This is a genomic window from Tenacibaculum ovolyticum DSM 18103 (assembly GCF_000430545.1).
In the GTDB taxonomy this organism is placed as follows: domain Bacteria; phylum Bacteroidota; class Bacteroidia; order Flavobacteriales; family Flavobacteriaceae; genus Polaribacter; species Polaribacter ovolyticus.
Genome location: NZ_KE387163.1, coordinates 115,343 through 173,013 on the forward strand (window position 1 = coordinate 115,343; position 57,671 = coordinate 173,013).

General features: G+C 28.9%; 57 protein-coding genes (2 of these 57 running past the window's edge). 36 read left to right on the forward strand and 21 right to left on the reverse strand.

All coding sequences use genetic code 11. The features are described 5' to 3' along the window. Positions 1–41, reverse strand: partial view of an SsrA-binding protein SmpB gene (gene smpB, locus H518_RS0110465; RefSeq protein ID WP_028888998.1) — the 5' portion only. It extends 418 nt beyond the left edge of the window; 41 of the gene's 459 nt are visible here — the first part of the coding sequence; it begins with the start codon at positions 39–41; the stop codon falls past the left edge of the window. 121 nt (positions 42–162) lie between these two features. On the opposite strand from smpB, the gene H518_RS0110470 reads away from it, so the two are divergent. Together H518_RS0110470 and H518_RS0110475 are read left to right on the forward strand one after the other, a co-directional pair. Beyond that, positions 163–792: an OmpW/AlkL family protein gene (locus tag H518_RS0110470; protein WP_028888999.1), complete on the forward strand. Its 630-nt coding sequence runs from the start codon at positions 163–165 to the stop codon at positions 790–792. Between the two features lie 133 nt (positions 793–925). Beyond that, positions 926–1,648, forward strand: coding sequence for a DUF6503 family protein (locus H518_RS0110475; RefSeq protein WP_028889000.1), 723 nt, complete (start codon positions 926–928; stop codon positions 1,646–1,648). A 6-nt stretch (positions 1,649–1,654) separates the two neighbouring features. Here H518_RS0110475 and H518_RS0110480 read toward each other — a convergent pair whose 3' ends face one another. Then, complete coding sequence (locus H518_RS0110480) at positions 1,655–2,164, reverse strand: SixA phosphatase family protein (RefSeq protein WP_028889001.1); 510 nt, start codon at positions 2,162–2,164, stop codon at positions 1,655–1,657. Between the two features lie 87 nt (positions 2,165–2,251). After that, a complete protein-coding gene (gene clpB / locus H518_RS0110485; protein ID WP_028889002.1) occupies positions 2,252–4,855 on the reverse strand; it encodes an ATP-dependent chaperone ClpB in 2,604 nt (867 codons plus the stop codon). A 164-nt stretch (positions 4,856–5,019) separates the two neighbouring features. Between clpB and ytxJ the strand changes: the two genes are divergently transcribed. Both ytxJ and H518_RS0110495 read left to right on the forward strand, forming a co-directional pair. Next, positions 5,020–5,412 (forward strand): bacillithiol system redox-active protein YtxJ, encoded by a 393-nt coding sequence (ytxJ, locus tag H518_RS0110490; RefSeq protein ID WP_028889003.1) that lies wholly within the window; start codon positions 5,020–5,022, stop codon positions 5,410–5,412. 70 nt (positions 5,413–5,482) lie between these two features. Beyond that, positions 5,483–7,057, forward strand: coding sequence for a DEAD/DEAH box helicase (locus H518_RS0110495; RefSeq protein ID WP_028889004.1), 1,575 nt, complete (start codon positions 5,483–5,485; stop codon positions 7,055–7,057). Positions 7,058–7,118: 61 nt separating this feature from the next. Here the strand turns inward: H518_RS0110495 and fahA are convergent, their stop codons facing one another. Beyond that, complete coding sequence (gene fahA, locus H518_RS0110500; protein ID WP_028889005.1) at positions 7,119–8,399, reverse strand: fumarylacetoacetase; 1,281 nt, start codon at positions 8,397–8,399, stop codon at positions 7,119–7,121. Positions 8,400–8,669: 270 nt separating this feature from the next. On the opposite strand from fahA, the gene glyA reads away from it, so the two are divergent. After that, on the forward strand, positions 8,670–9,944 hold the full coding sequence (glyA, locus tag H518_RS0110505; RefSeq protein ID WP_028889006.1) for a serine hydroxymethyltransferase: 1,275 nt from the start codon (positions 8,670–8,672) through the stop codon (positions 9,942–9,944). Positions 9,945–10,026: 82 nt separating this feature from the next. On the opposite strand, the gene H518_RS0110510 is transcribed toward glyA, so the two are convergent. Continuing rightward, complete coding sequence (locus tag H518_RS0110510; protein ID WP_028889007.1) at positions 10,027–11,466, reverse strand: MBL fold metallo-hydrolase; 1,440 nt, start codon at positions 11,464–11,466, stop codon at positions 10,027–10,029. A gap of 131 nt (positions 11,467–11,597) precedes the next feature. On the opposite strand from H518_RS0110510, the gene H518_RS0110515 reads away from it, so the two are divergent. After that, on the forward strand, positions 11,598–12,425 hold the full coding sequence (locus tag H518_RS0110515) for a LytTR family DNA-binding domain-containing protein (protein ID WP_028889008.1): 828 nt from the start codon (positions 11,598–11,600) through the stop codon (positions 12,423–12,425). Between the two features lie 256 nt (positions 12,426–12,681). Further along, on the forward strand, positions 12,682–13,920 hold the full coding sequence (locus tag H518_RS0110520) for a cation:proton antiporter (RefSeq protein ID WP_028889009.1): 1,239 nt from the start codon (positions 12,682–12,684) through the stop codon (positions 13,918–13,920). 4 nt (positions 13,921–13,924) lie between these two features. Here H518_RS0110520 and rmuC read toward each other — a convergent pair whose 3' ends face one another. Further along, positions 13,925–15,301 (reverse strand): DNA recombination protein RmuC, encoded by a 1,377-nt coding sequence (rmuC, locus tag H518_RS0110525; RefSeq protein ID WP_028889010.1) that lies wholly within the window; start codon positions 15,299–15,301, stop codon positions 13,925–13,927. 420 nt (positions 15,302–15,721) lie between these two features. Between rmuC and tssD the strand changes: the two genes are divergently transcribed. From tssD to H518_RS0110565, 8 genes are all read left to right on the forward strand, one after another. Further along, positions 15,722–16,087 carry a type VI secretion system tube protein TssD gene (gene tssD / locus H518_RS0110530; protein ID WP_028889011.1) on the forward strand — a complete coding sequence of 122 codons (366 nt, stop codon included), beginning with the start codon at positions 15,722–15,724 and terminating at the stop codon, positions 16,085–16,087. A gap of 123 nt (positions 16,088–16,210) precedes the next feature. Beyond that, the gene (locus H518_RS0110535; RefSeq protein ID WP_028889012.1) at positions 16,211–16,939 is read left to right on the forward strand and encodes a hypothetical protein; all 729 of its coding nucleotides are present in this window, start codon (positions 16,211–16,213) and stop codon (positions 16,937–16,939) included. Positions 16,940–17,198: 259 nt separating this feature from the next. After that, a complete protein-coding gene (locus H518_RS0110540; RefSeq protein WP_028889013.1) occupies positions 17,199–17,750 on the forward strand; it encodes a 1-acyl-sn-glycerol-3-phosphate acyltransferase in 552 nt (183 codons plus the stop codon). A gap of 349 nt (positions 17,751–18,099) precedes the next feature. After that, complete coding sequence (locus H518_RS0110545; protein WP_028889014.1) at positions 18,100–19,428, forward strand: DEAD/DEAH box helicase; 1,329 nt, start codon at positions 18,100–18,102, stop codon at positions 19,426–19,428. Positions 19,429–19,505: 77 nt separating this feature from the next. Next, entirely contained in the window at positions 19,506–19,697 is a 192-nt protein-coding gene (locus H518_RS0110550; protein WP_028889015.1) for a cold-shock protein, read from the forward strand. A 230-nt stretch (positions 19,698–19,927) separates the two neighbouring features. Beyond that, the gene (locus H518_RS0110555; protein WP_028889016.1) at positions 19,928–20,392 is read left to right on the forward strand and encodes a cold-shock protein; all 465 of its coding nucleotides are present in this window, start codon (positions 19,928–19,930) and stop codon (positions 20,390–20,392) included. Positions 20,393–20,901: 509 nt separating this feature from the next. Continuing rightward, positions 20,902–22,437: an SDR family NAD(P)-dependent oxidoreductase gene (locus tag H518_RS0110560; RefSeq protein ID WP_028889017.1), complete on the forward strand. Its 1,536-nt coding sequence runs from the start codon at positions 20,902–20,904 to the stop codon at positions 22,435–22,437. Positions 22,438–22,507: 70 nt separating this feature from the next. Continuing rightward, positions 22,508–22,699: a cold-shock protein gene (locus H518_RS0110565; RefSeq protein WP_028889018.1), complete on the forward strand. Its 192-nt coding sequence runs from the start codon at positions 22,508–22,510 to the stop codon at positions 22,697–22,699. 110 nt (positions 22,700–22,809) lie between these two features. Here the strand turns inward: H518_RS0110565 and H518_RS0110570 are convergent, their stop codons facing one another. From H518_RS0110570 to H518_RS0110585, 4 genes are all read right to left on the reverse strand, one after another. Next, positions 22,810–23,970, reverse strand: a complete 1,161-nt coding sequence (locus H518_RS0110570; RefSeq protein ID WP_028889019.1) for an iron-containing alcohol dehydrogenase — start codon at positions 23,968–23,970, stop codon at positions 22,810–22,812. A gap of 34 nt (positions 23,971–24,004) precedes the next feature. Continuing rightward, positions 24,005–24,637 carry an NAD(P)H-dependent oxidoreductase gene (locus H518_RS0110575; protein ID WP_028889020.1) on the reverse strand — a complete coding sequence of 211 codons (633 nt, stop codon included), beginning with the start codon at positions 24,635–24,637 and terminating at the stop codon, positions 24,005–24,007. Positions 24,638–24,667: 30 nt separating this feature from the next. Next, positions 24,668–25,252 (reverse strand): TetR/AcrR family transcriptional regulator, encoded by a 585-nt coding sequence (locus H518_RS0110580; RefSeq protein WP_028889021.1) that lies wholly within the window; start codon positions 25,250–25,252, stop codon positions 24,668–24,670. 119 nt (positions 25,253–25,371) lie between these two features. Continuing rightward, complete coding sequence (locus tag H518_RS0110585) at positions 25,372–26,274, reverse strand: EamA family transporter (protein ID WP_028889022.1); 903 nt, start codon at positions 26,272–26,274, stop codon at positions 25,372–25,374. 461 nt (positions 26,275–26,735) lie between these two features. Between H518_RS0110585 and H518_RS0110590 the strand changes: the two genes are divergently transcribed. Next, positions 26,736–27,356, forward strand: a complete 621-nt coding sequence (locus H518_RS0110590) for a hypothetical protein (protein WP_028889023.1) — start codon at positions 26,736–26,738, stop codon at positions 27,354–27,356. A 28-nt stretch (positions 27,357–27,384) separates the two neighbouring features. Here the strand turns inward: H518_RS0110590 and H518_RS0110595 are convergent, their stop codons facing one another. After that, positions 27,385–27,825, reverse strand: coding sequence for a TlpA family protein disulfide reductase (locus H518_RS0110595; RefSeq protein ID WP_028889024.1), 441 nt, complete (start codon positions 27,823–27,825; stop codon positions 27,385–27,387). Between the two features lie 200 nt (positions 27,826–28,025). On the opposite strand from H518_RS0110595, the gene H518_RS0110600 reads away from it, so the two are divergent. The 8 genes from H518_RS0110600 (at position 28,026) to H518_RS0110635 (ending at position 34,394) form a co-directional block, all read left to right on the forward strand. Next, positions 28,026–29,903: a sensor histidine kinase gene (locus H518_RS0110600; protein WP_162143109.1), complete on the forward strand. Its 1,878-nt coding sequence runs from the start codon at positions 28,026–28,028 to the stop codon at positions 29,901–29,903. After that, complete coding sequence (locus H518_RS0110605; protein WP_028889026.1) at positions 29,900–30,547, forward strand: response regulator transcription factor; 648 nt, start codon at positions 29,900–29,902, stop codon at positions 30,545–30,547. Before H518_RS0110600 ends, H518_RS0110605 begins: the two co-directional genes overlap by 4 nt. A gap of 109 nt (positions 30,548–30,656) precedes the next feature. Continuing rightward, complete coding sequence (locus H518_RS0110610) at positions 30,657–31,079, forward strand: hypothetical protein (protein WP_028889027.1); 423 nt, start codon at positions 30,657–30,659, stop codon at positions 31,077–31,079. A 166-nt stretch (positions 31,080–31,245) separates the two neighbouring features. Continuing rightward, a complete protein-coding gene (locus H518_RS0110615; protein WP_028889028.1) occupies positions 31,246–31,587 on the forward strand; it encodes a hypothetical protein in 342 nt (113 codons plus the stop codon). A 68-nt stretch (positions 31,588–31,655) separates the two neighbouring features. After that, on the forward strand, positions 31,656–32,387 hold the full coding sequence (locus H518_RS0110620) for an SIMPL domain-containing protein (RefSeq protein ID WP_028889029.1): 732 nt from the start codon (positions 31,656–31,658) through the stop codon (positions 32,385–32,387). A 2-nt stretch (positions 32,388–32,389) separates the two neighbouring features. After that, positions 32,390–32,953 carry a hypothetical protein gene (locus H518_RS0110625; RefSeq protein ID WP_028889030.1) on the forward strand — a complete coding sequence of 188 codons (564 nt, stop codon included), beginning with the start codon at positions 32,390–32,392 and terminating at the stop codon, positions 32,951–32,953. A gap of 351 nt (positions 32,954–33,304) precedes the next feature. After that, positions 33,305–33,694 carry an inner membrane protein YiaA gene (gene yiaA, locus H518_RS0110630; protein ID WP_028889031.1) on the forward strand — a complete coding sequence of 130 codons (390 nt, stop codon included), beginning with the start codon at positions 33,305–33,307 and terminating at the stop codon, positions 33,692–33,694. Between the two features lie 277 nt (positions 33,695–33,971). Further along, on the forward strand, positions 33,972–34,394 hold the full coding sequence (locus tag H518_RS0110635; protein WP_028889032.1) for a hypothetical protein: 423 nt from the start codon (positions 33,972–33,974) through the stop codon (positions 34,392–34,394). Between the two features lie 102 nt (positions 34,395–34,496). On the opposite strand, the gene H518_RS0110640 is transcribed toward H518_RS0110635, so the two are convergent. After that, entirely contained in the window at positions 34,497–34,958 is a 462-nt protein-coding gene (locus H518_RS0110640) for an Lrp/AsnC family transcriptional regulator (RefSeq protein WP_028889033.1), read from the reverse strand. A gap of 173 nt (positions 34,959–35,131) precedes the next feature. Here H518_RS0110640 and H518_RS0110645 point away from each other — a divergent pair, with 173 nt between their 5' ends. Both H518_RS0110645 and H518_RS0110650 read left to right on the forward strand, forming a co-directional pair. Beyond that, positions 35,132–36,064 carry an NAD-dependent epimerase/dehydratase family protein gene (locus H518_RS0110645; protein WP_028889034.1) on the forward strand — a complete coding sequence of 311 codons (933 nt, stop codon included), beginning with the start codon at positions 35,132–35,134 and terminating at the stop codon, positions 36,062–36,064. A gap of 34 nt (positions 36,065–36,098) precedes the next feature. After that, a complete protein-coding gene (locus H518_RS0110650) occupies positions 36,099–36,941 on the forward strand; it encodes a YitT family protein (RefSeq protein WP_028889035.1) in 843 nt (280 codons plus the stop codon). A gap of 166 nt (positions 36,942–37,107) precedes the next feature. On the opposite strand, the gene H518_RS0110655 is transcribed toward H518_RS0110650, so the two are convergent. The 5 genes from H518_RS0110655 to H518_RS0110675 all read right to left on the reverse strand — a co-directional run bounded on the left by H518_RS0110655 (position 37,108) and on the right by H518_RS0110675 (position 43,822). After that, positions 37,108–37,719 (reverse strand): DEAD/DEAH box helicase, encoded by a 612-nt coding sequence (locus H518_RS0110655; RefSeq protein ID WP_028889036.1) that lies wholly within the window; start codon positions 37,717–37,719, stop codon positions 37,108–37,110. A 109-nt stretch (positions 37,720–37,828) separates the two neighbouring features. Continuing rightward, on the reverse strand, positions 37,829–38,266 hold the full coding sequence (locus tag H518_RS0110660; RefSeq protein ID WP_155995206.1) for a hypothetical protein: 438 nt from the start codon (positions 38,264–38,266) through the stop codon (positions 37,829–37,831). A 559-nt stretch (positions 38,267–38,825) separates the two neighbouring features. Further along, positions 38,826–40,733, reverse strand: coding sequence for a UvrD-helicase domain-containing protein (locus tag H518_RS0110665; protein WP_028889038.1), 1,908 nt, complete (start codon positions 40,731–40,733; stop codon positions 38,826–38,828). Beyond that, positions 40,730–42,925: an ATP-dependent endonuclease gene (locus H518_RS0110670; protein ID WP_028889039.1), complete on the reverse strand. Its 2,196-nt coding sequence runs from the start codon at positions 42,923–42,925 to the stop codon at positions 40,730–40,732. Before H518_RS0110670 ends, H518_RS0110665 begins: the two co-directional genes overlap by 4 nt. Positions 42,926–43,471: 546 nt before the next feature. Further along, positions 43,472–43,822 (reverse strand): LytTR family DNA-binding domain-containing protein, encoded by a 351-nt coding sequence (locus H518_RS0110675; protein ID WP_316929592.1) that lies wholly within the window; start codon positions 43,820–43,822, stop codon positions 43,472–43,474. 202 nt (positions 43,823–44,024) lie between these two features. Here H518_RS0110675 and H518_RS0110680 point away from each other — a divergent pair, with 202 nt between their 5' ends. The 6 genes from H518_RS0110680 (at position 44,025) to H518_RS0110700 (ending at position 48,227) form a co-directional block, all read left to right on the forward strand. Then, positions 44,025–44,429 (forward strand): MerC domain-containing protein, encoded by a 405-nt coding sequence (locus H518_RS0110680; protein WP_028889041.1) that lies wholly within the window; start codon positions 44,025–44,027, stop codon positions 44,427–44,429. Between the two features lie 111 nt (positions 44,430–44,540). Continuing rightward, positions 44,541–44,651: a CobW C-terminal domain-containing protein gene (locus tag H518_RS21440; RefSeq protein WP_240472524.1), complete on the forward strand. Its 111-nt coding sequence runs from the start codon at positions 44,541–44,543 to the stop codon at positions 44,649–44,651. A 346-nt stretch (positions 44,652–44,997) separates the two neighbouring features. Continuing rightward, positions 44,998–45,627, forward strand: coding sequence for an ABC transporter ATP-binding protein (locus tag H518_RS0110685; protein ID WP_028889042.1), 630 nt, complete (start codon positions 44,998–45,000; stop codon positions 45,625–45,627). Further along, a complete protein-coding gene (locus H518_RS0110690) occupies positions 45,624–46,835 on the forward strand; it encodes an ABC transporter permease (RefSeq protein ID WP_028889043.1) in 1,212 nt (403 codons plus the stop codon). Before H518_RS0110685 ends, H518_RS0110690 begins: the two co-directional genes overlap by 4 nt. Next, on the forward strand, positions 46,825–47,262 hold the full coding sequence (locus H518_RS0110695) for a hypothetical protein (RefSeq protein WP_028889044.1): 438 nt from the start codon (positions 46,825–46,827) through the stop codon (positions 47,260–47,262). The genes H518_RS0110690 and H518_RS0110695 overlap by 11 nt, the downstream gene beginning before the upstream one ends. A gap of 68 nt (positions 47,263–47,330) precedes the next feature. After that, a complete protein-coding gene (locus tag H518_RS0110700) occupies positions 47,331–48,227 on the forward strand; it encodes a GTP-binding protein (protein WP_028889045.1) in 897 nt (298 codons plus the stop codon). Between the two features lie 95 nt (positions 48,228–48,322). Here the strand turns inward: H518_RS0110700 and H518_RS0110705 are convergent, their stop codons facing one another. Beyond that, complete coding sequence (locus H518_RS0110705; RefSeq protein WP_043706860.1) at positions 48,323–49,027, reverse strand: LytR/AlgR family response regulator transcription factor; 705 nt, start codon at positions 49,025–49,027, stop codon at positions 48,323–48,325. Further along, positions 49,027–49,818, reverse strand: a complete 792-nt coding sequence (locus H518_RS0110710) for a sensor histidine kinase (RefSeq protein ID WP_028889047.1) — start codon at positions 49,816–49,818, stop codon at positions 49,027–49,029. The genes H518_RS0110705 and H518_RS0110710 overlap by 1 nt, the downstream gene beginning before the upstream one ends. A gap of 204 nt (positions 49,819–50,022) precedes the next feature. Here H518_RS0110710 and H518_RS0110715 point away from each other — a divergent pair, with 204 nt between their 5' ends. Then, complete coding sequence (locus tag H518_RS0110715; protein ID WP_028889048.1) at positions 50,023–50,916, forward strand: ABC transporter ATP-binding protein; 894 nt, start codon at positions 50,023–50,025, stop codon at positions 50,914–50,916. Further along, on the forward strand, positions 50,916–54,218 hold the full coding sequence (locus H518_RS0110720; protein WP_028889049.1) for an ABC transporter permease/M1 family aminopeptidase: 3,303 nt from the start codon (positions 50,916–50,918) through the stop codon (positions 54,216–54,218). The genes H518_RS0110715 and H518_RS0110720 overlap by 1 nt, the downstream gene beginning before the upstream one ends. Positions 54,219–54,485: 267 nt before the next feature. On the opposite strand, the gene H518_RS0110725 is transcribed toward H518_RS0110720, so the two are convergent. Both H518_RS0110725 and H518_RS0110730 read right to left on the reverse strand, forming a co-directional pair. Then, on the reverse strand, positions 54,486–55,187 hold the full coding sequence (locus H518_RS0110725) for a LytR/AlgR family response regulator transcription factor (RefSeq protein ID WP_028889050.1): 702 nt from the start codon (positions 55,185–55,187) through the stop codon (positions 54,486–54,488). Further along, positions 55,180–56,310 (reverse strand): sensor histidine kinase, encoded by a 1,131-nt coding sequence (locus H518_RS0110730; RefSeq protein WP_028889051.1) that lies wholly within the window; start codon positions 56,308–56,310, stop codon positions 55,180–55,182. Before H518_RS0110730 ends, H518_RS0110725 begins: the two co-directional genes overlap by 8 nt. Positions 56,311–56,525: 215 nt before the next feature. Between H518_RS0110730 and H518_RS0110735 the strand changes: the two genes are divergently transcribed. Both H518_RS0110735 and H518_RS0110740 read left to right on the forward strand, forming a co-directional pair. Further along, positions 56,526–57,413, forward strand: coding sequence for an ABC transporter ATP-binding protein (locus H518_RS0110735; RefSeq protein ID WP_028889052.1), 888 nt, complete (start codon positions 56,526–56,528; stop codon positions 57,411–57,413). 3 nt (positions 57,414–57,416) lie between these two features. After that, on the forward strand, positions 57,417–57,671 hold the 5' end (the start) of the coding sequence (locus H518_RS0110740) for an ABC transporter permease/M1 family aminopeptidase (RefSeq protein ID WP_028889053.1). 3,306 nt of this gene lie beyond the right edge of the window; 255 of the gene's 3,561 nt are visible here — the first part of the coding sequence; its start codon is at positions 57,417–57,419; its stop codon lies beyond the right edge, outside the window.

The following is a 57,671-nucleotide window of genomic DNA, read 5'->3' on the forward strand; positions in this document are numbered from 1 at the left end:
AAACGAGCTTTTTTATTTTGTATGTTAATTTTTTTTTGCATAGTACCTGCAAATATAACTAATAATTTAAGTGTCTAAAGAAAATTATTAAACTATGATTTTAATCATTATTTATGCTTCTTTCTGAAAGTATTTTTGCTTCAGAAATTAAAGTTTATAATTATGAAAAAAGTTTTTTTAAGTATTGTTTTAGGGGTTTTATTTTTTACAAATATTAATGCCCAAGAAAAGTCAAAAAATGATAAGAAGTGGCAAGCTCGTTTTAGATGGGTAAGTGTATTAGCTAATGAATCGGCTACTATAGGAACTATTGGTGGTGATATTGAAATTAGCAATAATTTTATTCCTGAATTAGATTTTACATATTTTTTTACTGAAAATATTGCAGCAGAACTAGTTTTAGGAACAAGTAAGCATAATGTTAATGCTGTAAATACAGCTTTAGGTAATGTAGATTTAGGACATGTTTGGTTATTGCCTCCAACATTAATGGCGCAGTATCATTTTAATTTAAGTGATTTTAGACCTTATGTAGGTGCAGGTGTAAACTACACGTTTTTCTACAATTCAGATCCAGGAGCAGTAGTTGATGTTGATTATGATAATTCTTTTGGTTATGCACTTCAACTAGGATTTGATTATGATTTAGATGATACATGGTTTTTAAATATTGATGCTAAATATGTTGATTTAAGTACTGATGTTACTGTTGATGCAGGAATCGCTGTTGTACCAGCAGCAGTTAAAATAAACCCTCTTTTAATAGGTTTTGGTGTTGGTATGAGATTTTAGAAGTACTATGAATATTAATAAGAAAGAGCTGCTAATTTTTAGTAGCTCTTTTTTATTAACATAAATTTATAATTTTGATATCGTTAAACTTGTAATTTTGAGCTTTAAATGAGACCAAAGTAAACAAAGTTTTATGCGATATATTTTTTTAGTAGTTATTATTTTAACAGTAGCTTGTAAACCAAAGTTTACTGCCCAAGAAATTGTAGATAAATCAATAAGTAACTCGAACTTAGAAAAAATCTCTAACTCAGAAATTTCTTTTAAATTTAGGAAAAATCATTACACAGCTAAAAGAGATAAAGGTGATTATGAATTATTGAGGTTTATTACTAAAGATTTAGTAAACTATAAAGATGTGTTATCTAACGATGGTTTTAAACGATACATTAACGATAGTTTAGTTTCTTTATCTAAAAAAGATCAAGATGCATATAGTAATTCTGTAAATTCAGTACATTATTTTTCAGTGTTACCTTACGGATTAAATGCTCCAGCAGTAAAAAAGAAAGCTCTTGAAAATGTATTTATTAAAGAAAAAGAGTATTATAAAATTCAAGTAACATTTAATGAGAATGGAGGAGGAGATGATTTTGATGATATCTTTATTTACTGGTTTTCAAAAGAAAATTTTAAACTAGATTATTTAGCCTATAAATACCACACAAATGGTGGAGGTGTTCGTTTTAGAGATGTTAAAAAAGAAAATATTGTAAACGGAATTCGTTTTGCTGATTATAATAATTACAAGCCTATAGATAAAAATATAGATTTTTATGCTATTGATAAATTATATGAGGAAGGAAAGTTAAAAAAACTTTCTGAGATTATTTTAGAGAATATTAAGGCTAAGTAATAAAAATTAATTATTCACTTTTAAGTGAATACTTGTAGCTCCGTTTTTTGTAACAGTAATAATGTATAAATTACTGTTACTGTCAGGAGCACTCTCATTTATTTGTTTAAATAAATCTTTACCTAATATTTTATTTGCAAAAGAGGGTGTTGTGTTACTGTGGCCAACAATTAAAACATTTTTACCTTTAGTTTTTAATTTAAAATCATCATCATACAATTTACTAGGATTATATAATAGTACACTTAATTTGTTTTTTAAAGCTGTAGGTGTTGCTGTTTCTTTCGTTCTGTTATAATTTGTACTATAAACCATATTTATGTTTGCAGAAGATAAAACTTCTGACCAAAAAGCAGCACGTTTAATACCCTTATTTGTTAAATGTGGATTTCTATTCGTTTTATCAGTTTTGTCTTTTTCCGCATGACGAATTAGATAGTAAGTTGTAATGTCATCTTGAGAAAAGATTGATAATGAACCTAAAATAAAAGTAATAAGGAAGAAATATTTTTTCATAATTGTTTATTTATTGAGCAATATAGTTAAAATAAAAAAGGTGATGTTTTTTTAAACATCACCTTTAACAATTATATAAACTAACTGCTAATTTTCTATTAAATCGGATTGATTTCTGAAAACTAGTTTATTATCAAAAGCATCTAGTAAAATAATGCTATCAGTTGTTACCTTTCCTGCTAAAATTTCTTTAGATAACTGATTTAATACTTCTTTTTGAATAACACGTTTTACAGGACGTGCTCCAAACTCTGGTTGATATCCTTTTATAGCTAAATAAGCAATAGCCTCATCTGTAGCGTCAAATGTTATGTTTTGTTCAGCAATCATCTTTTTAACACTATTCAACTGTATTTTTACAATTTGATTAATGTTTTCTTGTGATAATGGTGTAAACAAAGTAATATCATCAATACGATTAATAAACTCAGGCCTAACAGTTTGTTTGAGTAATCCTAAAACTTCAACTTTAGCTAGTTCCATTGCTGTATGAACATCACCTTTTAAATTTTCGAATTTTTCTTGAATAATATGACTTCCCATATTAGAAGTCATAATAATAATGGTGTTTTTAAAATCAGCTATTCTTCCTTTATTATCTGTTAATCTACCTTCGTCTAAAACTTGTAATAATACATTAAAAGTATCAGGATGCGCTTTTTCAATTTCATCTAATAATACAACAGAATATGGTTTTCTACGAACAGCTTCTGTTAACTGTCCACCTTCATCATATCCTACGTAGCCAGGAGGTGCTCCCACTAATCTACTAACAGAGTGGCGTTCTTGGTATTCGCTCATGTCAATTCTAGTCATTGCATTCTCATCATCAAATAAATAACCAGCTAAAGCTTTCGCTAATTCAGTTTTACCAACACCTGTTGTACCTAAAAACAAGAAAGAACCAATAGGTTTATTGGGATTTTGTAAACCAGCTCTTGAGCGGCGAACAGCATCAGAAACAGCTTCAATAGCTTCTTCTTGACCTACAACACGTTTGTGTAATTCACTTTCTAATTGCAGGAGTTTTTCTCGTTCAGATTGTATCATCTTAGTTACAGGAACTCCTGTCCATTTAGCAACAACTTCGGCAATATCTTCGTAAGTAACTTCTTCTTTTATAAGTGCATTTTCACTTTGATTAGCTAAAACCTCTTGCTGTTGTTCAAGTTGTTCTTGAGCATCTTTTATTTTACCATAACGTAACTCAGCTACTTTTCCATAGTCACCATTACGTTCTGCTTTATCAGCTTCTAATTTGTAATCTTCAATATCAGTTTTTAATTGCTGAATAGCATCTACAATTACTTTTTCTGATAACCACTTAGCGCTAATCTCTTTGCGTTCTTCTTTAAGGTTAGCTATATCAGCGTTTAATATTTTCAATTTAGCAGTGTCATTTTCACGCTTAATTGCTTCAATTTCAATTTCTAATTGCATTATTTTACGATCCAAAACATCTAAATTTTCTGGTTTAGAGTTAATTTCCATTCGTAATTTAGCAGCAGCCTCATCCATTAAATCAATTGCTTTATCTGGTAAAAAACGATTGGTAATATAGCGTTGAGATAATTCTACCGCACCAATAATGGCTTCATCTTTAATACGAACTTTATGGTGTGTTTCGTATTTATCTTTAATACCTCTAAGAATAGATATGGCACTTTCTGTATCAGGTTCATCAACAATAACTTTCTGAAAACGACGCTCTAAAGCTTTGTCTTTTTCAAAATATTTTTGATATTCATCTAAGGTAGTGGCTCCAATAGCACGTAATTCTCCACGAGCTAATGCTGGTTTTAAAATATTTGCAGCATCCATAGCTCCTTGACCACCTCCAGCACCTACTAAAGTATGTATTTCATCAATAAATAATACAATACTACCTTCAGATGTTGTTACTTCTTTAACAACTGATTTTAACCGCTCTTCAAACTCCCCTTTAAATTTAGCACCAGCAATTAGGGCGCCCATATCTAAAGAAAAAATAAGTTTATCTTTTAGGTTTTCAGGTACATCACCTCTAATAATTCTGTGTGCTAAGCCTTCAGCAATAGCTGTTTTACCAGTTCCTGGCTCACCTACTAAGATTGGGTTATTCTTAGTTCTACGTGATAAAATTTGTAACAAACGACGAATTTCTTCATCACGCCCAATTACCGGATCTAGTTTTCCGTCTTGTGCTAATTTATTTAAGTTGTTGGCATATTTATTTAAAGAATTATAAGTTTCTTCAGCATTTTGAGAAGTTACTCTTTCACCTTTACGCAATTCTTCAATAGTTGCTTTTAAACTTTTTTCAGTAACACCTTGGTCTTTTAAGACTTGTGCTATTTGACTTTTAGATTTAAATATCGCAATAATTAAATGTTCTATAGAAACGTAATCATCATTCATTTTTTTAGCAATGATGGCTGCTTCATTTAATGTTTTATTTGTTTCTTGAGATAGCATTAACTCTGCACCAGAAACTTTAGGGAATCCTTCTAATTGCTTGTCTAAAATTTGCTGAACAATAGCAATATTAATATTAAGTTTCTTTAATGTAAAAGGTAGTACATTTTCATCTACTATTAATAAAGCTTTAAATATATGTTCGTTTTCTATTTGTTGATTACCATAACCTTGCGCTAACTGTTGCGCTTGTTGTATGGTTTCTTGTGATTTTGTTGTATAATTGTTGAAATTCATAATTTTATTGTTTGTCTTCTTCGATCAATTAAAGTCAAAAGTAATACCAATGAATAATTTCATTAAACTTAAGACAAAATGTCTTTAACGGTGTTGTTTTTACTGACTTTTTGACTTATTGAAAGGTTTTGTGTTTAACATCGACAGATTAAAAAAATATATAAATGGGAATACTTAATTCAATCTTCGGAAAAAATAAAGAAAAAGAAGAAAAACAGGAATCTTTTATTAATTGGATTCCATTAACATCATTAGAACAGCTTAAGCAAATTAAAAGTTTATCAAAAAAAGAACCTATAGCTATTTTTAAACATTCTACAAGGTGTGGTATAAGCAGTATGGTAATTAAGCGATTTGTAAGTAGCTTTGATGTATCTTTAAAAGATTTTAAGGTGTATTATCTTGATTTACTTTCGTACAGAGAATTATCTAGTGAAGTAGGGTATGAGTTTCAAATATTACACCAATCTCCTCAGTTATTGGTAATTAAAAAAGGGGAAGTTGTAGCGCACGCATCTCATTATAATATAGCTCAAATTGATTTAAGAAAATTCTAAAAAATTTTCTATTTTCAATGAAACTTATTTAAATACATCGTATTTTTGTGTATTACAAAAAAGTATAAAATTGAGTAACGAAACCACGACTTCACAAGAAACTAAAGGAAAAAACTTATACGGTTATCAGAAGGAAGCATTGTTTAAAATTTTTAAAAGTTTTGAAAACGCACCTGAAAATTACCACCTATTATATCAATTACCAACAGGAGGAGGTAAAACAGTAATCTTTTCTGAAATAACCCGTCAATTTATAAAACATTATCAAAAAAAGGTATTGATAATGACGCACCGAATTGAATTATGTAAGCAAACTGCAAAAATGCTTGGTGAATTTGGTGTGGATAATAAAATTATTGATAGTAAAGCAGGGTTAGACGATCAAGACAAATATGATTGTTTTGTTGCCATGGTTGAAACATTAAACAATCGTTTAAACGACGGTATGTTAGATATTTCTGATGTAGGTTTAGTTATTGTTGATGAGGCACACTATAATTCGTTTACTAAGTTATTTAAGTTTTTTGACAAGTCGTTTGTGCTTGGGGTAACAGCAACTCCTTTAAGTTCGAATATTAAATTACCAATGAAAGATAATTACGATGACCTAATTGCGGGTGAAAGTATTGGTACTTTAATAGAAAACGAATATTTAGCAAGAGCAAATGTATTTTCTTATAATGTTGGTTTAACTTCTTTAGAAATTGGAGCAAACGGAGACTATACAGTTAAGTCATCAGAAGATTTATATACAAATACAGATATGTTATCTAAGCTTTTACAAGCTTATGAAGAGCGTGCTAAAGGGACAAAAACACTAATCTTTAATAATGGTATTAATACATCACTTCATGTATATGACACCTTTAAAAAAGCAGGATATCCTATTGCTCATTTAGATAATACAAACACTAAAAAGGAGCGTGATTTTATTTTAAAATGGTTTCATACAACGCCGAATGCTATTATTACTTCTGTAAGTATATTAACAACTGGTTTTGATGAACCTTCTGTAAAATCAATTATTTTAAATAGAGCTACAAAATCTTTAACGCTGTATTACCAGATGATTGGTAGAGGATCGCGTATATTTAAAGGTAAAAATGAATTTAATGTAATCGATTTAGGAAATAATTTTCATCGTTTTGGACCATGGGGGGCTGATTTAGATTGGCACAAGATGTTTAGAGCGCCTAATTTTTACTTAGATAATTTGTTATCTGATGAAGAAATAGAGAATGATTTTAGATATGAGCTGCCAGCTGATGTTAAAGAAGAATTTGCAAATTCTTCTGATTTATATTTCGATGTAAAAAAGGTATATATAGAAGTTATTCAAGCTGGGTTATCATCAAAAAAAGTATTAGAAAAATCAATAGAACACCACGCAAAGATTTGTGTTGAAAATAGTGAAGACGTTTTTGATGCGCTAATTTTAGCAAAGAAATTAGGCGGAGAAATTGATGATAGAATACATAGGTATTCTAAATGTATTTGTAAGAGTACTCATAATTTTATTGATTGGCTTCAAGATGACTACCGTAAAAAATTAAACTCTCATTTACGTAACAATTTTGATGAGATATACGAAGATATATTTGGTCATCCACCACCGGAAGAAGAAGAGGAGGAACATGAAGATTAATAATAAAAAAAATCCAGTTCAAAATGAACTGGATTTTTTTTATTATTAAAAAGCTATTAATTTATTCTTTAGCAGGTAATATCTTACCAGTACATTCTCCAAAACCGATACGTACTTCATCGTTTTGAGAATATCCACGCATAATAACAGTATCGTGATCGTTAATGAATTTACGTTCAGAACCATCATTCATTTTTAATGGGTTTTGACCTCTCCATGTTAATTCTAACATAGAACCGAAACTATCTTTTGTAGGGCCAGAGATTGTTCCAGATCCCATCATGTCACCAGCATTTATAGGACAACCATTTACAGTATGATGCGCTAATTGCTGTGCCATTGTCCAATACATATACTTGAAGTTAGAATTACAAACAACTGTTTCTTCTTTATCTTCAGGTTTAATAGCCATTTGTAAATTAATATCAAAACTATCTTTTCCTTCTTTCTGTAAGTAAGGTAAAGGTTCATGTACTTGCTTAGGGTTGTCAACTCTAAAAGGCTCTAATGCATCTAAAGTAACAATCCATGGCGAAATAGTTGAAGCAAAGTTTTTACCTAAGAAAGGCCCTAGTGGCACATATTCCCAAGCTTGAATATCTCTAGCAGACCAGTCATTAAATAAAACCAATCCAAAAATATATTCATCAGCATCTTTAATAGGTATTCTATCACCTAAATCATTTGCAACAGTAGTTATAAAAGCCATTTCTAATTCAAAATCTAATAATTTTGAAGGTCCAAAATTAGGTTTTGTTTCACCTTCACTAGGACGCTGTTGACCTAATGGTCGACGAATAGGTGTTCCTGAAGGTACGATAGAAGAACTTCTTCCATGATAACCTATTGGTATATGTAACCAGTTTGGCAATAATGCGTTCTCTGGATCGCGAAATAATGAACCTACATTGGTAGCATGTTCTTTACTTGCATAAAAATCTGTATAATCACCAACAGAAACAGGTAGTTGCATTTCAACATCTTCCATTCTAAAAATCACACTATCTTTATGTGCTGCATTGTCTCTAAGTTCTCCGTTAGTTACATCAAAAATATCAGCAATTTTATTACGTACTAAACGCCATGTTTTGCGACCGTCAGCAATAAAATCATTTAATGTGTCTTGTAAAAATATGTCATCTGTTAAAGGAATTTCTTTAAAGTAACCTAATTGATGTAAAGCGCCTAAATCGATAGCAAAATCACCAATTCTAGTACCAATTGTTATGATGTCATCTTTTGTTATAAATACTCCGAAAGGAATATTCTGAATAGGAAAATCAGAATCTTTATTAACGTTTAACCAAGATTTTCTATTAGGATTATTAGCCGTTATTTTCATTGAAATTGTTATGTTTATTTTACTCCAAACCTACATATTTTTTAAATTAAAACCTAGCGTTTAATGTGAAAAAAAGATAAAATAGTATAAAAAATAGCCTGTTTTATTCTTGTGTAAAAAGGTTAATTTCATACAACTTAAGTAGTACAATAAGATTTAAAGCTAATAGAAAATAGAATGTAGATATATTGGATTAAAATTAGATAAAAATTGCATAAAGTATCAATAATAAAATTATTACATTTGGCTACATATTTAACAACACATAAGATGCAAAAAGATCATCAAATATTTGATTTAATTCAAGAAGAAAAAGAACGTCAGCTAAATGGTTTAGAACTGATTGCTTCTGAAAACTTTGTAAGTGAGCAAGTAATGCAAGCGCAAGGTTCTATTTTAACTAATAAATATGCAGAAGGATATCCAGGTAAACGCTATTATGGTGGATGTGAAGTAGTAGATGTTGTAGAACAAATTGCTATTGATAGAGCTAAAGAGTTGTTTGGAGCAGAATATGTAAATGTTCAGCCACATTCTGGATCACAAGCAAATACTGCTGTTTTTGCAGCTTGTTTAAACCCAGGAGATACAATTTTAGGTTTTGACTTATCACATGGAGGACATTTAACTCACGGATCTCCAGTAAACTTTTCAGGTAAATTATACAATCCTGTTTTTTACGGAGTAGATAAAGCTACTGGAAAAATTGATTATAATCATTTAGAGCAACAAGCTAAAGAACATAAACCAAAATTAATTATTGCAGGAGCTTCGGCATATTCTCGTGATATGGATTTTGAAAAATTTAGAGAGATAGCTGATAGTGTTGGAGCTGTTTTAATGGCTGATATTTCACACCCTGCAGGTTTAATTGCTAAAGGTATCTTATCAGACCCGTTACCACATTGTCATATTGTAACAACAACTACTCATAAAACTTTACGTGGTCCACGTGGTGGAATGATTATGATTGGTAAAGATTTTGAAAATCCGTTTGGATTAAAATTAAAATCAGGAAAATTAAAGAAAATGTCTACATTGATTAACTCTGCTGTTTTTCCAGGGAATCAAGGAGGACCTTTAGAGCATGTTATTGCTGCAAAAGCAATTGCTTTTGGTGAGGCTTTAACTGATGAGTTTTTAGAGTACCAATTACAAGTAAAAGAAAATGCACAAGCAATGGCAAAAGCACTTGTTTCGAAAGGATATGATATTATTTCTGGAGGAACAGATAACCACTGTATGTTAATTGATTTACGTAATAAAGATATTACAGGTAAAGATGCTGAAATAGCTTTAGGAAAAGCAGATATTACAGTAAATAAAAACATGGTGCCTTTCGATACTCAAAGTCCGTTTGTAACTTCAGGTATTCGTGTAGGAACAGCTGCGATTACTACTCGTGGATTAAAAGAAGAAGATATGCAGCAAGTTGTTGATTTTATTGACGAAGCAATTAAAAATCATGATAATGAAGAAAAATTATCTGAAATTGCAGAGAGTGTAGAAGAAATGATGAGTGCAAGAAGATTATTCGTAATGTAAATAGTTTTTCTTTTTTATTATATAAAAAAAGCACCGAAATCGGTGCTTTTTTGTTTAAAGTAATGTAGGTTGCATAACCTAGTTATTTCATGTTAGCTTTATAATAAGCATTCATCGTTTCTACAGAAACATTTGGATTTCGATGATGTTGTACAATTCTTTTAATTTTTAATTTTTCTTCACGAACAAACTCTATAAACTGTTTTTCTACATTAGATAAATGCGTTGCAATAGAATTGTCAGCAGGGATTTCTAAGAAATCACCTTCATAAATTATTTGTGCACCTTTAAAGTAGGCAAAACTCTGTTTAAAACTATGTTCATTCTTTAAAACGTAAAATCGAACCCCATTAATATTTATCTTATTTGTAAGTGTTTTAAATTTAAACAATTTAATTGATTTATTGAATTCAGGGAAATTTTTAATTGCATCAATAGTATAGTCATCTGCAAGTATTGTTATTCCTTTTTTAGCGTATGCATTTAAACCTCCTATATGATCATTATGAGGATGAGAAACAAATACAGATTGAATTGTTTTCATTGGAAATTTTCTTTCAATTAAGCTAATAACTTCTTCAGAAGATTTATCAGATATAGGGGCTCCAAAAACCATGATATTATTATCTATTACTTTTAAAAGAATGAACCTACTATTTTTAAAAACATTAATAATATAAAGGTTGTTTGTTATTTTAGTAATTTTAGTTTCTGAAACAATATCCTTCTTTGGTAAAACATATCCTTCTGGAATCGTAAATTTTGAAGTAGCAATTCCTGATATTACTTTAAGGTTCTTAACCACAATTAAAGCACTTAATTTATTGCTTTTATAAACATCTAGTCTCTCAGCATATTCAATATTATTTTTTGAAGTATAACCCTTGTATTTAACTATTGAATTATCTTCTGTACTTTCTAATGTCTTAAGTTTTAAAGAAGGAATTTCAAAAGTATATGTATTTGTAATTTCTTTATGATTTATATGTGTAATTACTGCAGTTGTATCATTCATTACAATTTTTAGTGGTTTACCTATATGATAATTTGATAATAAAATAGATACTTGCTCAAAACTTAATACATTTCCAACTCTTTCACTCTGTCTTTCATAAGCATTATTTTTCAACTCTCTAAGTGTTTTTCCTCTAATTACACCATTAACATCGTATGATATGGCTTTTTCTTTATGTTGAAAATGTTTGAATTCAAAAACGAAATTCCCAGGAAATTGATTTTTATCATGAGTAAAATATTCTTTTTTATCTTTATCTACTTCTATAGTATAAATACCAAATCGATTAATTTTATCTTCAGGGTGTTTATAGTGATGACTTTGATAAGGGTTTAATCCAGTATATTTATATGTAACAGTAAATTTTTTCAGATTAGCAGTAAATTTATACTTATTGTTTAACTTATTTATAATGTTTTTAGAAGTGATTTTCTGGCCGGATAATGATAAAGAACTTAAAATTAATAGTGTAAGAATGTTTACATGTATTTGACTGTTTACTTTCATTTTTCTTTTGTTTATTTAGTAATACGTTAACTATCAGTACAAATATAGAGTGAGAATTTATATATATTTTTGCCTAAAAATTAATAATTACTCAAATAAGGAGTTATTGTAGTGAAATACGTGTTAAGAAAATGCAAAAAGAAATTCAATATTCAATTTTAAGAAACCCTCTATACGTTTTGGGCTGTTATTCTATCCTATTGCTTCCAAGCTTTATTAATTCTTGTAGTAGTAAAACAGTGGTTTCTTCTTTTTGGAACAATATTCCATCATGCAGCAAAGAATTTGTTTTTGTGAAGTTTTTAGGAAACTCTATTTGGTCTATAGTATTATTAATAGTTGTTTTCGAATCATTTAAAATAGCTTGTAAATATTTAAAAATTAGTTCTTTCCCTGTAAAAATAAAAGAATGGTTAAAATTCGAATCAAAATTAATAACTTCATCTTTAGTTGCTTTTTTTTGTTATTTATTTTTAGCTTATTTATTTTCTATATTTAATAAATCGATAGAAGATATAGATGTTTTAAATATCTTTTACAAAGCAATGCTTGTTGCTTTTGTTGGTATTCATGGAGTTTTATTAATAAGTTATTTTAAGTATAAAAAAAATCCTTTAAATCAGAAAATAGCAGTAAAAAGCTCAATAGGAAATATTCCTATTTTGGTAAATGAAATTATTTGGTTTGAAAAAGTAGACAGAAATTATTTTGTAAACTCTAAAGATGCTGTATTTAAAATTGATTACAACTTAGCTGAATTGGATCAAATGTTAAGTGAAAAATATTTTTTTAGAATCAATAGAGCAGTTATAGTTAATATAGCCATGGTTAAAAATATTACCCGTTGGGAAAATGAAAAATACATTGTAGAATTAACAAATAAAAAAGATTTTGTTGTTACTCGTAAGCGAGTAGTTGAACTAAGAGGTTTAATTGAAAACTTACAAAAAAACAAGTAATCTTTTTCGCATATATTGTAACTATAATTTTACTAACGAAGTAATATGAAGCTTTATTAGAAATTGAAAATAACGTAGAAATAAATATAAACGCAAAAAGATTATTCGTAATGTAATTAATCATGTAACGCTATTTCAGGACGAGACATTATTATTATTAAATAAAAAAAGTAGTCAATTGACTGCTTTTTTTGTTTTTATAATGAAGAATGAAATATCATTTTATATCTTTCAACTTTATTAAAGAATAATAACTATGGATGTTTATTTAATTGCAACAATTCTTATTTTTTTATCAGCAATATTTGGATATATAAATGTTCGGTTTTTAAAATTACCGAATACAATTGGTTTAATGATTTTAACCATTTTATTTACTTTAGGTATTCTTTTGTTAAGTAATTATGATCCAACATTATTAAATTTAGAAAAATCAATCATTTCAAAAATAGATTTCAAAAAACTATTATTAGATGAAATGTTAAGTTTCTTGCTATTTGCAGGAGCTTTACATACAAATTTCGATCAACTTAAAATACAACGCTGGCCGATACTTTTATTTTCGACTTTAGGAGTATTAACGTCTACTTTCTTAGTAGGTATCGCAATGTTTTTTGTATTACAATTAATAAACTTACAAGTTGATTTTATATATTGTTTATTATTCGGAGCACTTATTTCACCAACAGACCCAATAGCTGTTTTAGGTATTTTAAAAAAGGCAGGAGTTCCTAAAAAATTAGAAACAAAAATTGTTGGAGAATCATTATTTAATGATGGAGTAGGAGTGGTTATTTTCTTAACTATTTTTAAAATAGCAGAATCAGGAACAAGTAACATAACTGCAATAGATGTTTTAACTCTTTTTGGACAAGAAGTAATAGGAGGTATTGGTGTAGGAGTTGTTTTAGGTTGGATAACCTATCGTTTATTAAAATCTATTGATGATTTTGATATTGAAGTTATTATAACGCTAGCAACCGTAATGGGAGGTACCGTGCTTTGCCATAAGTTTCATTTATCGGCACCTTTAGCAATGGTTACAGCAGGATTAATTGTAGGAAATGATACTGTTAGAGAGCATGCAATGTCTGCAACAACAGAGAAATATGTAGATAAATTCTGGGAGTTAATAGACATCCTTTTAAATGCTATTTTATTTGTATTAATAGGTATGGAAATGCTAGTTTTAGTAATTGAAGGAAAGTTTGTTTTAGCAGGTTTATTAGCAATACCTATTTGTTTAATATGTCGTTATGCTTCTTTATTTTTACCAGTAAAAATCTTTGAAAAAAAATTAAACTTTGTTAAAAATACCAATGTAATTATGACTTGGGGAGGTTTACGAGGCGGAATATCGATTGCTTTAGCTTTAGGATTATCAACCAATATGGAAAGAGATTTATTTTTAGTTATCACCTATATAGTCGTTGTTTTTTCTATAATAGCACAAGGATTAACAGTAGATAAATTGGTGAAGCGACTAAAAGAATAAGTTTTTAGTCGTTATCTTGTGCTCTTTCTATGATTTTTTGAGGCAATGCTTTTTTAGCTTTAGCGCCCATCTTTTTTAGTTTTTCAACACTGGTTATAAGATTACCTCGCCCATCAACTAATTTATTCATAGCACTATTATAATCAGCTTTAGAAGCATCTATTTTTTTACCTATTCCTATTAAATCTTGTAATAAACCATCAAATTTATCATACAAAGCACCTGCTTGTCTTGCTATTTCTAAAGCATTACGTTGTTGTTTTTCGTTGTTCCACATAGTATCAATAGTACGTAACGTAGCTAATAGCGTAGTAGGTGTAACAATAACGATGTTTTTTTCAAAAGCTTTATTGTATAAAGAATTATCTTGATTTAAAGCAACTGCAAATGCAGGTTCGATAGGCACAAAAAGTAGTACAAAATCGGGCGATGTTATTTTGTAGATATCTTCATACTTCTTTTCAGATAATTGTACTACATGGCGTTTTAATGAATTAAGATGTTCTTTTAAAAAGCGTTCTTTATCTAAATCTTCATCAGTATTTACAAATTGCTCATAAGCAGTTAAAGATACTTTAGAATCTACAATCATTTTTTTGTTATCAGGTAAATGAATAACAACATCGGGTAAAATTCGTTTACCTTCATCATTAGTAAATGATTGTTGTACAAAATACTCTCTATCTTTTTCTAAACCAGATTTTTCTAAAACACGTTCTAATACTAATTCGCCCCAATTTCCTTGAATTTTACTATCACCTTTTAATGCTTTTGTTAAATTGATCGTTTCTTTACTCATTTGTTGATTCATTTCTTTTAAACCAAGAATCTGTTGGCGTAAAGCAGAATGATAATCAATACTTTCTTTATGAGTTTTATCTACTTTATCTTCAAATATTTTTATTTTTTCTTGTAATGGGTTTAATATACTTTGAATATTCTCTTTATTTTGAAGCGTAAATTTACTCGATTTTTCATCTAATATTTTATTCGCAAGATTCTCAAATTCTTTAGTGAATTTATCTTGTAATTTTTCTACCTCTTCTTTATTATCATTTAATTTTAATTGCAAATTTTTAAACTCTTCATTCTTTCTAGCCAGTTCAATACTTGAAAACTCTTTTTCTCTACGAATCTCTTGTATCTCTTTTGTTTGATTTTTTATTCGAAGTAATAAATCTTCTTTTTGCTGTGTAATGGCTTTTTCTTTTTCACTTTTTTGAAGCTCTAAATTTACAATAGTAGTAGTAAGCCTATTATTTTCCTTGTCTAAAACACCCGTAGCTTTTTTTAGATTTAATTTACCTAGTAAATACCCAATAAAACCACCTAAGATTAATCCAGAAATAGTAGTTGTAATTAATAATAAAGTTGCGCTCATTTAGATAAAATAAAATTTATTGAATACACAAATATAGCGCAACCTACTATAATAATTATATGTTTTAATCTTTGAAAGTATATACTTGTAATAAAATTCAGCGTTTTATAAAAAAAATGTTTTTTATTTTAAAATAAGTATATACATTTACAACTCAAATTGACAATTTGTGATTTTATAATTGCTATGTAAAATAAACTGTCGTACTTGTATCTATATGGGCATATCTAGCTCGTATTGTACTCTGTAAGTATATCTATTTTGGGGATTCTCCCAGTCTAAATACGTTTGTTTTTTTTTAGTTTATTATACAATTATCTATTGTTATGGAGAGTTCGTTTTATGTTAGCAATACTAGTTACGCTATTCATAAAACAAAAAGAAAATTAAAAAAAATAATAATCAAAAAGAACAAAAGCTATGGGATCATTTAGAGCATCACTAGAATTAGGAGGAAAAAAATTTGACGTATTGGCTACGGAATACGAATTTAGTAGAGATACTGATAAGAAAGGTAAAATTGCATCTAATGTTTACGGAGGAAGAATCAATGTAACAATAGAGTCTACAGCAGATTCATCTGTAATCGAAGCGATGTTAAATAGCCAATTTAAAGCTATTGAAGGAAAAATCATTTTTAAGAAATCTGAAGAAGATTCAAAAATGAAAGAAGTTGAATTTAAGAATGCGTACATCGTATATTATAAAGAAAACTTACACGTAAATGGAGACGTACCAATGACTATTGGTAATGCAGCTATCGACAACCGTTGGCCAGTAGCATAAGTATTATTTTATAAAGAGCAGATCTTAGGGTTTGCTCTTTTAGCATTTATAGAATATTTAACCTGTATTAAGTTTTAAGTATCCTGTTATTAGAATAAAACTACATGGTGAAAAACTGCAATTATGAAAACTACTGTAAAAGATAATTTAAGAATAGACTATACGAAATATCAGGCAGATGAACTAGCTGGAACAATTTCAGATGCATTATTTTTTCCACTATATGTTGGAGAAATAGTAGTAAAAAACCTGCTGATTTTCCTTGTAGCAATAGGAATATGTACCTATTTCGGTACCTACCATTGGTCTACAGCAATACTATTCTTTATACTTTCTTTAGCTGTAACCATACCAAGTATTATTATTTTTTCGGCAATACGACTTTTAACAACCATAAAAGAAGACCTAACAAAAGTATATACCATTACGATAGATACAGCTAAACATGTATATGCAGATTCTAATAGGTTAGTAGCACAACGAAAAAATGATGTTTCCTTGGTTGTATCATCAAGTGATGTGTTTAAAGGTGTTGCAATTTATGCAATACAGCCTATAGTAAAACGAGTATTAGCAAAGCGTATAAAGTTTTTTGCACCACCCTTTATTTGGATTGTCAATTTACTATTTAAAGCAATTTTTTTACGTAAACCACCAGAGTTTATTGTTGAAAAAGAAATTGAAAATCTAAATCCATCTGACAATAATAATCTTGAAGATAAGATAACTTCTTTAGGAAGTAAAACAGTTGATGGTGTTTTCATAGCTTTTAAATTTCCGTTTAGACTCGTATTAATTATTTACGGAATAGTTAATGCTCTTTTAATATTATTGTTTATTTCAATTCTATAAACAAATACAGAAGTTAGTATGTAGTTATATTTTAATTAAAGTACTTTTTAAATGTCTGGTTGAGCGAAGTCGAAACCTAATTAACAGGTGTATAGTTCTCATAATTTCGTTTGCTACTTTTAATAAAACTGTCATTTAATTTCAGAAATATTCAAAATAGATAATAAGAATAGATTAACCTTATACCAATTCGGATATAAAACAGTCTAGGTTTTTTACTAAAAAATAAAGATGTATTTTTGGCGTTTATTTATAATAGATGATATCTAAATTTATATTTACTACAATTTTAGGATGGAAGTTTAAAGGAGAATTTCCGAAAGAACTAAAAAAATATGTGTTAATTGGCGCTCCTCATACAAGTTGGAAAGACTTTCTTGTTGGATTGTTTTCAAAAAACATAACAGGTACAAAACTTAATTTTGTAGGAAAAAAATCATTGTTTAAACCACCTTTTGGGTTTATATTTAAGTCATTAGGCGGCGCTCCTATTGATAGAAGTAAAAGTACGAATGTAGTAGATGCTATTATTAATGTATTTAACTCTAAAGAAGAATTTCGTTTAGCAATTTCACCTGAGGGAACACGACAATTTGTAGAAAAATGGAAAACTGGATTTTATTATATTGCAACAGGTGCAAACGTACCGATTGTAATGCTAGGTTTCGATTTTGAGAACAAACAAGTACAATTATCAAAGCCTTTTTATCCGACTGGTGATATCAAAGCTGATTTTGCCCATTTTTTAACCTTTTACAAAAATATTAAAGGAGCAAAACCTGAGTTATTTAATAATGAAAATTTGTTGTAAACAGTTTTTTACATCGATATAAAAATCATTATTTAAAATTTATTCCATCATTATAGTATCTTTTAAAGCTTGTTTTTTTTACATGAAAATCTGCAATAAGTTTAGCTTATATATAATTAAATAACGTGAGTTCGATGTAAGAAAAAGGTGTCAGTTCGAGTGAAACTTTGAAAGAATTTAGTATCGAGAACAGTATTTTTCGCTTTTAAATTATATGATTGTCCAAGGAAAGGCACTCGAAAAAACAATTTATAAACGCAGATTTTTTATATCGAACTCACGTTAAATAAGAAACCTAATTGATAGTATTTCCTATTAAGTGTGATTATCTTTGCCAAAAATATTTTTTATGCCAAAGCAATTTTCAGATTTAGGAATTAATAAACAATTACAACAAAGTTTAGTTGATTTACATATTTCTGTACCAACAGATGTGCAAGAAAAAACAATTCCTGTTATTCTAAATCAAAAAGAAGATGTAGTTGTTTTAGCAAAAACAGGTACAGGTAAAACCGCAGCATTCGGATTACCTTTATTGCAATTGATTGATATTGAAGACACCAATGTACAAGCCTTAATACTAGCACCTACAAGAGAATTAGGTCAGCAGATTTATAAAAACTTAGTTTCTTTTGCAACCAATACACCTCAGGTAATTATAGCTTCATTATGTGGTGGTACACCAATTAAGCCTCAAATAGAGAGTTTAAAAGAAACAAATCATATTATCGTAGCAACACCAGGACGTTTATTAGATTTAGTAAAAAGAGGTGCAATAAGTATTAAAGAACTAAAATACTTTGTATTAGATGAAGCTGATGAAATGGTGAGTTCTTTAAAGGAAGAAGTAGATACCATTATAAAAGCGATACCAAAAACAAGAAGAACGTTGTTGTATACAGCAACAATGCCTGGAGCAATAAAGCAATTAATTCAAAATTACATGTCTAAACATGTAATTCAGATAGAAGCTGATATGACAACAGTTGGTCATCAAGGTATCGATCATCAATATGTAGTTGTTAAACCTATCGAAAAATTAGAAGTATTACTTCATTTCTTAAACTCTAAAGAAGGCGAACGAGGTATTATATTTTGTAAAACAAAAGCAGCTGTAAACAAATTAGCAAAAAACTTAGCTATTAATAAGTTTTCATCAGGTGCAATTCATGGTAGTTTAACCCAAGGAATTCGAGATAGAATTATGGGACAGTTTAGAGAAGGACATATAAATATTTTAGTAGCTACCGATTTGGCGGCTCGTGGTATTGATGTAAAAGATGTTTCTTACGTAGTAAATTATCATTTACCAGATACTTATGACACTTATGTTCATAGAAGCGGGCGAACGGCTAGGGCAGGAGCAAACGGACTTTCTTTAACTGTTTTACAAGAAGAAGAAGTAGAAGATATTGCAGATTTTGAAAAAGAATTAGGTATTGTTTTTAAACCTCTTAAAAAGGCAGATGCTAGAAGTATAGAAGAAAACAATGGACTATTATGGGCAAAAAAAATATTTAAAACCAAGCCTAATCGTAACGTTTCTGAAGATTTTAGAGCAAAAATAAAAACAATATTTCATCACTTAACAAAAGAAGAGTTAGTTGATAAATTAATGGCGAATTATTTAGCTGAAACAGGTGCTTTAAAAGAGAAATCAGAGAAAAATAAAAAATAATTTTATAAATGTAGTTTTATTGAAAATATCGTTACATCTTTGCATACAATTAGTATTATAAATTTAATTACATTACAATGAGTAAAGGAACAGTAAAGTTTTTCAATGAAACTAAAGGATTTGGTTTCATCACTGAAGAAGGAGTAGAAAAAGATCATTTTGTACACGTTTCAGGATTAATCGATGAAATTCGTGAAGGAGACGAAGTTGAATTTGATTTAAAAGAAGGAAATAAAGGACCAAATGCGGTTAACGTAAAAGTTATCTAAAAATATACTTTAAGTTTTAAAAGTCCATCGTAATTGATGGACTTTTTCTTTCCAAATAAAGAAGCAAACGTTTTTCAAGCTAAAATTCTAAAAATTAGTAAAAAAAACGTGAAAAAGTAAAATAAATTACGTAATTTATAATATATTGGGGCGATTAACATAAACTCCTTTAAAAAGGGGCTTAGGTCCTCATTCAAAATTAAAATTATAATTATATATTAACTAATCTTATGGCAAAATCTCAGCAATCATTTAACAAGAATGAAAAAGAGAAAAAGCGTTTAAAAAAACGTGAAGATAAACGAAAGAAAATGGAAGCTCGAAAGGCTGATATAAGAGAAAATGGTCCAACAGGAATTGAATTTGCATATACCGATGCTTATGGAAATTTAAGTTCTACTCCTCCGGATCCAGATCAAATAATAGAAGAAGTTAATTTAGAAGACATTCAAGTAAGTGTTCCTAAAACTTTAGAAGGAGATAGAGAAGCGTTTGATCCTGTTAGAAAAGGAACAGTTTCATTCTTTGATTCATCTAAAGGATTCGGTTTTATTATTGATTCTGCAGATCAAGAAAAATATTTTACACACGTAAGTGGTATTATTGATCAAATTACAGAGAATGATAAAGTAAGTTTCGAACTTGAAAAAGGTATGAAAGGTATGAATGCTGTAAAAGTAACATTAGTTAAATAACTAATATCTATTTTACGTATTCTACAACTTTTAAATTAAACCAATTATACGATAAGTATATAAGGTTTTAAAAACAAAAAAGAGATTAACCCTTAGGGTTAATCTCTTTTTTGTTTAATAATAACAGAGATCAGTAGGTAGATACGTGTTCTAAAGTGAATTTTAGACTAACTATGTCAGGTTGAACGCAGTCGAGACCTATTAACCATAGTTTAAAAGTTCTCTACCGTGCTCGAACAGACAAGTAATTTACTTATTATATACTAGAGATAAACACATCAGGCATATTATACAATACGTAATTACCTACTGACCTCTAAATAATAATATAGCCTTTGTATTTCTAAAATTATCATTCAATTTATAGTGATTTTATTATTATCGAATACTCAAAATAAATTGATTAAAAATAGCTAGTTTTGTGCCCTCGTAAATAATGTTATTATAAAGGAAGAAACTTTATAATAAGAAACATGTTTAAACAGTTAAAATTAAATAAGTAGTTTAGTATGAGTGAAAGTAAATTGAATTTAGACATTGAATCTTGTATTACTACACTACAAAAATTATTAGAGGATACCAATCAACTTTTTGAGCTTCCAGAAGCACAAAGAATAGCTTTATTTAAAGCAGCTGGTGAATTAACAAGACCCAATCGTGCTGAGTTTGAGCGTAGAAGAAAAGATGCTAAAAAAGCAGCAAAGCGTAAAATGATTGCTAAAGATACGCATGCAAGAAAATCTACAGGAATTAGATCTGCTAGAGAAGCTGCGTTATTTGTTGCTCCAAAATTACTAGCAGCAGCAGCAATACCAGAAGATACACCAGAACTAGAATCACCAAGAAACTGTTACGTTTGTAAAACAGTTTTTACTAAGTTACATCACTTTTATGATACGATGTGTACGGAATGTGGTGATTTAAATTACGCAAAACGTTTTCAAACAACCGATTTAAAAGATCAAGTAGCTGTTATTACAGGTTCTAGATTAAAAATTGGATATCATATAACTTTAATGCTATTACGTTCTGGAGCCACTGTAGTTGCTACAACACGTTTTCCTGCAGATTCTGCCATTCGTTTTGCTAAAGAAGATGATTATAAAGATTGGAGTAATCGTTTACATATTCATGGTTTAGATTTAAGACATATACCAAGTGTAGAAATTTTTTGTAACTATATTGAGCAAAAATATGATCGCTTAGATATTCTAATAAACAACGCAGCGCAAACAGTTAGAAGACCATCAGGCTTTTATTTCCATTTAATGGAAAATGAAAAGTTACCTGTTGATAAACTTCCAAAACTAGCACAAACACTTTTAAAAGATCATACTGCTTGTTTAGAAGAACTATCAAGCTTAAGTGTTTCTACTTCTAAAACAAGTAAAAACAATGTGTTACCAGTAACTTGGCATGGCCCTGAACCTGGTATTGGATTGCGTAATTCAGCAGAATTATCTCAAATCCCGTATAGTTTTGATAATTCGTTGCAAACAGCCGAAGTTTTTCCTGAAGGAGAATTAGATGCAGATTTACAACAAGTCGATTTAAGAAAAACAAATAGTTGGCGTTTACGATTAGGAGAAATAGAAACTACAGAAATGGTAGAGGTACAGTTGGTAAATGCTGTAGCTCCTTTTGTTTTATGTAATCGTTTGTCTAATTTAATGATGAAGGAAAATACAGGTAAAAAGCATATTATTAATGTAACAGCTATGGAAGGGAAATTCCATAGATTTAAAAAGGTAGATAGGCATCCACATACAAACATGGCAAAAGCTGCTTTAAATATGTTAACGCATACCTCTGCATCAACTTTTGCAAAGTCTGGAATTTATATGAATGCTGTTGATACAGGTTGGGTAACAGATGAAGATCCTGCTGAGTTATCAAAGAAAAAAGTTGAAGTACACGATTTTCAACCACCTCTTGATATTGTAGATGGTGCAGCTAGAGTAATGGACCCATTAATTGATGGTATTAATACAGGAAAACACTGGTGTGGTAAATTCTTAAAAGATTATTTTCCTATTGATTGGTAGGACTTATTAATTTTTTGGCATCATCTTTGCTTTTTAGTTAGTAATTATTAAAATAAAATAGAGTACCATTATGAGTAAAGGAACAGTAAAATTTTTCAACGAAACAAAAGGATTTGGATTTATTACGGAAGAAGGAGTTGAAAGAGATCACTTTGTACACATTTCAGGATTAATTGATGAAATTCGCGAAGGCGATGAAGTTGAATTTGATTTACAAGAAGGTAAAAAAGGATTAAATGCAGTTAACGTAAAAGTTATCTAGTATATATTACTTTAAGTTATTAAGAAAGCCCATCATTATTGATGGGCTTTTTATTTATAAATGAAATATCGTATCTCAGATAAAGTTAAAATAGATGCTTATTATACCAGTTAATAAGCCATTTTTACAATTTTTTCAACCTTTTCTGGTGATAAATTTTGATGTTCGCCTAAACCTAACCAACCACGATCGGTAAAACGTTTTGAAATTAACTCAGCAGTTCCTTCATAATCTTTAGTATAGTCAGATAATTTAGTATCAATACCCAATTCATGGAAAAAAGCAACTGTTTTTTCGATAGCAGCATTGGCTTTATCATCAATAGTGCCCTCTGTAATATTCCAAACACGCTCACCGTATTGTGCTAGCTTCTCTTTTTTATTTTCAAAATTAAAAGTATAATGACTTGGTGTAATTACAGCCAATGTTCGAGCATGATCGATACCAAATAAAGCCGTTAACTCATGGCCAATTGCATGAATAGCCCAATCTGTAGGTACTCCTTTTTGAATTAATCCGTTTAACGCCATTGTGCAACTCCACATAAAATTAGAAGCAGCTTTATAATCAGTAGCATCTTTTATAATTTTAGGAGCAACTTCAATTAAGGTTTGTAAAATACTCTCAGCAAATCTATCCTGTAGTAAAGCACCAATAGGGTAAGTCATATATTGTTCTAAAACATGTGTAAAAGCATCTGCTAATCCATTTGCTAATTGACGTTTTGGAATAGAAGTGATAACTAAAGGATCTAATATTGAAAACTCAGGAAATAAACCAGGACCTCCCATTGCTAGTTTTTCTTTAGTTTCTTTTCGTGTAATTACAGCTCCAGAATTCATTTCAGAACCTGTTGCGGGTAATGTTAGTACAGTACCAAAAGGCATTCCTTTTTCAATTCTAATTTTTTTAGTTAAAATATCCCAAGGAGTTTCATCATTATAAAGCGCTGCAGCAGATAAAAATTTAGTACCATCAATTACAGAACCACCACCAACAGCTAATAGATAAGTAATATTTTCGTCTTTAATTACTTTTAAAGCATCCATTAAAACAGCGTATTCTGGGTTTGCAGGTATCCCTCCAAATTCAATAACGTTTACTTTAGATAAAGCAGTTTTTACTTGATTGTAAATTCCGTTTTTCTTTATACTCCCGCCACCAAAAAGTAATAATACTTTTGCGTCTTTAGGAATCTCACTTTCTATTTTTTCTATGGAGTCCTTACCGAAAATAATTTTGGTAGGATTTTTAAAATCAAAATTGTTCATTTTTAACTTCTTTAGATATTTTTATAGATGATAATTACTCAATAACAGTAACTAATTCTTCAATTGGTTTTCTAACTTTTACTAAGTTAACTAACCAGTCAGCATCTTCTTTTCTGTAGCCTATTGGTAATAATACAGCACTACGTAATCCTTTTTCACGTAAACCTAAAATTTTATCAACTGCATCAGGTTCAAAACCTTCAATAGGTGTTGCATCTACACCTTCGTATGCAGCAGCAATAATCGCGTGAGAAAAAGCAATGTAAGCTTGTTTTGCCGCATGATTAAAGTTTTCTTCAGCATCTTTTTGAGGATACATACCTAATAACATTTTACGATAGTTTTCCCATCCTTCATTTTCAAAGCCACGAATTTTGTTTGTTAAATCAAACATATAGTTAATTCTATCTTCAGTATAAGTATCCCAAGCAGCGAAAACAAGTAAGTGCGAACAATCTGTAATAACAGCTTGATTCCAAGCTACAGGTTTAATTTGTTCTTTAATATCTTTACTTTTTACCACAAAAACTTCAAAAGGTTGTAATCCGCTAGAGGTAGGAGCTAATCGAGCAGCTTCTAAAATACGCGCTATTTTATCTTCAGCAACTTTTTCACCATTCATAGCTTTTGCTGCATATCTCCAATTTAATTTATCTAATAATTCCATTTTTATATACTTTATTTATAATATTCTAATTTATTTGCAAGTTTTAATACTACTCCAAGCAGACTGATATGCTTCTTCTAAATGTGTTTTATCTAATTGAAAGGAACCACGTTTTTGTGTAATCATTAAAAAAGATAATGGATTTATAGAATATGCATACAGTAAGTAATCAGATAAAGGTTTAATAACACCTTCCTTTTTACCACGTGCCCAAAGATCGAGTAGGGGCTGTAGGTGTTTAATACCTTCGTTTCTGCATTCTTCATCTATGACAGGAGTATTGTCACATTGTGCTAAGAACATTGCTTTTTCACATTCTTTAAGTTTAAAATCTGCAATACGTTTCCATATAAGTTCAAAACCATCTTTAACGGTGGTATTTTCATTGTAAGTTTTAAAAGCATAAGTTGTATACTCTTCTTTAACCTCTATGTAGGTTTTATTTACCAAATCTTGCTTGTTTTCAAAATATAAGTAAATAGTAGCAGGTGAAACGTTTGCCATTTTTGCTATTTTACTCATTGGTGTTGCATGAAAACCATTGTTATTAACGAGTTTTATTGTAGCTTTAATTAAAGCGTTACGTTTATCTATACTTTTTTGAAGTTTCACCATTATGCATATTTATAATGCAAAGATATAAACAAAAATGAACGTTCATTCTTTTTTAACATAACTTTAAAATTCTAAAAGAAACTTAGATGAGATAGGTAGTAAATAGGGCTCTTTTATGATTAATTTGAATATAAAATTAAAAATACGCCAATCATAATACCGATTAAGGGTATTAATTTTTTACGCTTATTTTTTTCTTTAAATACTAAGCCACCAATAACAACAGCAATTAGTATTTGACTTCTTTTTATAGCGGAAAGTAGCATAATTAAAGCCTCAGGATCTTGCAAAGCTTTAAAATAAAAATAGTCTGCTGCTTGTAATAAAACTCCCACAGCAATAATAGACCAACGAAATTTAAAAGCTTTTCGTTTTTTAGCATACGGAAACCAGGTAATCGTTAAGATAACTAGCAAAATGAGTATTGTATATAAACAAAACCAAAACTGTAAAGTTTGTGGGTTTAATTGTAAATTCTGAATTAAAAACTTATCATATAATCCGCTTGAAGCACCTAAAAAAGTAGCTCCTATAATGGCGAAAATCCATTTGTTCCGTTTAAAGTTAATTCCTTCTTTTTTTCCAATTTGTGAATACAAAAGCACTGAAAAAATGATTAAGAAAAAACCAATCCATTGGTGTAAATTAGGACTTTCTTTATAAATAACAATAGCGCCTATAAAGGTGAAAAATGGACCTGCAGAGCGTATTGGTGTAACAATAGTTATGGGCAAATGTTTTAGCGCTTGATATGCTAAAATCCAAGAACTTGCCATAATTGCCGATTTTATAAAAATAAAACCATGTGTTTGCCAAGAAACATTCTGAAAATTGTATCCCTTTTCAAGCGCATAGTCAGGATAAAAAACAGCAAAAACATAAAAAGCAGCAATAAATAAAAAACCACTAGAAATGGTTCCTAAAAGTACCGGAAATACTTCATTGCCTTGTACTGCATGTTTTTTACATAAATTATGTAATCCTAAAAAAAGCGCTGCTAATAAACCTAAATACATCCACATGCTGCGAATATAGTTTTTTAAAGGAATTTTTTTAGAGCTCGGTAGATAATTACCTATATTTTAATTGAAAAAACATGAGGAATGTCTGGTTAAGCGCTCGAAACCTGTTTTTTAGTGGCTAATAGTTCTCGAAACTTCGTTTACTGCTTTCAATCAAACTGTCTTTTGATTTCAGCAATGCTCGAATTGATAACAAGGGGCACATTACTCTGTTTAAAACCTGTTGCTTAATGATATTCATTTAACTACTAATCTCTAGTATTTTTTAATTAGAATGTTCTATTACTTTTATTAAACGAACTAATATTTAGTTATTCTAACTTTCTTAATCTATAAGTATACTATAATGTACTTCATAACAGAAAATTAAACGCTTATAACATTTACGAGTTCTTATAAAGGTTAATTTTTTAATTTTAATATGTAAAAATTAATTTTTTCTAAATAAACTCAATAAACTCATGGATAACATAAAATTAAACTTTATTAATAGATCAAATGATATTAACAACAGTGAAATTGTAATCTTTCAAAAAAATGTAGCTCAAAATTTCGATGAAACGGTGGTTGCCTGGAAAGTAATTAAAAACTGTGGTAGAAATGATAATCACCCGTTTACATATACAATGGAAATTCAAGTATCAGCAAGTGATTCATACGGAAATTATAGCCCTAAGTTAACTGCTTATAATGGTAATGCTTTTGAGATGATTAAAGACACATCGGGAGATGTACTTAGGCTTTCTTCAACTTCAGCTACAAATGCAAATGAAGTTGAAATTATAAATAAATTAACTGTTGGCGCTATTAATGCTAACTGTTATAGAGATGGAAGTTTAGTAGCTATAAAAACAAATTTAGCTCCAGAACAAAAAGCTTTCTTTGAATTTCAACCAACAATTTTTATAGGAGTTGTTTCTCAAGTTGATGAAGGAGAAGTTTTAAACTCAGCTATAGTCTCAGAAATTAATACAAAATTTAATTTACTTGGTATTACAAGTGCTGATATTGTAATGACAGGAGGAGGTGTAGGTAAAAACGCTACACCGTTTTATTTTACTTTAGAGAATATAAATAAATAGAGGTAATTATTTTTTATAAAGATTTACTCTAATTTGCTTCCACTAGACTTTCTAATGCGTAATACAATCTGTTTTGCGCATTTTTTTGTGAACCAAAAATAGACCTAAATAATTCTCCATTCTTAGAAATAAGCAACCATTGTGGTGTTCCTTCAGCGTTAAATTGGTCGTATACTTTGTGATGTTCATCTATATAAATAGGAAATGGATTTTCACCACTCGTAAAAATGCTTTTAATTGAAGCTTTTGTACCCTCTCTATTTACAAAATCAGCATGAATTCCTACAACTTTAATCGATGGATATTTAAGCTGAAACTCATAAGCTAAAGGAATTGCACGCCCTGTACACCCTAAACAATCATTGTTATATATAATTAGCAATAACACTTCATTTTTATAAGAAGTCATTAAATCTATTTCAGTTCCATTTAAATTTTTAACAAGTATCGTTTGTATTTTGCTATTCATTTAATTTTTCTCTTATTATAATAGGGCTTACAAATTTAAGTGTTTTATGCTTTAAGATTTCCAGAATCATGTTAAAAACCCTGAAAACCGTGAAGTTATTGTTTTTTATATAGTTTAATATTGTTACTCAATAAAATAGTTTTGTTATATTTTTGCATTAAATGAATCAATTTACCAATTACATATCTAAAATTTTTATAGTGTTTCTTTTTCTTTTGGCACCAGTACTTTGTGCTCAGAATAAAGATAACTTTGTAATGTTTGGTCATACACCAAGAGTAGTTAATCGACAATTATATAAATCTTTGTATAATGCTAAAGAACCAAAGGAAAAACTTGTTCTTTTAGACAGTATTGCTACACTATTTTTACGATCAAATAATGCGGATTCTCTTTTTTATTACGGAACAACAATAAAAAACGAACTTTTTAACTTAAAAAAGGTAGGTAAACTTAAAGATAAGTACGAATTAAAAGGACTTCTTTACAAAGGTTTAGGGTCTCAAAACATGGGGTTTCTAGAGGAGTCTATAGGTTATTTTATAAAGGGAATTACGTTAGCTAAAAAGGATGGCTTGGTATTTCAACGTTTTCAGTTAGCCTTAGCTGATACTTACATTTTAAAAAGAGATACCTTAAAACTTAAAAATATTTTAGATGAGTTAAAGCCTATTTGTAATACTGAACCGTTATTAGTTTATTATAAAATAGCAGCATCTAATTATAACATATTAACTAAGCAGCCTGCTAAAGCAAAAACAATAATTAAAGCAGCTCTAAAAACTATCAACAAAAATAAATTCCCTAAAATTTATTTAAGATTAAAAGCTGCCTTAGCTATGTTAATCTCTTTTGAAGGTAAGTTTGATGAAGCGTTGTCAATTTTTTCTAAAATAAAACAAGAAACCTTAGCTAATGGTTATTATGATATTTATATTTCTATAACCTTAAATCAAGGAGGAATTTATCAGCGTTCTAAAAACTATGACGTTGCTGAAATGGTGCTTTCTTCAGCGTATGTTAATTCTGTACAATGGAATCAATTAAATTTACAGAAAAAAATAATTAGAGCTTTAGTACAGCTTTACGTAACAAAAGAAGATTTTAAAAATGCCTATAATTTAAAAACTCAATTAGAAAGTGTAAATCGTAAAATTATAAAGAATCAAAATTTACGTTACATTAGAAATTTAGAGTTTAAATACGAAACATTAAAAAAGGAGAAAAAAATAAGTAAATTACAAGAAGATCAAGTAAAAAAAGAAACAGAAATTGAATATCAAAAAACAATAAAATATTCAATTCTTATTGGTTTTTTTATAATTCTTATTCCTATAATTTTATTTTTAATCGTTTATTATCAAAAGCTTCAAACTCAAAGTTTACTTAATAAACAACAAGAAGCGCTACGTCAAAAAGAAATGACATCAATACTACAAGCACAAGAGTTAGAATTGATAAAAAATACGATTATTGTTCAAAACAAAGAAAGAGATCGTATTGCTAGAGAATTACATGATAGTATAGGAGGAAATATTGCAGGTATAAAGCTACAAATGAATAATTTAATAGATAGTAACCCTGAAGTAAGCTCATTGCTTGAACAATTAGAAAAAACGTACCAACATGTTAGAGATATTTCTCACAGTTTAATTCCTGATGAGTTTAAAGAAAACAACTTTACTGTTTTAGTAAAAAACTACATAGCAACATTAAATCAAAATAATACCGTACTTATTAATTTTGAGGCGTACCCAGAAAAAACGGTTAATGCTTTAAATTACACGTTACAATCTAATTTATTAAATATTATAAAAGAGCTTATTACAAATGCTTTTAAACATGCGAATGCAGTTGAAATAGATTTACAAATAAGTATACTTAAAAACGAAAATAGTATTGAGCTTTTATATGAAGATGATGGTATTGGTTTTGATTTAGAAAAGACGAATAAAGGAATTGGTATACAAAATATAGAGCATCGAGTTAAAATTTTTAAAGGTGTTTTTTCAATAGACTCGGCATTAAATAGGGGTACAGTAATAACTATTAGCATTCCGCAACAAGATAAATTATGACAACAGAATATTCTATAATAATAGCAGATGACCATACGATGTTTTTAGATGGTTTACGTAGTATTCTTTCTGAAGAAAAAAACATTACAATTATATTAGCAGCAACAAAAGGAACACAGGTTCTTAAATATTTACAAGTTAACCCTGTGCCAGCAATTGATTTAGTGATTACTGATATTAATATGCCAGAGATGGATGGTATTGAGTTAAATAAAGCTATTAAAGAGCAATTTCCTAAAGTAAAAACTTTAGTTGTTAGTATGCTAGAGGAACCAGAAAAAATTCAAAATTTAATTGATACAGATGCGAATGGTTACTTATCTAAAAATGCTGAAAAATCTGAACTATTAAAAGCTATTAAAACTATTTTAAAAGGGGAGAATTATTTTTCTTCAAGAATAAAAAATATATTAATGGAAGCAATGTTTGCATCCAAATCAAAACCTCAAATATCTTTAACTAAAAGAGAAAGAGAAGTTTTAAAGCTCATTGCAAAAGAGTTTACTACTAAAGAAATTGCCACTCAATTATTTTTAAGTACACATACTATAGAGAGTTATCGAAAAAATTTAATATCAAAATTAAGTGTACGTAACATCGCTGGATTAACCCGTTATGCTATAGAACAAGGCATTATAGATTAGTTGACTCCCTGAAAGTAGGGTATTCAATTTCACTACTATTGGTCTAAAATAGGGCTGAAAAATCGTGCAACTTTGCAGTGTAACTAATTAATCAATAAAAATAAAAAATATGTTTTACGGAATTCAATTAATCCTATTAAGTATTATCGCAGTACCATCATTAATTTTAGCTAAGAAACCAAATGCAAAAGAATTATTAGACAAAATTGAACCTTATCAAGGTTGGATTGGTTTAATTTTCTGTTTAGGTGGTGTTTGGGGTATTATCTCATCAGTATTAAATTTAGGATGGTTAACTTCATATCCAATCTGGTGGATTACTCTTTTAGCAGGAAGTGTTGTTCAAGCTGTTTTAGGATTTATGTTAGGATTTGGTATGATAAATAAATTAATATTAAGTAAAAACGAAGCTGCACAACAAAAAGCAGAAGAGTTAAGAGAAAAATTAGCTCCAAAATTAGGGAAGTTAGGAGTATTCGGACTTATTGTAGGAGGTTGGATGATCGTAGCATCATTACTTTTCTTCATGTAAGCAAAACATTTTTTTGAAAAAGAAGGGGAATCTAAAATAAATATTTTTTTAGATTACATAAAAACCTGTATAGTTTATAATTATACAGGTTTGTTGTTTTTAAAAATTGCTATGAATTTAAATTACTACACCCTTTATACCATATAGGTTCTTATATATTACTATGATGAATATAAATAAACTTACATACTTTATAATCATAATACTAAGTATTGTTTCTTGTACAACAACTTATAAGAAATATAGTTCGAATAAAGTTAAAGATGCTTTTATCGTTAATTCATCTCCTACATTTAAAGGATACTATTATCAAGGATCTGATAATGATTTTCATTACTTTATAAGTAAATGGAAGTGGCATAAGAATAAATACTTTAAGCTAGCAAAAGAAGAGCTTAAAGTAATTGATAACTATGATTTTAACCTAAAAGAGTTAAAGGTTGATTTAATAAAAACTGACAATAAATTTGGAAGTAATAAGTTTTATAAACTTTACGTTGCTAAGTAACTAAAAACATTGTCTTTAGAAGAATTATAAAACTAATATATACGTTAAACTAATAAAAAATTAATAATATGAAAGAATATACAAATGCTATAATTTTTGGAATTGCAATAGTTGCATCTTCAATCTTCTTAGGAAAAGCATATACAGATAGAAATAAAGTTGAAGGAGAAATTCAGGTAACAGGATTAGGGAAAACTGACTTTTCTTCTGATTTGATAGTTTGGGAAGGTAGTTTTGGGGCGGAAGATGCAGATGTAAAACAAGCATATTTAACTTTAGAAAAAAATAAAGCTACGGTAAATGCATATCTAGCTAAAAAAGGAATTAAAACAGCACAACTTATTTATAGTGCTGTAAAAACAAATGAAAAAAGTAAACAACTATATTCTTCAGACGGAAATTTTATGGGGAATGAGTTTGTTGGATATGAATTAACTCAAACTGTTCAAATAGAATCTAAAGAAGTTGATAAAATTGAAAAAATATCTAGAGAAATTACAGAGTTATTAAACCAAGGAGTTCAATTTTATTCAGAATCACCAAGATACTATTATACTAAACTTGCCGATCTTAAAATTAAAATGATATCAAAAGCAACTGAAGATGCCAGGTTACGAGCAGAAAATATATCTAAATTTTCTGGTGGAAAATTAGGCGAATTAGAGTCAGCTAAAATGGGAATATTTCAAATTACTGGGCAAAATTCAAAAGAAAATTATTCTTGGGGTGGTACTTTTAATACAAGTTCTAGAGAAAAAACAGCTTCAATTACAATGAAATTGATATATAAAGTGGACTAATTATGCAAATAGTTAAACAATCATTATATCTATTATTTTTTTGTTGCCTAATTACTTCTTGTACTACCATTATTACGAATAATAATAGTAATGAGAATGATGAATATGAGAAAGTTAGAAATTTAATTAACGAAGTTTACAAAACTCCTTATCCCTATAGAAATAGCAAATTAAAGAATGAAGTGTTTTCAGAAAATTTGTTATCCTTAATTTCAGAGGCTAGGGTAGTTGAAAAAAAATCGAGTGAACGTATTCCAGAAAGCGAACGCAGAAATATTAAACCAATTTTTTTAATAGAAAGTGAAATTTTCGCAAGTTTGTATGAAGGATATGTATCTCATTCAATTAAAAAAATAACCCTTGATAAAAATAAATATCTGATTGATATAGAGTTCATTAATGATTTACATGCTACTAAAGAAGTATGGATAGATAAACTTATCATTATTAAAGAAAATGATTTGAAATTAGATAATGTTATTTATAACAAAGAGAAAACTGGTGTAAAAGATTTAAAGAGTTTTTTAGCAAGTTTTAATGAAGAGTTTTATAAAAGTATTAAATAAATTGACTGAAAATAAATAGTTAAGAATTACAATAAAGATAAGGTTTAACTAATTTTTTACTTGAAAAAGGTAAATGCTATCATCTAAATTAAGTATTTAACTCTTCGTGCCATTTTTTTATTCATTTTTAGATAGTTTTAACAGTGAAAAAAATATAGCTAGTAATTATTAGCTATATTCACCTATGCTTTGAAAAAGACAATACAAGTAAAATATAACTACCAATTGTATTGTAAATAGTTGTTGCGCTATGAGTCAAAAATAGAATAACTAAAGAAAAATTTACTTTAATAGTTATTTTTTTGAACCTTTTTTAAGCATAAATTTCTTGAAAAACTAAAAAAAATAATTATGAAACAAAAAACATCAAGTGCATTTGTAGCTGCTTCGTGGGTTGCATTAGGAACCGGAGCATTAGGGTATTTAATCGGCCTTTGGAGGTCTGATATGTTATTAAACGAAAAAGGATATTATTTTACTGTTTTAATGTTTGGCCTTTTTTCAGTGGTATCACTTCAAAAAAGTGTTCGAGACAAACTCGAAGACCTTCCGGTAACAGATATTTATTATAGTATATGTTGGTTTGCTACAATTTTATCAATTGTTCTGTTAATTATTGGTCTTTGGAATGCAACATTATTACCTAGTGAAAAAGGTTTTTATGCATTTGCCTTTTTGTTAGCCCTTTTTGGAGCTATTACAGTACAAAAAAATACTCGAGATAATTTATTAGCAAACTAATAACATTTCTGTATAAACAGGTGTACACAACTACTTAAAAATAAAGTACATATTAAAATAAAAAAAACTCTCTCTTAATTAAAATAGGAGGGAGTTTCTTTTTTTAATGTTTGTATACATACTAGGTATTTCGCTGAAAATTGATTTTTTAAAAGACGAATCTAAAAACGCCCCCCTGAAAGTAGGGTATTCAATTTCACTGTATATGGTCTAAAATAGGACTGTAAAATCACGCAACTTTGCAGTGTAACTAATTAATCAATAAAAATAAAAAAATATGTTTTACGGAATTCAATTAATCCTATTAAGTATCATCGCAGTACCATCATTAATTTTGGCTAAGAAACCAAATGCAAAAGAGTTATTAGACAAAATTGAGCCTTACCAAGGTTGGATTGGTTTAATTTTCTGTTTAGGTGGTGTTTGGGGTATTATCTCATCAATATTAAACTTAGGATGGTTAACTTCATATCCAATCTGGTGGATTACTCTTTTAGCAGGAAGTGTTGTTCAAGCTGTTTTAGGATTTATGTTAGGATTTGGTATGATAAATAAATTAATATTAAGCAAAAACGAAGCTGCACAACAAAAAGCAGAAGAGTTAAGAGAAAAATTAGCTCCAAAATTAGGAAAATTAGGAGTATTCGGACTTATTGTAGGAGGTTGGATGATCGTAGCATCATTACTTTTCTTCATGTAAGCTAAACAATTTTTGAAAAAGAAGGGAGTCTAAAATAAGTATGTTTTAGGTTATTTAAAACCTGTATAGTTTATGACTATGCAGGTTTTTTTTATGGATATTTTATAAATAATATTCCGTTTTATCTATTATATTTTTTAAAACAAAATAACTTTCAAGAATACCTATATTGTCTATTTTAGAGAGTTTTAAGCGAATAAAATCATGGTAATCTTCAATGCTTTGTAAGTTAATATGTAAGAAAAAATCTACTTTTCCTGCCATGTGATAGCATTTTTGAACCTCTTTTAACTCTTTAATTTGTGCTTCAAATTTATCAATAAAACCCTCGTCATGATAACGAAGTGTAACCATACATATAGCCGTAACAGGTATATTTATTCGTTTTTTATCTAAAATAGCTACATACTTTTTAATCACATTTAATTTCTCTAAACGTCTAATTCTTTCATAAATAGGAGATATCGTTAAGTTTAGAGTTTCAGAAATTTCTTTAGCTGTTTTTTTACAATCAGCCTGTAAAATTCTTAATATTTTTAAATCAGTTTCATCTAGTTTCATCATGTGTCTACAGTAAAAATTACTTTTTGAAATAAGCAACAACCTCTTAAAAAGTAATAATTATTTAATATTATAATTAAAAAGATAAAATTACTTATTTTAAGTAAGATTAAAGTTATTATTACTTCTAAATAACAGATATGTATATTTTTGTACTGAATTAAATTAATTAGAACATGAAGATATTAGTTACAGGAGCAGGAGGGCAGTTAGGTACCGTATTAACCACATCATTAAAAGAAAAATATGGTAAAGATGCCGTAATAGCTTCAGATATAGTTAAAATTGAAGGTTATGAAGGTGTTTTTGAATTGTTAGACGCTACAGATGAAGCTGGCTTAACTAAGATCGTAACAACACATAATGTTACTGAAATATACCATTTAGCAGCAATTTTATCTGCCAACGGTGAGAAAAACCCAATACAAACATGGGATATTAATTTAAAATCATTGTTTAATGTTTTACAGGTTTCTGTAAATCAAAAAATAGAAAAAGTGTTTTTTCCTAGCTCAATAGCAGTTTATGGGCCAACAGCTCCAAAATTAGACACAAAACAAGATGCTTATTTAGATCCAACAACTGTTTATGGTATTAGTAAAGCAGCCGGTGAACATTGGGCGCAGTATTATTTTTTAAGATATGGTTTAGATGTACGCTCAATAAGATATCCTGGTGTTGTAGGGTACCAATCTTTACCAGGTGGTGGAACTACAGATTATGCTGTAGATATTTACCATAAAGCAATTAATAATGAAGATTTTACTTGTTATTTAAAAGAAGATGCTTGCTTACCAATGATTTATATTGATGATGCAATTAGAGCAACTCTAGAGGTTATGGAAGCGCCTAAATCGCAAATAAAAGTTAGAACTTCATATAATCTTGCAGGTGTTAGTTTTACACCAAAAGAAATAACGGATTCTATATTAAAATGGTATCCTGATTTTAAAGTTGAATACACTCCTGATTTTAGACAAGATATTGCCGATTCATGGCCAGCATCAATAAATGATACTCCTGCTAGAGAAGATTGGAACTGGAAGCCTAAGTACGATTTAGAGGCAATGACCAAAGAAATGATCACACAATTAAAAAAACAAGAGTAAGTTTTTTAAATACTTATAAAAAAAGCTAATTATAATGGAAAACAAAAGGATAAGTGCCGAGCTTAAAAATTATGGACTAGTGTTTATTGGCGCTATTGTAGTTGCTTTAGCCTTTGGGTTATTTATAGTGCCTTATAAGATTGTTCCTGGTGGTGTTTTTGGTTTAGGAATTGTTATTAGTGAACTCTTAGGTTTTTCATCTGTAGGTATTATAGCACTGTGTATTAATATTCCTTTATTGTTATTGGGAACTTGTTTTTTAGGAAAAAAGGCTGGACTTAAAACAGCTTTTTTTATGATTTTATCTTCGTTTCTATTAGATTTTTTATTAATGATAACTAAAAGTAAAATTATAGTTAATGACGTATTATTATCATCAATTTTTGGCGGTATTTTAGTAGGTATAACAATATTTTTAGTAAAAAAAGCAGGTGCAACAACAGGCGGACAAGATATTATTGCTAGAATTTTATCTCCAAAAATAAATGTTGATTTTAATAAATTGATACTTATTATTGATGCAATAATTATAGTGTTTGGGGTTTTTACTTTTGGAGATTATACAATGGCTACTTATTGTTTAATTACAATTATAGCCACAAGTAAAACAATTGAACATTTTATGAAACAAGATGTTCAGAATAAAACAGTGTTAGTTTTTTCTAAAAAGAATCATATAGTTCAAAAAAACATCACAAATAATAAAATTATTTATAAAAATTTAATTAAAATAATTCATAAAGATTCTGATGAAAAAATGATTTTAATTACAAAAAATAATAAAAACTTATCTGTAATTGAAGCTGTTATTTATAATTCAGACCCTGAAGCTCAAATAATAACACTCGAATCTAATTTCAGCTTAGGAAACATCTAAAATCATTTCTAATTTAAAATAACCGTAATAAAGCTACCTTTTTTCCTTTCTATTTTACGGTGATTTTAAACAAGAATTAGTATAAATATTAAAACATAAAAAAAGGTACCCTATAGTTATTATACGGTACCTTTTTTTATATTTTAATTGAGTAATATATTTTTAATTAAATTGATACTTTTTTAGCATACTTCATAAAGTAATCTTCAAAACGTTTTAATATTGGGTACATTTTATCAGAATAAAGTACAAATTGACATTTATTAATACTTTGTGTTACAGCCATTAAAGCAGTGTAAGAAGCGTTGTTTGTTAAAAACTGTGCATCATCAATGCTAAATATCTTTACCTGAGAAGTACTTATACCTTCTAATAAAAGTAATTTATTTAATATTTTAGGTGTAACAATAAGAACATCAACTCCTTCAAATATTTCTGATTTAAGTACATCAATATGAAGTTTTTCATCAGCTAAATAAACGCGTAACTCATGATATCTCGTATACTTTAAAAAAGCATCGTTTAATGCTATAGCCTTATCATTATCGCCTGCTAAAACAATAGCTCTTGGTGCATTACCAACAACCTCAAATTTTAATTTATGTAAAGTAGTAAGTATAAGTGCCGTTGTTTTTCCGCTACCTTCAGGTGCAGTACAATAGGTATTGGCACCACTTTTTATTACAGGAATACTAGCTTTCTGAAAAGGAGTTGGTATTGTTATTTCTAGAGATTCTAATTTCTCTTTAATATCGGCATGTAATTTTTTAAAAGGCATAAACTTAACAAATGATTATTTACAGAAATATAAGGCGGCAAATATACAATTAAATTGATGCAATTATTTTTTAATAGTTTTTTTTGAAAGCAATATAATAGCTATAAAATTATGATTTAAAATAGTTAGCATACCCAGCTAAATGTTTTTCCATTGCCTTAAAATTCGCTTTACAAGTAGCTAAATTAGTAGATTCTAAACCTTCAAAAATGGACATCATTGGTTTTAGGTAATTGTGTAATTGGTTGTGAGCTTCGCCTTTCATTGTACATTTTTGAAAGATGGTTGTAAATTCCGTTTCCAACTCATTTTTTAAGCTAGCATAGCTAGTAGCGTTATTCCTGTCTGAAAAAGAATGCATCATCTGTTGCATTTTCTTAATACCTTGGGTAGTTTCTATATTGGTTTGCCACAGTTTTGTATTATCTAAACGAACACCTTCAATTTTTATAGATTTTACGTCAATCTCCTTTTTCTTTTCTGAATTACAGGCGGTTAATAATGTAACTACAGTTAATAATAATAGTATTGTTTTTTTTATCATCATTTGTTTATATTTATTAGTTCAATATTTATTTTTCATTAGAAACCCATATTTTCAGCAGGTATTCCAATTTCTATAAGTTGCTTTTAATTGTGTTTCTTTTTGTATTTGTTATTTTTAATAGTTGGCAGGGCGATTAAATTTCTTAAAATGAGTACGAAACGTTTCATTTTATACGTTTTTTATTGAATTTATAATAAAATTAGATACTTCATTTTACGATCTTCTATTAGTTATTTGTAAGTAGCATCATTAGTATCAGTAAATGCCATGATTAGTGGTTTGGCTACAAACCAGAAATTATTTAAAGATATTATATTTATAAATAATTTCGTTGCACTTATTGGTTTTATTATAGCATAAAACTTAAAAAGAAAGGGCTTTTTTGCTTTATAGTGGTGCTTTATTTTTTAGAATGTTAATTCCTATGTCAATTGTATCAGTAGACGGACTTTATTTACCCATCGTATAGGGTTACCAGTAATTATTTTTACGTATTTATTGGCTTTTACAGCAGGGAAAATAGGTGTTTTTTATACTAAAACCTGACTTGAATTAAAGATTACAAAATTTCTATTTCACTTTCATCGAACCAACCATAAGCTGATGCGTTTGTTTTAACCAAGCTAGGATTATCTGAGTAAGCAATTATAGCTAAACTTTCCTTTGCTCGGCTACAGGCAACATAAAACAAACGTCTAGTTTTATCAACACCATCATCCTTTCCTTCCTTTTTATTTTTTATATCTCTTAGCGAAAGTTCTTTAGATCCAAATAACTTGTCATAGCTAAACGTATTACCTCTAGCTTCCTCATCATCAATTATTACCGAAACTCTAGAATATTCTAAACCTTTTACACCCTGATGAGTAGCGAATCTTGATTCTTCAGAAAGATATTTATCATAATTAATTACCTGAGAAAATGGTGCTTCAAGTGCTATATCCCAGGCATTTATGACTTCGTCAGTAGGTTGGTCATCATAGTCAGAATCATCTCTTTCCTTCTTATCTTTTTCAATACTCATAATCTCAGCTTCTGTTCTTGATGAAATAATTTTGAGAACTCTAGTTAATGTAAATAGACCAGTCTTTTTAATTAAGCGAAGAATATCCGTTAAAAGTGGATCATTATTATCATCCCATAATCCTAAAAGCAACATCACATTGCTATTGATAGTTTTAATATAATCTAATTGTTTTTTTGAAGCTTCTATTACTGTTTTATCAAACAAGGGGGATTTATACCTAACTATTCTTGCAATAGAAAATTTGTCTTCTTTTTTATAAGCATCAACCAAGGGTAAAATAGTTTTTCGAAACAGGTTTAATGATGGTAAGGAGCCATCCAAAAGACTGGTCTTTAATTTATCAGTTTTATAAAGCGGCTCAAAAAGATTAACAAATCCCATCCTTAATGCAGCCATATGATGCTCTAAGATGAGAGTCTTAACATTATTAGGGTTCAACCACTTTTTATCTCCTGAAAATGTTGACATTTTCTCTGCTACAATATTTTCTATTGATGCTTTGCCCTTAGATCGATCAGCAATAAAAAGTCTAACAATTCCATTTGGTTTTTCAGATCTAGGTTGCTGCTTTTGATTATCCACATCCTTACGTATATCATTTATTAAATTAACAATACGTTTGTTAGATCTATGGTTCATCTTTTTTGAAGGTAGTATCCAGTCACTTGGTAGAGATGATCCCAGATCAGGCTTGCCATCGAGATAAATACGTTGCATAGTATCCCCAAATAATCCTAATGAAAAAGATTGTTTTTTTTCTTTTTGCAATGCAAACAACGCATCAACTAATTCTTTTTTTGTGTCTTGGCTTTCGTCTACCAGGATAACAGGAAATCTTGCTGATACAATATCTTGCATTAAAGATTTATTTTCGATAAAATTTGCAACAATTCCGATAACCTCACTATGATTTAAAGAATCTTTCTTTTGACTATTACCATTCGGATTATACGTAAATTGAATGATTTTTGATAAGTTTTTTAATCGTCTTTCTTTAGAATCTATCTTCCTCGCTCTGTCAATAGAACTTTTGTTTTGTAGATTGCGTGATCGAGATTGTTCATCTTCTAGTTTTTCTAAATCTTCTTTTAATTTGGTTTCTAGATATTTTCGAATATCCGATGTAAGTGACTTTATCAATTCCCAAGCAAAACTATGGATGGTATTAACATAAAAAATCGAATCAAATTTAAGCCTATGTTTTATCTCATCTGCAGCTGCATTAGTATATGTAATAATTGCAATTTTTTTATTTTTTAATTCAAAACCTTCTCCAAAATCTTTTTTGAATTTAGTCAATGCTTGAACAAGAGATTTAGTTTTACCTGAACCAGCTCCTGCAAAGAGAAAGAAGCTTCTAGGATCTTTAGGGTTTAAACATTTTGAGATCTGTACATCAACAGCGTCATCAATGTTGTTATTTGTAGGAATTGAACTCATATTGTTTTTGAATTAGTTTTTAGTCCCGTTTTTTGAGACACAAGCTTATCTTCAAGCCATTCTAATCCTTCCTTAATGTACTGAGGTGTTTTAAGAATATTAGGCTCTTTAAAGTAAAAAAGTTCTAAAGCGAATTCAGCTTTTTTTGAAGACGTATCTGTAATTATTTTATACATAGAGTCAGCAGACTTCTTCACTGTTATTTCATTCGTCGCATCTACCATCTTTTTTAATAGACCAGTAGCCTTAGTTATGCTTTTAAATGTTTCTCTATTTTCTAATACTAATGAATCCTCAAAAGTGTAGGGGTAAACGGTTACAGTTTTAGCGTCATCGACTATATCAATGGGTATTTGATAAGCTACTTTTACAGGGAAGGATTTATCTTCTTTATCAATGAGTTTAGTTGAAAGCACAGTGTCTAAATCTCTAATAGCAGGAATCCATTTTGCTAGAGTTGTATTGCCTGTCTCAAATTTTTTACCAATAGCTGGTTGCACTTTTGTCCCCCTAGACATAGGTATAACAGAGTCTAAGTCTGTTATTACTAATGTAATCAGACCCAATGTTTCAATTAGAGGTCTTAATGTATGAGCATGACTACCTCCGATTTCTAAGAGTGAGATATAGCAATTATTTAATTCAGTGTGATGCTTTAAAAAATAAGGAACGAGCATTCTTTCTGCAGGTCCTTCTACAAGTATTGCAGCATCTGCAAAGAATAGATTACTGTGTGTTGTTTTTAAATACCTCTTTGCAAATCTAGTAGAATCAGCATCAGTACCAAAGGTTTTAGATAGATTTACAACAGATGATGTATTTATTGTTCCTATGTCTGTAATATCTCTTTTAAAGTAACGTAAAGCTGTAAAATCAATCTCGTGAGCTACATGATTAGAGTGAGTACTGATAATAAGCTGAGTTTCAAAATCAGTCTTATCTCCTAAATGCTTATGTTTTCTTAATACTTTGTAAGCTTCCTTAATAAAAACTTGTTGTACTTGAGCGTGTAAATGAGCTTCTGGTTCTTCAATTAATACTAAATGAATAGGCTGAAAAACTACCTCAGTATCCGACATACTATAGCTTTTACCTTTCTTCATCCATTTATCTCTAAAACTAATAAGTTTAAAGATCATTGAGATGAGATTTTGATATCCTAATCCATTATATTTTTCTGGCAAGGAAAAACTAGAAACACCATCATTCATTGAATATTGCACTGCAGAATCGTGCTGAAGACTATTTGCTGTATTTATTTCACTACTTAGTGTTATATGAGGATTACCAAAACCAGGATAATTGAGATCTTCAAGTTCTCCCAACGCATCCTTAAAACTAGCTTCAAGGTTTGTGTTGAAAGTTTCCTTAGCTTGATGAATTTGCTCCAAAGCATTAATGTCTGCTTTAGTTGGATTAACATTTGGATTTAGATGTTTCTCATAATAATTACGTAATTGATTGGATAAGTTTTTTGAACTACCACCTTCTAAAGCATCTGTATTAACATCTGTAAAGCCACGTTGCGCATTAATTATATCTACATTAATAAGTTTATCTAATACATCTGTTTGAATAGCCAAATCATTATCAGAAAGTAATTGTGGACTTTCATGTTTGGATGGATCTAAAAGATACGTTTGAACTTTAAAATAAGTACTTAGTTTCTTATCAAGAAAATCGCGTAAATTTTTAGGCCATAATTTAAATGTAGATCCCTTTTTTTCTGAGTCATATATGGCTTTTGAATTATTGGTGATTTCTGTAAATTCATTATAAAGTGCTTCTAAATCCAATGGTTCATATCTTAAACGAACACCAAGAATGCCTCCGTCCCAATCTAATGATGGAATGATATTACTCACGTGTTGCAATTCTGTGTTCTCTACTTTCAGCCAAATATCAAGTGTAGGAACCTCAGTTTCCCAACTTTTTATTGAAAAATCTACTTTAGTTATATCTTTCTCATTTAACCATTTATCTCCAATTGCATTAATTGCAGCCCAATTGGATAATGTAAAGTCTTTAAAGTCGAAAGACCTATTTTTAGTTAAAAATAAAATCATTGCATCCATAGCAGAAGTCTTTCCACTATTATTAGCACCCACAAGAACAGTTTCTTTAGATGCGATATCTATTCGGCAATTTTTTAACTTTCTAAAATTTTGAAGATGTAAAAAATCTATTTTCATATTTAATTATTTTTTTGTGCAAACTTATTCTTTATAAATTAATCTAAATTTTTATTCTCTTTACAATCATACCTCACTTGATGTGTTAATTACTTTATCAAATTTTTAATATTTTTCTGTTTTTTATTAACCTCAAAGAATTACATATTATTATTATTATTATTAAAATGTCTTTAAAAATAATAAAACCAATTGGTATATAATTATGGGAATCCACATTTATACAATATATAGTTCAATTTAAAATCAGTTAGTAATTTTATTTTGATATTTACCTAGAATAATCTCAACATTTCTCAATGAGGGAGAATTAAAAAAAGTAATTTCAATCTCTTCAGAGAAGAAATAAAAGTAACCGATGTTTGATTCTTACTTAATATATAAACGTAAACTTCAATTTTCCCCTAGTAATTCTTATTCCCTGAGAACAAGTTCATAATATTTTTTCAGAACTAGGGGTAACAATTTTGAAATTTGAAATGTAATTTGAAAAGCTCTGATAAAAGAGTTAAAAGATAATTTAATTAAAAGCAACGATTTCCAAACCTATTTTAAAAGCTCATTAACATTCATTTTATACAATCTACCAATAATAGGAACAACCGTATTCCCAATATGAATTCTATTGCCTTCATTACGCTGAATATCAAAAGATTTATGAACTTGCAAAAATTCATTTTCATACAACAAAGCTAAGATATCTGAAATTTTCCCATGTACTGTAATCGTATCTATAGTGGTAAAAACCTTTGTGTAATTTCCTGAAGTTTTCATATATAAAATAATTTTAGCGACTACTTGTATGTAACTATTCTGTTGTTTAAAGAGTATTTGATTATTCGTAGTGTCTTCGTTCTCTTGTTTAGGAATAACTGTTTCCTTATTGGTGTTTAATATGTCATTAACTTTATTTTAATTCCGATCTTAAACGTTCTATCAAGGTAATAACAGAAGTCACTGAAGAGCTGTTATTAAATTAAGTAAAGTTACTACCAATTTAGTTTTTCTAACAATTCCATAAAACAAACACAATGCAACTTAGTTGCGTTAATGGATATTGTTTTTATATTTGCGCCTAAGTTGCATTAAATAATTATTAATGATATTTACAAATCAAAAACCCGATAATTTAGGAGCCATTGCAAGCACACTTTGTTTAATACATTGTGTTGCTACTCCTTTTATTTTTATAATACAAAGTTGCTCAGTAACTTGTTGTAATACGGCACCTACTTGGTGGAAGTCTTTAGATTATTTATTCTTAATAATTTCATTTTTTGCGGTTTATCGTTCTACACAAACAACCTCTAGTTACTGGGTAAAACATTTTTTATGGTTAAGTTGGAGTGCATTGTTAGTTATATTAATAAACGAAAAAATGGTATGGTTTCTTTTAAACGAGAAAGCTATTTATTTTCCAGCATTAACATTAATACTATTACATCTATACAATAAAAAATATTGCCAATGCAGTACAACTAAATGCTTTACAAATGAAGAATAAAGAACAAATGCTTTAAACACCCGTTTATTTGATTATGAAAAAGCTGAAGCTTCTGCAGGATGGATAAAAGAGTTAGAAAATGATCATGTTCAAGAAACTGAAGAATACGGAATAAGTTCTTTTGTATTCAACAGCAAGAAACCATTTCATCCAAACCTTTTTTTAAACTATCTAAATCAAAGTTTTCCTCAAAATATTATTAGAAGTAAAGGGGGGGGTTAGCTTCAAGGTCTAATCAAGCATTGTTATGGAGTTCTACTGGAGGTTCTTGTTAAGCCGATAGTACTGGTGTTTGGTGGGCTTCTATTTCTTTTCAAGAACGAATTGACAGCGCTTCTTTTAATGAGAATAAAAAGCAAATCGAATCAGGTTGGGATGTACTTTTTGGAGGTAGAAAAATAGAATTGGTATTTATTGGACAACATTTAGATAAAGAAGGAATGATTGTTTAATTAAATGCCTACTTACAGATGAAAAAATTGAGTTGTGGAAAAATAAATCATTCACTCAAAAAGATCAATGGCCAATAGCAGTGTAAAATAGGAGAACGGTTTCTATAAAATTTAGAATGATACAAACAGAAAATCTTACATATCAATATAAAAAAGGAACTGCCATTTTCAGTTTTCCAAATATCACTTTAGAAAAAGGAGATAATTTACTCATTTTAGGAGAGTCAGGTATAGGAAAAACAACACTTTTACATCTTTTAGCGGGTTTATTAAAACCTGTTACTGGAAAAATATTGATTAATAAAACACCTTTAAATCATTTAAAAAACAATAAGTTAGATGAATTTAGGGGTGAAAACATAGGTCTTGTTTTTCAGAAAAAACATGCTATCCACTCTTTAAATGTGTTTGATAATTTAAAAGCACGTCTTTTATTTAGTAACGCAGCTATTAATAAAAATAGGATTGAAACTATATTAGAACAATTGGGTTTGTTTGAACTTAAAAAAAGTAAAGTTAGGGAGCTTAGTGAAGGTCAGCTACAACGATTAGGAATTGCATTATCTGTAATACATAATCCACAAGTTATTTTAGCCGATGAACCTACTTCTAGCTTAGATGATAAAAATTGCAAAATTGTTATTGAATTGCTGATAAATCAGGCGAAACAAACCAAAGCCAATTTAATAGTGATTACGCATGACCATAGAATAAAATCATTCTTTCAAAATTCAATTACATTATGAATATTTGGAGTTTTAGTATACAAAATATAAAGTCTAAACCGTTATACACTTTTTTAAGTGTTTTTACATTATCCTTAAGCATAGCCTTGTTTTTGGGAATTCAACAATTAAAAAAATCTTTTGAAAATCAAATAGAAAACAATTTAGGTAAAATAGATGTAGTGGTTGGCGCTAAAGGAAGTCCATTGCAGCTTGTTTTGGCTTCGGTATTACATTTAGACAATCCTACAGGAAATATTTCATACAAAGAAGCGCTTAAAATAAGTAAAAATCCTCTGATTAAATCTGCCATACCAATTTCTTATGGTGATAATTACAAAGGTTTTAGAATTGTAGGAACACTTCATGAATATACATCTCTTTATAATGCTGAATTAGAAAAAGGACATCGTGTTAAAAATGCTATGGAAGTAATTTTAGGGAGTTATGTAGCTCAAAAATTAAACCTTAAAATAGGGGATACCCTATTAAGTTCTCATGGATTAGTAGAAAATAGTGTTGAGGAGCATGATGATTTGTTAACTGTAGTGGGTATTTTAAAACCTACGCAAAAAGTAATAGATCGTTTAATAGTTACTAATTTAGAAAGTGTTTGGGAGGTGCATGATCATGAGGAAGAAGTGAATCATAAAAAACACGACCACAATGAAAGTCATGATAAAAAAGAAATAACGTCATTATTAATTAATTTTAAAAGCCCTAGAGGGCTATTAACGTTTCTTAGACGCATTAACAAGCGCACTAACATGCAAGCTTGCTTACCTAAATACGAATTACATAAACTGTATGAATATACAAGTATTGGTTTTAAAACTATTTCTTTAATAGCGTATTTAATTCTTGTAATTTCTTGTATTACAATATTTATAAGTCTCTATAAAATGGTAAAAGAACGGGCTTTTGATTTGGCAATTTTACGAACCTATGGGGCTAGTAACTTTCAATTGATAAAAATGGTTTTTTATGAAGGATTAATCGTAGTTTTTTTTTCATTTTTACTTGGATTTTTACTGCTAAAAATAGGGCTACGTTTTGTGCTTTATTTTATGGAATCTAACTATCAACAAAACATACTTCAAGAGTTGCCTTTTCAAAATATATTGCAAATAGGAATACTCATTTTAATAATGATTATTATATCAGTTTCATTAGCTATATATCCTATAACAAAGATGAATGTATCAACAATTTTAAGCTATGAGAAATAAAGGTATATATTTAATTTTTCTATTCGTTTGTTCGTTCTGTTTCGGTCAACAAAATGTTACTTGGCAAGACTTATCAAAAATAAAATTTACAGATAAATATTTTTCAGAATATGATGAGTATTTTATGTACCCTACATTTTCAGCTTCAGTAAAAGCTTTGGAAGGGAAACAAATAACAATTAAAGGTTATTTTTTAGATATTGCAGCTAAAGAAAATATATACATGCTATCTAAAGGACCAATGGCATCTTGTTATTTTTGTGGTCAAGGCGGCCCTGAGTCGGCAATAGAACTTCAATTTATAAATAAACAAAACTTTAAAACAGATAATATTATAAGTATAACAGGAATATTAAAGTTAAACAGAGATGATGTTGAACATTTTAATTACATTTTAAAAGAATGTAAAGGAATATTAGTGAAGTAAAACGCTCGTAAAATTAAAAATTAAAAAGGTAAAAGTAACTATAGATAAGAAGTTTAAAGCATAAAAACATGGAAGCTATTATTACTATTGTAGGATTTTTAGGTGCAGGTAAAACAACATTATTAAAACATTTATTAGCCAGCTTTTCTAATAAAGGTTGGAGTCCATTTATTATTCTTAACGATTATGAGAATGCAACTATTGATGCCCAGCAATTTGCTAAGCAAATAGGCTTAAATTGCATTAAGCCTTTAAACGGTAGTTGCATTTGTTGTAACGGTATCGTTGAACTTAGAAATACGGTAAATAGAATTCCTGAAAGAAAAAACGGAATTACGTTGATTGAAGCTAACGGAACATCTGACGCTTGTTCGTTAATGGAGTTTTTGGGTGTTGGTCTAAATGATAGGTTTTTACCTCCCATACAAATTTCGGTTGTTAATGTTAAAAATTGGCAACAACGAGATGCACATAATGAATTGGAAGCTAATCAAATTCAGGTTTCTTCATTATTGGTTTTAACACATCTTGAAAACGTAAATGAAAATCGAAAAGCTCAAGTAATTAATGAATTAAAACAACGAAATCCTTTTGCTAAAATATTAACAATGGATAATTTAGATGTTTTATTACTTCCAGAATTATTACCATCTAAAAACACAGCACAAAAATTAGACCATCAAAAAACGCATTGGGCTTCATCTTCTATTGATTTACCAAACTTACCTAACTCAACATGCATCCATAATATTTGTAAAAGGTTACCTAAAAGTATTCTTAGAGTTAAAGGTTGTACTAAAATTGGTAATGATACTGGTTTCACATACTTTGAACGTACTCCAAATGGAGAAGTATATATAAGACCCTTCAACGGAATTCCCATAACGGGCTCAAAATTACTTAGTATTGGTCCGGGGAGCAAACCTTCTGTACTTGAAAAAGCAATTAAAGAAAGTATTGTTTAAGGGGAGTAACCTAGAAATTAAATAAAAATTGAAACTTAGCAAAATTTAAGCAAGTGTATCAAAATAATCTCGTCAGATTTATTATTATTCCAAACCTACCTCAAAAGCTCATTAACATTCACTTTATACAATTTCCCAATAGGAACAACCGTATTAGCGATATGAATTCTATTCCCTTCAATACGCTGAATATGTTTTGTAGCAATAGCAAATGATTTATGAACTTGCAAAAAATCATTTTCAGACAACAAAGCTAAGATGTCTGAGATTTTACCTCGTACTGTAATCGTATCCATTGTTGTAAAAACCTTTGTGTAATTACCTGAAGCTTCAATATATAAAATAGTTTTAACGGCCACTTGTATGTGACTATTCTGCTGTTTTAAGAATATTTGGTTATTCGTAGGGTCGTTATTTTCTTGTTTAGGAATCGCTGTTTCCTTATTGGTATTTAAAGTATCGTTAACTTTATTTACTGCTTTTAAAAAACGCTCAAAACTATAAGGTTTTAATAAATAATCGGTAATATTAAGCTCATAACCATCAATAGCAAACTCACTATAAGCAGTGGTTACAATAACTTTAGGAGGCAGTATTAAGGTTTTTAAAAACTCAAAACCTTTTAGTTTAGGCATGTTTAAATCTAAGAAAATTAAATCTACTTCATGATTATTCAAATATTCTAAAGCCTCTAAAGCGCTATAGCAGTTTTTTTGTAGCTGCATAGCAGGAAGCATTTCACAATACTCCATAATAATTTTATGCGCTATATGTTCGTCATCTATAATTAAGTATCGCATTAGTATAACTTTAAAGTTAGTTTTGCTTTATAAATATTATCATTTATAGTAAAAGAAAGTGAATGTTTTTTTGGATATACAAGGGCCAATCTTCGTTTTAAATTATGTAAACCAATACCTCCTTCTAATGAAGTTTGATGCTGGTCAAAATTATTTTCAATATCAAAAATAACTTCCTTTTTATTGGCAATTAAATTAATATGAATATACGCTTCTTTTTCTAGATTTTCGAGTCCGTGTTTAAAAGCATTTTCTAACAGAATAATAAAAAGTAACGGCATTATTTTACTATCCAGATGCTCAATTTGACGGTTAAATTGAATGTCCGATTTTTTATGATAACGTATTTCTTGAAGTTCTATATAGTTTTGCAAATACGCTAACTCATCTTTAAGAGTTACCCACTCTTTTTGACCTTCATAAATACTATAACGCATCATATCAGAAAGTTTAAGCACCATTTGTCTTTCTTTTGAATCTTTTTCCATCATTCCATACAGGTTATTAAGCGTATTGAAAAAAAAGTGCGGATTTACCTGACTTTTTAAATGCAATAATTCTGTTTTCGCCTTTTCATGTTTTAGCCGAATAATTGCTCTTATTTGTTTAAATAACCAATAGGCAATTGTAATAAAAACAACTATAAAATAGAACGCAATAAACTCTACAAACCCTTCTAATTTACCAAAAGTGTCATTAAATACTACAATAACGAAACCTATAATAACAAGACTTATTTTATAAAAACGCTTTATAATTTTCTTTTTTTTACCTGATACTTTTAACTTCATAAGCCAATATTAATTAAATAAACCGCTTCCTACAAATAAGTTGATAAACGATTACATAGTGTATACAAACACACCTTTATATGGTATAAAGAGGTTTATAGTTGCGCTGCGTATTTGCATACCGTTTATAGGCTAGTACATCCCATTATCTTTTGTTTTAGAGCCCTTGTAAATATGTTTGTGTGAATCAATTAAAACAAAAACATGGAACTTATAATTAACAACCTCTCTAAAACGTATGCTAATGGTGTAAAAGCATTGCAAAATATTTCTTTAGAAATACCAAAAGGTATGTTTGGTTTATTAGGGCCAAACGGTGCCGGAAAATCTACTTTAATGCGTACCATTGCTACTTTACAAGAAGCAGATAAAGGAAATATTACTTTAGGGAATTTAGATGTTTTAAAGCAACAAAATGAGATTCGAAAAGTATTAGGGTATTTGCCACAGCAATTTGGATTGTATCCTAAAATATCTGCCGAAGTGTTGTTAAATCACTTTGCAGCTTTAAAAGGAATTACAAACAAACCCGCCCGCAAAGAATTGGTAAAATCATTGTTACATAAAACCAATTTATACGATGTAAGAAAACAAAATTTAAGCGGTTATTCTGGCGGTATGAAACAACGCTTTGGTATTGCCCAAGCATTATTAAACAATCCAAAATTATTGATTGTAGACGAGCCAACTGCCGGTTTAGACCCTGTAGAAAGAAATCGGTTTTATAATTTATTAAGTGAACTAGGTGAAAATACCATTGTTATTTTATCTACACATATTGTAGAAGATGTAAAAGAGTTATGCACCAATATGGCGATTATAAACCAAGGACAAGTATTATTAAAAGGAAATCCTTTAAAAATAATAGAAAACCTTGAAGGAAAAGTATATCAAAAAACGATTACAAAGCTTGACTTAGAAAGCTATAAAAATAATTACCAAGTAATTAGTGAGCGTTTGTTTTTAGGAAAACCTATTATTCATATTCTTAGTGATACAAACCCAGGAAATGGATTCTCACCAATTAATGCCGATTTAGAGGATGTGTATTTCTCTCAAATATTTGGTAATACTACGAACCTTAAATCAATTATATAATGATGTGGTATACTATATTTAAGTTTGAAATTCAGTATCGAATTAAACGAGCAGACACCTACATATTTTTCTTATTTCTATTTTTATTTTCGATAGTTGGTGTTGATTTTATTTTTCAAGGTGTTGAAATAGGAGCAATCAAAAAAAACTCACCATTTGTAATTGCTAAAACAATGGCAGCAATTACCGCTATTTTTATGGTACTTGCTTCTATGATTATGGGAGTTTCGGTATTAAGAGACTTTCAGCATCAAATAGAATCACTCATGTTTATAAACCCAATTAAAAAAAGAGATTATTTGTTGGGGAGGTTTTTAGGATCTTTTGTGGTGTTGTTATTTGTGTTTAGTGGACTTTTTTTAGGCATGATTGTAGGTGAGTTTATGCCTTGGCAAGATGCTGAAGCTTATTTAAGTTTTAATCCATTTACATACCTGTATACATTTATAACCATAACGATACCTACATTATTTTTTGGCGCTTGTTTGTTTTTTGTAAGTGGTGCATTAACTAAAAAGCTGGTGGTTGTATACACACAAGGTGTATTTATATTTGTGATTTTTTTATTGACAAAATCAATCGAAAATCAGTTTTGGAAAGGAATCTTTGACCCTTTTTCTTTAACAACACTAACTACTGTAACAGAATCTTGGTCAATCGTTGAAAAAAGTACACAAATAATTCCTTTTTCTAGTGCTTTAGCTTATAGCAAGTTGTTTTGGTTTGTATTAAGTGTGCTTATTTTATTTTTTGGGTATAAAAAGTTCAATTTTAGTGTTGTATCAAACAAACGGTTTAAAGGGAAGGGGCAAAAAAACATTAATTTAGAGGCTAAGAATACTACTAAAATTGAAATTCCTAAAGTAAAAATACAAGAAGGATTCTTTTTTAAATTGTCGCAACTAAAACAGTTTTCATGGTTTTACTTTATAAATATATGTAAACAGCCTTCGTTTTTAGCAATTGTAATTTGTGGTGCCTTTATTATACTAATAAATTCGGTGAGTTTAGGTACTGTTTATGATGTTGATAGTTACCCAATAACTTACTTTATTGTAGAGGAATTACAAGAAACATCCATCTTTTTCTTTATTATAATTATACTTTTTTATTCAGGAGAACTTGTTTGGAGGGAGCGTACTGCTAAATTGAGCCTTATTTATGATGCAACCGCCATGTCAAGCTTTGTTAACTTGCTAAGTAAATACGTTGCTCTTATTTTAATTTGTATTGTTTTAATGCTTTCTTTAATTATTTCGGGTATTATTTTTCAAACAGTAAGTGGGTATTATAATTATGAGTTTCAAGTGTATTTTTATGGCTTTTTTATAGAAATATTACCTTTTCTTGCCTTGTACGCACTCGTAACATTTTTCATTCAATCGCTTGTTAATAATAAATTTATCGGAATTTTATTCAGCTTAGTATTCTTTATCGTTTCCATTACATTGGGCGCATTGGGGTTTAACCATCCGTTGTATAATTTTGGTGGAAATTCTTTGGGAATTTATTCTGATATGAATGGTTACGGACACTTTTTAAAACCATATTTACTAATTAAAACCTATTGGTTACTCTTCGGAATATTCTTAATTATAGCAGCATCACTTTTTATAGTACGAGGAACGGAAACTTCTTTTATAAAAAGAGTAAAAGCTAGTAAAAATCGCATGAGTAAATCGCTCTTAAAATTTACAGTTTTCATTATAGTCTCTTTTACGGTTTTAGGGAGTTATATTTTTTACAATACCAATGTTTTAAATAAGTATTGGACAGCGGCTGAAACAACAAATTTTAGAGTTGGTTATGAAAAAAAATTAAAGAAGTTTGAATATTTGCCACAGCCTAAAATTGTAAGTGTTAATTTAAATGTGGAATTGTATCCTTCTAAAAGAAATTACACAGCTGAAGGTTTTTATATACTTAAAAACACGACTAATATTCCGATTAGCGAGGTGCATATTCAAAAATTAATTGAAGACAATATCGTTATTGACTATCTTAATTTTGAAGGAGGCGCAACTACAAATATGCAATACAGTACCTATAATTATGTAATTTATAAGTTAAAGAGCCCTTTACAACCAGGAGCAGTAGTTAAAATGAATTTTAAACAGTCGTTTACATCCACAGGTTTTACAGGAACAAATTCAAATTCTAATATTGTTGAAAACGGAATTTTTTTCAATAACGAAAATCTTCCAACATTGGGATATGCTAAAAAGTATGAGCTTCAAGATAAAAAAGAACGTATCGCATACCAATTACCTAAAAGAGCAAACAAAGCATTAATAAATGATGCAAACGAGCTATTAAACTCAAGAACAGGAGGCGATTCTGACGGAATTAATTTTGAAATGATTATTGGAACTGAAATAGACCAAACAGCTATTGCGCCAGGGAAAATTTTAAAACAATGGAAAGCAAACAATCGTAACTATTTTCATTATAAAGTAAATGAGAAAATGATGAATTTTTATGCAATTGTTTCTGCACGATATCAGGTTAAAAAAGACATTTGGATGCCTAAATATGAAACAACAAAGCAACCGGTTGAATTAGAAATATATCATCATAAAACACATCAGTATAATTTAGATAGAATGATGCAAGCGATGAAAGTTTCTTTTGATTATTACAGCGCTAATTTTAGTGAATATCAATACGAACAAATGCGTATTATGGAGTTTCCTCGTTATGCAGAATTTGCACAATCATTCCCTGGTACTGTTCCTTTTTCTGAAGCGATCGGGTTTGTATTAGATATTGATGATGAAAAAGATGTAGACATGGCTTTTTATGTTACTGCTCACGAATTGGCACATCAATGGTTTGGTATGCAAGTAGCAGCTGCAAATGTTAAAGGGCAGCATTTAATTCTAGAAACATTATCGCAATACGCAGCATTAATGGTGTTAAAACAAAAATATTCTGATAAAAAAGTACAACAGTTTTTAAAAATTCAACAAGAGAAATATAGTAAAGGGAAACAAAGAGAAATAGGGCAGGAGCCATCTTTAGCTTTGGTAGAAAATCAAGATTATATTTATTATGCCAAAGGTGCCATTGCGATGTATAAATTGCAACAATCAATTGGAGAAAACAACGTGAATTTAGCCTTAAAACAATTTCTTAAAGATTGGAACAGTATAAATGGTTCGTTAAAATTAAGTACGAATAGATACGCAACAAGTAAAGATTTACTTGCTTATTTTAGAGCAGTTACTCCAAATGATTTACAACATGTAATCACAGAACTTTTTGAATCTGTAGAAAAAATTAGCATAAACGAAGCGAAATAACGTGAGTTCGATGTAGGAAAAAAGTGTTAGTTCTAGTGAAATTCTGAAAGAATTTAGTAAAGAGAACAACATTTTTCGTTTTTAAATTTTCTAAGGAAAGTTGCTCGATATAATAATTTATAAATGCAGGTTTTTTATATCGAACTTATGCTAAATAAAAAAGTGCATAAAAAAAGGTATTGTAGTTCACAATACCTTTTTTTACACTTAAAATGAATAGCATTTTTAATATTGATGCCATTTTATAAACTAAAATTGGAATCGCTATTAATTCCCATACAGCTTATTAATACTACTTTTATATGTTTGCCCAATAGGAATTTTGTGTATATCTATTAAAATCCTGTTCCCTTCAATAAATTTAATTTTATCAATAGCAACTATAAATGATTTATGGACTCTTAAAAAATTAGAAGCGTCTAATATTTCTTCATAATGAGATATTTTTTCATGACTAACAATCATTTCATCTTTTAAAAACAACTTGGTATAATTACCATAAGCTTCAATATATAGCAAGTCTTTTAAATTAATTTGATGGTGTTTTTTATCTCCTTTCACAAAAAAACGAGTGCTATCTACAGTATTTGCAACTTCTTTTATAATTGTTTTTGTGTTTTGACTTTCAGATACTTTATTTACTGCTTTCACCAAACGATCAAAACTAAAAGGCTTTAAAATATAATCAGTTACATTAAGTTCAAATCCTTCTAAAGCATGTTCTTTATATGCCGTAGTAATAATAGTTTTTGGTGGTTTTGATAATGTTTTTAAAAAATCTAATCCTTTTAATTTAGGCATATTAATATCTAAAAACATAAAATCTACCGTATTATCATTCAAAAACTGCATCGCTTCCATCGCATTATAACAGTTTTGTTGTAATTGTACATGTGGCAACATACTACAAAACTCTTCAATAATTTCATGCGCTAAAGGTTCATCATCAATAATTATATACTTAAGCATGTTTTAAAATTTTTAGCGTTGTTTTATAAGTTGTATTGGTTTTGTTAATTGAAAATATATGTTTCTCTTTATATAGTAAAGAAAGCCTTCTTTTTAGGTTTGTAAGTCCAATACCATTTGTTTCTTGTATTTCATTAGGATCAAAATTATTTTCAATATCAAAACAAATAAAATCAGCATTTTCTGATAAATTAATATGAATATAAGCGTTCTCTGTTAGTGTTTCAATACCATGTTTAAAAGCATTTTCTAAAAGAATGATATACAATAACGGTGCTACAGATAAATCACTATCAATAGTGTGTTTAAAAGTAATATCCACTGATTTTTTATACCTTATTTTATGTAATTCAATGTAATTTTTTAAGTACGTTATTTCATCATCTAGTTTTACCGTTTCCTTTTCACCTTCATAAATAGTATACCGCATCATGTCTGATAGTTTTAAAATAACTTCTGGTGCTTGTTCAGAGTTTTTAATAGTTAAGGCATATAAATTATTTAGTGTGTTAAAGAAAAAATGCGGGTTTATTTGAGTTCGTAATAAAGATAATTCTGCTTGTGCCTTTTCAGCTTTTAAATTTTCTAACCATTTCCATTGCTCGAACACCCACAGCGCGAAAAAGATAGGGATAGGTACAAAAAAGATAGCAAAAGGTATTTCGTCTTTAATTTTTAAATATGCCTCTACATCACCTGAAAACAAGCGTAGATATAAAAAATATAAAAAAAGAGGTGCATAAAATAATACAATTAATTTCCAGTATCTTTTAACAAATAATGGCACTAGTAAGTATGCAAATCCAATCCAAAAACCCATTAATAAAATAAATGTAATCGGATTATCGGGCATTTTCATTCTAGAATCTATAATTAGCGTACCAATAAAAAGAATAATCAGTATAATAAGTTTATATATAATATTTCTTTTTTTCTTTATATACGAAAACTTATAAATAGGAAGTGAAATAAGAAACCACCAGAAAGTAAAAACAAAAAAGATTTCTATTGGTGCATCATCAGGTATAAGAAGAAACTTATAATAATGCATTAACACAATTGCTGTTAAAACAATTATAAATCCTAGTCCGAAGGCTTTATATTTTTTTAAAAAGTGTACCATAATTCAAAAATACTCATGTTATAGAGTACTAACAAGTAAATTGATAGACACTATTATAATTAACACCAACAGCTACATTTTATTGATGAACTCAATTAATAACAATTTTAACATTGTATAACTCTAAAACATTGTGCTAAGTCATATTTATTAGTCCTTCTTTTTATTCGAGTATAAATTTGCTGTAGTTACAAATAATCAAAAGCCGAATAATTATGAACACATTACTAATTAATGATTTAACAAAAACCTATTCGAACGGTGTAAAAGCTTTAGATGGAATTAATTTAAAAATCACAAACGGAATGTTTGGATTATTAGGTGCAAATGGTGCAGGAAAATCTTCTTTAATGCGTACCATTTCTTCATTGCAAGAACCATCTTCTGGAAGTATTTCTTTTAATGATATAGATGTTATTAAACAACCACATGAAATAAGAAAACAGTTGGGGTATTTACCGCAAGAGTTTGGAGTATATCCTAAAATATCTGCTGAAAAACTATTAAATCACTTGGCTGTTTTAAAAGGAATAGTAGATAATAAAAAACGTAAAGAACAAGTAACCGCCTTATTACAACAGGTTAATTTATATCAGCATAGAAAAAAAGCAGTGTACACATTCTCTGGAGGTATGCGCCAACGATTCGGAATTGCACAAGCATTATTGGCAAACCCCAAATTAATAATTGTTGATGAGCCAACCGCTGGATTGGATCCGGAAGAAAGCAATCGTTTTTTAAATTTATTAAGTGAAATAGGCGAGAACGTAATTGTTATTTTATCTACACATATTGTTGAAGATGTTCGTGATTTATGCCCTAAGATGGCAATTTTATCTAATGGAAAAATTATTTCAGAAGGAAGTCCAAAAGAGTTAGTCGCTACTATTGAAGGGAAAATTTGGACAAAAATTATCCCTAAAAAAGACATTGCTATTTATAAGAAATCTTTTGATGTTATTTCTACAAAATTAGTCGCTGGAGAAACTCAAATTAGAGTATTATCTGCCATAAAACCAGAAATTGGTTTTGAATTGATTGTTCCTAATTTAGAAGATTTTTATTTCGCAACATTGTTTAATCAAGCTACTAAAACTGTATAAATTATGTTCAAAAAATTATTACAATTCGAAGTTTTTTATCAATTTAAGCAACGAGCCTTTCCAATATTTGCAACCTTATTTTTAGCATTAGGAGTTTTTGTAGGAAGACAAGGTTTTGCGCCAAAAGGCATTAATTTTAATGCTATATATCAGGTATATTTTCATACAAGTATATTTACTTTAGGTAGTGTGTTTATTATTATGTTTTTTGCTATTAGCGCAACTCTTAGAGATAAACAACACAATATGGAAAGTTTA

Bases quoted from the DNA above. Each gene is read 5' to 3' on its own strand.
- H518_RS0110470 (WP_028888999.1), top strand. From the start codon at position 163: ATGAAAAAAGTTTTTTTAAGTATTGTTTTAGGGGTTTTATTTTTTACA.
- H518_RS0110475 (WP_028889000.1), top strand. From the start codon at position 926: ATGCGATATATTTTTTTAGTAGTTATTATTTTAACAGTAGCTTGTAAA.
- H518_RS0110480 (WP_028889001.1), bottom strand. From the start codon at position 2,164: ATGAAAAAATATTTCTTCCTTATTACTTTTATTTTAGGTTCATTATCA.
- clpB (WP_028889002.1), bottom strand. From the start codon at position 4,855: ATGAATTTCAACAATTATACAACAAAATCACAAGAAACCATACAACAA.
- ytxJ (WP_028889003.1), top strand. From the start codon at position 5,020: ATGGGAATACTTAATTCAATCTTCGGAAAAAATAAAGAAAAAGAAGAA.
- fahA (WP_028889005.1), bottom strand. From the start codon at position 8,399: ATGAAAATAACGGCTAATAATCCTAATAGAAAATCTTGGTTAAACGTT.
- glyA (WP_028889006.1), top strand. From the start codon at position 8,670: ATGCAAAAAGATCATCAAATATTTGATTTAATTCAAGAAGAAAAAGAA.
- H518_RS0110510 (WP_028889007.1), bottom strand. From the start codon at position 11,466: ATGAAAGTAAACAGTCAAATACATGTAAACATTCTTACACTATTAATT.
- H518_RS0110515 (WP_028889008.1), top strand. From the start codon at position 11,598: ATGCAAAAAGAAATTCAATATTCAATTTTAAGAAACCCTCTATACGTT.
- H518_RS0110520 (WP_028889009.1), top strand. From the start codon at position 12,682: ATGGATGTTTATTTAATTGCAACAATTCTTATTTTTTTATCAGCAATA.
- rmuC (WP_028889010.1), bottom strand. From the start codon at position 15,301: ATGAGCGCAACTTTATTATTAATTACAACTACTATTTCTGGATTAATC.
- tssD (WP_028889011.1), top strand. From the start codon at position 15,722: ATGGGATCATTTAGAGCATCACTAGAATTAGGAGGAAAAAAATTTGAC.
- H518_RS0110535 (WP_028889012.1), top strand. From the start codon at position 16,211: ATGAAAACTACTGTAAAAGATAATTTAAGAATAGACTATACGAAATAT.
- H518_RS0110540 (WP_028889013.1), top strand. From the start codon at position 17,199: ATGATATCTAAATTTATATTTACTACAATTTTAGGATGGAAGTTTAAA.
- H518_RS0110545 (WP_028889014.1), top strand. From the start codon at position 18,100: ATGCCAAAGCAATTTTCAGATTTAGGAATTAATAAACAATTACAACAA.
- H518_RS0110550 (WP_028889015.1), top strand. From the start codon at position 19,506: ATGAGTAAAGGAACAGTAAAGTTTTTCAATGAAACTAAAGGATTTGGT.
- H518_RS0110555 (WP_028889016.1), top strand. From the start codon at position 19,928: ATGGCAAAATCTCAGCAATCATTTAACAAGAATGAAAAAGAGAAAAAG.
- H518_RS0110560 (WP_028889017.1), top strand. From the start codon at position 20,902: ATGAGTGAAAGTAAATTGAATTTAGACATTGAATCTTGTATTACTACA.
- H518_RS0110565 (WP_028889018.1), top strand. From the start codon at position 22,508: ATGAGTAAAGGAACAGTAAAATTTTTCAACGAAACAAAAGGATTTGGA.
- H518_RS0110570 (WP_028889019.1), bottom strand. From the start codon at position 23,970: ATGAACAATTTTGATTTTAAAAATCCTACCAAAATTATTTTCGGTAAG.
- H518_RS0110575 (WP_028889020.1), bottom strand. From the start codon at position 24,637: ATGGAATTATTAGATAAATTAAATTGGAGATATGCAGCAAAAGCTATG.
- H518_RS0110580 (WP_028889021.1), bottom strand. From the start codon at position 25,252: ATGGTGAAACTTCAAAAAAGTATAGATAAACGTAACGCTTTAATTAAA.
- H518_RS0110585 (WP_028889022.1), bottom strand. From the start codon at position 26,274: ATGTGGATGTATTTAGGTTTATTAGCAGCGCTTTTTTTAGGATTACAT.
- H518_RS0110590 (WP_028889023.1), top strand. From the start codon at position 26,736: ATGGATAACATAAAATTAAACTTTATTAATAGATCAAATGATATTAAC.
- H518_RS0110595 (WP_028889024.1), bottom strand. From the start codon at position 27,825: ATGAATAGCAAAATACAAACGATACTTGTTAAAAATTTAAATGGAACT.
- H518_RS0110605 (WP_028889026.1), top strand. From the start codon at position 29,900: ATGACAACAGAATATTCTATAATAATAGCAGATGACCATACGATGTTT.
- H518_RS0110610 (WP_028889027.1), top strand. From the start codon at position 30,657: ATGTTTTACGGAATTCAATTAATCCTATTAAGTATTATCGCAGTACCA.
- H518_RS0110615 (WP_028889028.1), top strand. From the start codon at position 31,246: ATGAATATAAATAAACTTACATACTTTATAATCATAATACTAAGTATT.
- H518_RS0110620 (WP_028889029.1), top strand. From the start codon at position 31,656: ATGAAAGAATATACAAATGCTATAATTTTTGGAATTGCAATAGTTGCA.
- H518_RS0110625 (WP_028889030.1), top strand. From the start codon at position 32,390: ATGCAAATAGTTAAACAATCATTATATCTATTATTTTTTTGTTGCCTA.
- yiaA (WP_028889031.1), top strand. From the start codon at position 33,305: ATGAAACAAAAAACATCAAGTGCATTTGTAGCTGCTTCGTGGGTTGCA.
- H518_RS0110635 (WP_028889032.1), top strand. From the start codon at position 33,972: ATGTTTTACGGAATTCAATTAATCCTATTAAGTATCATCGCAGTACCA.
- H518_RS0110640 (WP_028889033.1), bottom strand. From the start codon at position 34,958: ATGATGAAACTAGATGAAACTGATTTAAAAATATTAAGAATTTTACAG.
- H518_RS0110645 (WP_028889034.1), top strand. From the start codon at position 35,132: ATGAAGATATTAGTTACAGGAGCAGGAGGGCAGTTAGGTACCGTATTA.
- H518_RS0110650 (WP_028889035.1), top strand. From the start codon at position 36,099: ATGGAAAACAAAAGGATAAGTGCCGAGCTTAAAAATTATGGACTAGTG.
- H518_RS0110655 (WP_028889036.1), bottom strand. From the start codon at position 37,719: ATGCCTTTTAAAAAATTACATGCCGATATTAAAGAGAAATTAGAATCT.
- H518_RS0110660 (WP_155995206.1), bottom strand. From the start codon at position 38,266: ATGATGATAAAAAAAACAATACTATTATTATTAACTGTAGTTACATTA.
- H518_RS0110665 (WP_028889038.1), bottom strand. From the start codon at position 40,733: ATGAGTTCAATTCCTACAAATAACAACATTGATGACGCTGTTGATGTA.
- H518_RS0110670 (WP_028889039.1), bottom strand. From the start codon at position 42,925: ATGAAAATAGATTTTTTACATCTTCAAAATTTTAGAAAGTTAAAAAAT.
- H518_RS0110680 (WP_028889041.1), top strand. From the start codon at position 44,025: ATGATATTTACAAATCAAAAACCCGATAATTTAGGAGCCATTGCAAGC.
- H518_RS0110685 (WP_028889042.1), top strand. From the start codon at position 44,998: ATGATACAAACAGAAAATCTTACATATCAATATAAAAAAGGAACTGCC.
- H518_RS0110690 (WP_028889043.1), top strand. From the start codon at position 45,624: ATGAATATTTGGAGTTTTAGTATACAAAATATAAAGTCTAAACCGTTA.
- H518_RS0110695 (WP_028889044.1), top strand. From the start codon at position 46,825: ATGAGAAATAAAGGTATATATTTAATTTTTCTATTCGTTTGTTCGTTC.
- H518_RS0110700 (WP_028889045.1), top strand. From the start codon at position 47,331: ATGGAAGCTATTATTACTATTGTAGGATTTTTAGGTGCAGGTAAAACA.
- H518_RS0110705 (WP_043706860.1), bottom strand. From the start codon at position 49,027: ATGCGATACTTAATTATAGATGACGAACATATAGCGCATAAAATTATT.
- H518_RS0110710 (WP_028889047.1), bottom strand. From the start codon at position 49,818: ATGAAGTTAAAAGTATCAGGTAAAAAAAAGAAAATTATAAAGCGTTTT.
- H518_RS0110715 (WP_028889048.1), top strand. From the start codon at position 50,023: ATGGAACTTATAATTAACAACCTCTCTAAAACGTATGCTAATGGTGTA.
- H518_RS0110720 (WP_028889049.1), top strand. From the start codon at position 50,916: ATGATGTGGTATACTATATTTAAGTTTGAAATTCAGTATCGAATTAAA.
- H518_RS0110725 (WP_028889050.1), bottom strand. From the start codon at position 55,187: ATGCTTAAGTATATAATTATTGATGATGAACCTTTAGCGCATGAAATT.
- H518_RS0110730 (WP_028889051.1), bottom strand. From the start codon at position 56,310: ATGGTACACTTTTTAAAAAAATATAAAGCCTTCGGACTAGGATTTATA.
- H518_RS0110735 (WP_028889052.1), top strand. From the start codon at position 56,526: ATGAACACATTACTAATTAATGATTTAACAAAAACCTATTCGAACGGT.